Raw genomic sequence first — 53,332 nt, forward strand, 5'->3', positions numbered from 1 at the left:
AACCGCGTTAGTGCAGAGAAGATCGAGGTGGAAGGCACCGGTCCCGAGCGTCAGTGCGGGCTTCCCGGCCGCAGTGACCGGGTGGTCCGGGTGCGCCGGGCCGCCGAGGGCGAAGTACTCGCCCTTGCGAATCGAGCCCGCGAAACGGGCGAGACCGCTGCGGCGGTCCGCCCAGTAGTGCGTCACGACATCCAGGCCGAGACCGATGACCAGACCAGCGGCAGTCACGTGAAGACCAAGGAGCAGCACGACCGCGGCCAGGGCCACACCCTTGGTCAGCGTCAGACTGAGGCAGTGCCGGACGCAGGCGAACCGGCCGGCCCACCCGGGCCCGCCCTTGGTACACGCCTGGTGATGCGTCTGCACCCAGTGATCGCCAACACCGTGAGCGACGTAGAGAGCAACGAATACGGCAGCGAAGGTGACAGCCGCCTGAAGTGCAGAAACGGACAAGATAGCCCCCAAGCAGGAACGGAGCGGGCATTCCGGCTCCCCTCAACCCCGCCCGTACGCGCCCCGAAGAAGGGACCCGGACGGGCGGAGGAGGCAACCGGCGCAGCCATCGGCTGCGAGGGTGACCCTGAGTCCGCGAATCACCGGCTATCCCGGTGCACTCCGCAGATCAGGCAGACGCAAAGGGCATCACCGCCCGTGCCGGTCCAGCACGAGCGGTGCCCACAGACTTCGTAGAAACATCAGGACTCCGTAGGTCGAAGGAACGGAGAACCAGGCTTCGCCGATCGGCCGTTGCCACGGCCGACCAGACCCGAGCCTGTGATCGGTGCGCCATCTCTCTGCCTGGCGCTCAGCAGGGCAGTTCGCTGCGGGTGGCGCCCGGGGGCGTTCTCCAGGGCCGCAGGATCGTGCGTACAGCGCCGACGCGCCGCACCACTGCCGACGACATCACCCGGCCGTCGCGGGAGCGAGGGTTCTCACCTCGCCTGAGTTCACTGTTCAGTTCTCAACAAAAGCCAGTCGCTCCCCGACAAGCGCGGTAATCCCTGGTGAGAGGGGTTTTCTCGTCCTCACGAGACCCGCCGGGCGCTCTGCGGTCGTGCAGTTCGAAGCAGCCCAAACAGGGCCCCTTCTGGCGCTCTGCCTTGCGGCCGATGCGATACCTCTATTACAGGTACTGCATCGGATTTCGTCAAGCGGAGCGGTGGAACTTCTTGGGTTCGCGCCGGGACTTCCTGGCGCACAATCAGAATCGCCCCAGGCCAGGGGCGTTGTTTACCCCGCTCATGGACAGCTCGGGGACGCCTGGCTACTGTCAAGAGCTCCCAAGACGTCCCTCGGGGGTGGAGATGTCCAACGAGCGTTTGCGCTCAGCCCTGTTGGCGCGTGGCGCCTCGATTCAGGACCTGGCCGATGCCATCCGGGTCAACCCGAAGACGGTGGAACGCTGGATCACACAGGGGAAGGTCCCGTATCGCCGGCACCAGTACGCCACTGCCACGTTCCTCCAGGTCGATGTGACGACCCTCTGGGACGATTCGCGCGCGGTGGAGACCGCCACGGATCTCGGCAAGGCGGAGATAGTGACCGTCTACCCGCACCGCCACATGGTTCCGGCGACCCTATGGCGCGAGATGTACGCGAGGGCGGAGAAGCATCTGGACGTACTCGTGTACGCAGGCCTGTGGCTGTCGGAGGACCCCGTGTTCCTCACCATCATCAAGGCCAAAGTCGAGGGCAATGCTCAGGTCCGCATCCTGCTGGGGGACCCCGCATGCGCGGCCGTGCAGCAGCGTGGCATCGACGAAGGTCACCGCGTCATGGACGGGAAAATCCGAAACGCGCTGGTCAACTACCGGCCGCTGTTCGATAGTCACCCCGACATTGGGTTCCGGCTGCATGACGCGACGCTCTACAACTCGCTCTTCCGCGCTGACGACGAGATGTTGGTGAATACGCACGTGTACGGCATCGGCGCCTACATGGCCCCGGTCTTCCACCTGCGCCGACTGCCGGGCGGCGGCCTCTTCGACACGTACGCGAATAGCATCGAACAGACCTGGGGCGGCGCCCGACAGGCCACAGATCACGACATCACGGGAGACTGACCATGGGACGCATCGACTACCTTCACGACCCTGACGCTCCGCCGGCCAACTCCGTGGTGCCGTCCGTCGTCGCGTTCGTCCAAGACGAGCAGGGGCGTGTCCTGATGATCCAACGCTCCGACAACGGTCGATGGGCGCTGCCCGGCGGCGGTCATGACGTGGGTGAGTCCATCAGCGACACAGTCGTCCGTGAAGTCTGGGAAGAGACAGGGATCAAAGCTGAGGTCATCGACGTGTCCGGGATCTACACCGACCCCGGACACGTGATGGCATATGACGACGGAGAGGTGCGACAGCAGTTCTCCGTTTGCTTCCGGGCCCGGCCGATCGGCGGTGAGGTGCGAACGAGCGACGAGACGACACAGGTCCGCTGGGTTGCCCCGGCGGACCTGGTCGAATTCGACGTCCACCCCACGATGCGGCTCCGCATCGAGCACGCGATGGACGGGTCACGTACCGCGCCCTACATCGGCTGACGCTTGGCGGCGGCAACCCGTTCGAGGACGCGTGCTGTGCACGCCAGAATCTCCGGCTCGGCGCGGCGGATGAACGTCCCGATCAGACTGTCCGCGCCGTAGCGGCTGGCGATCTCGTTGATGCGGTCGACCGGATTCGTGGGTGTGCCGACCGGGGTGGTGTTCATGTCGCAGAAGCACAGGGCGTCGTCCAGCTGCGGGAGGTCCCTGGGAAACTCGCTCTCCAGTTCCTCCCGGAGCCCGCGTGCTTCCGCCTCCATCCAGGCACACGAGTGGTGCGCGACCAAACTCACGACCCGCTCGTCGGCGTGGGCGACTTCGCGCAGATACCGAGCACCGTCGAGCGGGTGGAATCCGGTCTTGGCCGCGGTCGGCGAGTAACCGATGTCGTGCAGTACGGCTGCAGCCTCAAGCAGATCGGCGTCCTCGCCAAGGATGGGGGCGATGATCTGCGCCCGCTCAGCCACCCCCTGGGAGTGGGCCCACCTGCGTGGCAGCGGCTCGGCAAGGAGGGACTCGGCAAGGGGGTAGGCCCATTCGGTCAGTGTCGTGACGGTCACGCTAGGAATGCTCCTCTCGGCCCGGGAGGGCCAATACAGTCCGCTGCTTGCCCTGTCGACTCTCTGAAAGCAGCCCGTCGACCCCGAGCCTGTCCAGGGCCTTCGCGACTGTCGGTCGCGAGACCCCGAACCGGTCGGCCAGCGCTGACGTGCTGGGGAATTCGTCTCCCACCCTCAACTTGTCCGTGCGGAAGACATCCGCGATCTGCTCGGTCAGCGGCCGGCGGTCGCGCTGCTCGCCCTCCCGTACGACTCGCCAGCGGCTGCCTCGAACTGGCTCGGCCCGCCCTTCCTCCTTGAGTACCTTGAGGGCTCTGAGAGCGACCCCGCGTGACACGTTGTGCGCTGCCATCAGCTCGGCGAGCGTTGGCAGCTCCGTCATCGCCGGGTCGGCGTCGATCTGCGTCTTCACCGCCTCGGCGATCTTTAGGAAGGTTCCCCGGGGACTGGCCTCCTGCGACACCCGCTCTCCCTTCTCCGTCTGTTCGTCGTCAGAATCAAGCCTCCCATGCCATGTGTTCACCACAGGTATCGGTCATGCCTGACCGGGCGCCCACAGGCCGTCGCGACGGCAGTAGGTGACGGCAACGTGGACGAACAAGTGCAGTCGTTCACGCGCTCCAGCGATCAGGTCAGCGTGATGCCTCAGGCGCCCGGTGCAGGCGCCAAGGCGGCTCGGTCGAACTTACAAAGCAGATGTCGGCGGTTCGAAACCGTCCGCGCCCACCAGCACAAAGGCCCTCAGCCGATCATGGCTGGGGGCCTTTGACATCTACTTTTGACATCAACGGGGGCGGTCACCCACGGTCGGGACGCTGCCGCTTCAGCATGCGGTCCGGGTGACTCACTGCCTCGCGCTGGGTGTCCTGGACGATGTGGGTCGTCAGCCAGCCGCCTTGGCGATGATGCGCTCCATCTCCTCTGGACCGAAGGCCCGCAGAGTCGTGGAACGGACGTTGCCCACCCCGCCGAGCTGCAGGAGTGCTGCCGTGGCAGTTTCGTCGTCGGGCGCCTCGACGATGGCCACGAGGTCGTACGGACCGGCGGTCCAGTAGATGCTCAGGAGCTTCGCCCCGAGCTTCTGTACCGCTGACCCGAAGGCCTCGGAGCGTTTTGCGGTGTCCTTGTAGTTTCGGACCCCTTGATCAGTCCAGCTCAGCAAGGTGACGTACGTCGGCATGTTCTTTCACCCTCACCAGGAGACACATCGTGAGGCCAAGCCTGGACAGCTGGGCTAGAACCTGCACGAGATACGCACCCGAACGAGCAATACGAGCGACCACAGACATCGAGGGGCAGGCTGACATCAACGACAGCGGACACCAGCGGTCGCCGCGGTTCTCTGCGGAGTAAATGTGGTCGCACAGTCGTAGCGATCCAGGGCTGCTGATATCGCGGATCGAACTCACAACATCCGCGCCCAACGGCTCAGCGGTCCCTCTACCTCCGCTGCCCACGACGACGCCACCCCTATCGCGTCTCGTGACGAGAAGCCGACCATTACGGGCACCACTACCTGACCCCATGGCCTGGTCCCCGCGGTGGTCACCCGTCTGCGGAGCACCACACGACTTCGCGTACGCAGTGGTCGGCACCGCCCGACTCCCGCCATGACCCAGGCGCGGGTGAACGAACTCCAGATCGGCGACTGCTCGGCCGCGCGATGCCCCTTTCCGTTGCCGTCGAACAGTTCGACTGCCCCACCTGTGAGGTGCCAGCCGGAAGCACCTGCCGCACCCGCGGCGGCAAGGTCGCCCCGAAGTACCACACCCCCCGCTTCATACTCGTCCTCCAGCTCCGCGCCAAGCTGGAGGTGAAGACCCCCGCTGACCGCGGACCCGGCCGTGCGTGAGGCGATGGACTTCGCTCGCACTATCAAGAAGGCCGTCCCCCACCAGCGGGTGATCTTCACGGTGCACGAGATGAAGCGCCTGGGACGCGGCGCCGCCGAGCTCCTGGCCATCGCCGAGGACCTGCGCGCCGCCACGACATCCAGCTCGAACTCCTCACCGGCCCCCTCCAAGGGGTCTACGACCCGTCCGGGCACGGCGCCGCCCTCTTCGCGTTCTTCGCCGGCATGGCCGAGTCCGAGCGTGAGTACATCCGGGAGAAATCCCTTGAGGGCCAGGCGTCCGCCCGCGAGCGCGGCCGTCACGGCGGGCGCCCGAAGGCGGTCGACGACGACATGGCCGACTACGCCCGATCCCTGCGGGCCAACGGTTCCCCGTCCCCGAGATCGCCCGCAAGCTGGTCATCACCTCGGGCAAGAACCAGGGCAAGCGGCCCTCGGTCGCCACCGTCTACCGCATCCTCTCCGAGGATGAACAGGGAGGCTGAGGGGTCACCAAGCCTCCAAGCTCAACCCATTGCCCCTTTGAGTCGTATCTCGGCGATACCCCGGACACCCCGACCTTTGACCTACGTCCCTCAGGGCAAGCGGTTCCTGCCAACTCACTAGTGCCGTGACCGGCAACGTTTGCCCCGTCGCACCGTCCGGCACGCACGCTCGCGGCGTTGGCCGAAAGCCCACGTAGCCCGCTACGAGGGCTTTCGGCCGCCTTGCGATCGCACGCACCGGACGACGCTCCTTCCGGGCAAACCTTGCCGGTCACGGCACTAGGATCGTCGCAACACACAGAGTGTTGCGACGATCCCTGGGATCTGCCATTGCGGCCGGGGGGACCTATTTCATGATCGAGGCCACATGGATGCCTCTGGAGTCCACACCGCCTGGCGGGCTTCGCCCCTCACCTGTACGCCCGGGCCACGGGGCCGGGCGACGTCGTGGGCGCGGACGTGCGTGTCGGCGTGACCGTCACGGCTCGTCGGTCACGGCCCGTTCGATCGCGTTCTCGACCGCGGCGACGACGGTGGTGGTGTCCGCGCCCTTGCCGAGCTGTCCGGCGAGGGCCGCGATCGCGGCGGTCTGGGCGGCCAGCCGTTTGTCCATGGAACGGATGCGGGCCTGCATGTCCTTGAGGATCGACTGTGCCTGCCATGTCGGGTTCGTCTTGTGGTCCGCCGCGTCGGTCGGGCCGGCGATCGCGTCGGTCTTCCACACGGCGTCGAAGATGTCCTTCTTGGTGATCCCCGCCATGGGGTCCTCCTTGTTCGGGTTCCAGTTCGCCGGGTGCTTCAGGCGCTCGGCCACGTCGGCGCGGAGCTTGACCATGGTGAAGCCGCGGGGGTCGACCTTGTCGGAGCTCCATTCCAGGTGGCCGATGACGGACTTCGCCGACCAGCGGTGGGCGCGGCACAGGGCGGCCTGGACGCGGACGATCGCGTCGTACTGCGCCTTGGGCCAGGGGTCCTTGCCGTCGCCGAGGTTCTCGCACTCCCAGCCGTAGAACCGCGCGTTGCCGTCGGTCCCGTTCGCGTTGCCCTTGGTGGGCGGGGTCGGACGGCTGCCGTACGACTCGGCGATCACCTGGTCCAGGACCCTCGGGTCGCCGCCCCCGGCGTGGTTCGCGCGGCCCCAGCCGACCATGTGGACCCGGCCGTCCTTCGCGATCATTCCGTGGCAGAGCGGGCCGGGCAGGGATGAGTACCCGTCACGGACCGTGGCCACGGTGGACGCGGTGCCCTTGGTGACCGTGTGGTGCACGATCGACCCGTTGACGGGGCCCCACGCGCCCTTCGAATTTCGGTTGTGCGTACGCCAGTTGCCGACCTCGACGACACGGACGCCCTCGGCGCGCAGCGCGGATATGACCTGTGCCGCACTCAGAGGCTTTGCCACGGAATCTCCTTTCGCTCTGCGGTGTACGCGGCATTCCGGAACCGGTCCGCGCATCCGTCGGCCGTTCTGTTCACCGACTCCACTCCTTCGCTCGGCACTTGCCCGGAACACGGGCCGCAGCATGTGCAACCCGCCGCCCTCACCCTGTACTTCGTGCCGTTCGTCGACATCCGTACGGACATGGTCCGTTCCCGGCGGGACGAGCGGCTCGTACGAGTTGCATACCCCTGCCGTGACGGCCGGACTCGTCCCCGTGGTTCCGGTTAGGGCGTGTTTCGAAAGTAGCGTCGGCCGCCCGAAGAGCGTCGCGGGCCGGACGGGGCTTTCGAAACACGCCTAAGGGGCGCCTAAGGGCTGTCCCGTCATCCGTGGTGGATCAGCGTGCGGCGTCGGATGTGGTGCATCGCAAGACGGAGGGGCGCCCGCATACGGGACGTATGTGGGCGTTCCGACAACGCGGCGAGGTGCCGCAACTGTCGTCGCGCGCCCGCCAGGGATGACGGGACAGCTCTTAGTCCCGCGCCGGGGCGGGGCCGGACTCCCGCGTGCGTCGGGCGCGCAGTTCGACCGCGTCCAGCAACAGGGCCAGGGTGGTCTCGAAGTGGTCGTCCTCGTCGGCCTCGGCCAGGTAGGGGGCGGCGGACGCCAGATGCGGGTAGCGGGTGGGGGAGGCGACGAGGTACTCGCGCCGCCAGGCCATCCGGTCGCCCTCCCGGGCCTCGGGGTCCAGCGCGGCGAAGGACGCCTCGAACGCGCCCATCGCCAGGGACGTGTCGACGAGAGCGCGGTAGTAGCGGGCGGCGTCCCGGTCGTCGAAGCCGGCCCGCCCGAGCGCGCCGATGACCGTGTCCGCGCCCCGGAACTCGGCCCCGCGGCGCGAGACCCGGGAGGTGACCAGAACGGCGATACGGGGATGTGCCAGACACACGCGCCGCATCCGCCGCGCGAGGGAGGCCAGGGTCTCGCGCCAGTCCTCGCTCGCCTCGAAGCCGTCGATCGCCTCGGCGATCAGCCGTTCGGCCAGCCCGAGGAGGATGTCGTCCTTGCTGGAGAAGTGGCGCAGCACCGCCGTGTGGTTGGAACCGAGGTCCGCACCCAGGCGGCGCAGGGTCAGCGCGTCCGGACCCTCGCGTTCGATCACCGACGCCGCGGCGTCCAGGATCCGGTCCTGGGAGAGGGCCGCCTTGGGCGGTCTGCCGCGCCGGGACCTGGGCTCCGGGTCGTCCGTGGTCCCAGGATCTTTCATGCCGTCATCCTAAGGGCTGTCCCATGACCCCCCGGCGGGCGCACATCGACAGCTGCGGCACCTAGTGCTGTGGCCGGGAAGGGTTGCCGGGCGTCGCGAGCCGGTGAACCTTTCCGGTCGCAGCACTAGCCGCGTTGTCGGAGCACCCGCATGCGTTGTGTATGCGGGCGCCCCTCCGTCCTGCGATGCACCACGTCCGAGGCCGCGCGCGGATCCGTCACGGACCATCGGGACAGCTCTCGGGGCATGCCTTCCGGTCCGCGGCCTCCGGCCGGGGGCGTGATCAGTTCGACGTGGCCTCCAGATGCGTCACCAGCGCCGACACGGCCGCCACGGTCTCGGCGTCCCGATCCGGGTCGTCCGCCGTGGGCCACGCGCTGGTCTTGATCACCACCACGTCCGCCACCGGGTCCACCCACAGGTACTGGCCGTGGATCCCGATGCCCGTGAACGCCCGGTGCGGGCCGCCCAGGGTCCACCACTGGTTCGCGTACCCGTAGTGGTCGGGGTGGTCGCCCAGCGCGCCCGCCTCCAGGTGCGGCAGCCCGGCGCCACGGCCGCGCTCGACCCATGCCTCCGGCACCACCTGGACGTCACCGAGCCGGCCGCCGCGCGCCATCAGCAGTCCCACGCGCGCCAGGTCCCGCACGGCCGCGTTGAACGTTCCACCGCCGACGGCCGTACGCGGCCTGCTGCGCGACAGCGCGTAGAAGGCGTCGTGCTCCGCGCCGATCCTGCTCCACAGCCGTTCGGTCGCATACCGCGCCAGCGACGTGCCGGTCGCCGCCTCCAGCACCCAGCCCAGGACCTGGGTGTCGAGCGTGGAGTAGTTGAACCACGTTCCCGGTGCCGCGGCGGTCTCCACCGAGCGGACCGCCTCCAGCACGGTGCCGCGCCCCGTCACCGCGCGCATCAGCCGGTTGACCGGGGCGTCGGGGTCCTCGTAGTCCTCGATCCCGCCCGCGCCGCTGGTCATGTGGAGCAGGTCCTCGACGGTCGGCCCGTCGAACGCCGAGCCCGCCAGTTCGGGGCAGTGCGTCACGACCTTGTCCGCGAGCGAGCCGATCGCGCCCTCCTCCAGAGCGATGCCGATCAGCATCGACGTCACCGACTTCGACAGCGAGAACAGTTGGAAGCGTCGTTCGGGCGCGGCGAACCGTCCCGGATAGTCCTCGTGCACGAGGTCGCCCCGGTGCAGCACCGCGAAGCCGGTCGTGCGGGTCCGCTCGTGCAGGTCCGCCAGCGTGCGGGGGGTGCCGCCGAAGTCGTAGCGGAAGTCCGCGAGCGGGTGCGGACGGTTCGGCAGTTCGTACACCGGGCCGGAACGCGCGACCGTCTCCGTGGGCAGCACGAGCGACATGTGCGTGAACGTCCATTCGTTCACCGGTCGCCGCATCGCCAGTTCGTCCTGGTGCCGCCACACCCACGCCAGTCCGGCCCCCGCCGTAGCGATCCCCGCCGTCGCGGCTGCCCACCGCATCCCACTCGCCATCGCGCGCACCTCGTGATCCGCAGACAAATTTTGAACCAATGGTGACATCGATGGTGACACCTTTGGTGAGCCCCGGCAAGCGGGGATCGGGAGAGGGCCGGGAAGGGGATGGGAATCCGCGTCCGGGCGCGCGGCCCCGCCCGGCCCCCGACGAAAGTCATGGCCGTGACCTTCCGTTCGGCCAGGATTCACTTTCCTCCCGGCACCTACGTTCGCTCGCATGAAGCAGACGTTGAGTGGAAACGAGGCCCGGAGCGGGGCCCGAGGCAGGGCCCGGAACGGCGCCGGGAGCGGGGCGCGGCCGTTGCTCGCCTGCGCCGTCCTGGGAGTGGGGGCGCTCGGCGTGGCATGGCTCGCGCCCGGCGGATGGGGCACGGCCGGCCCGGTGGAGGTGACGGGCGGCGCCTCGGCGTCCCTGTACCGGTCGGTGACCGGAGCGGTGGCGGACGGTCCGTCGTGGGCAGGGCCGCTGCTGGAGGCGGCCACCGAGGGCACCCTGGTGGTGCTCGGGTTGCTGCTGGTGTGGGTGTGGTGGGGCGCGGTGCGGCGCGGGGAGACCCGGCTGTCCGCCGGCACGGTGCTCACCGGCGTCGGCACCGTACTGGCCTACGCGGTCAGCGAGGCCGTGAAGCTGGTGGTGGACGAGGCAAGGCCCTGCCGGGTCCTGCACGGTGCGGCGGAGGCGGTCGCCGAGTGCCCGCCGCCCGGCGACTGGTCGTTCCCGAGCAACCACGCCACGCTCGCCACCGGTCTCGCGGTCGGCCTGGCCGCCCTGCGGCCCCGCCTGGCGGCCGTCGTTCTGCCACTGGCCGGGGCCGCGGCACTGCTGCGGGTCATGGTGGGTGTGCACTACCCGCACGACGTGCTGGCCGGCGCGCTCCTCGCGGCCGCGACGGTCGGGGCCGTGCTGCTCGCGTTCCTGCCGCTCGGTCAGGCGGCGGCGTCAGCGCTCGGGCGACGGTTCCGGAAGCGGAACGGGCGCGACGATTCCGGCCTCGTGGGCGACGACCGCCGCGGCGGCGCGGTTGTCCACCCCCAGCCGGGCCAGGATGGAGCTCACATGCGCCTTGACCGTGCCTTCCACCACATGGAGGCGCCGGGCGATCTGCCCGTTGGACAGCCCGCTGCCGAGCAGGGCCAGCACATCGCGTTCCCGGGCGGTGAGGGCGCGGACCCGTTCCCGGGCGGCGCTGCGGCGTCCGGCCAGGGCGCCGGCGCCGGTCTCCGACAGATGAGCGACGACCCGCGCCGCGACCTTCGGTGACAGATAGGCGGCGCCCTCGGCCACCGCGCGTACGCCCGCGATGAGCTCCTCGGGTTCGCCCGACTTGATCAGGAAGCCGGTGGCGCCGCCCCCGAGCGCCTGGAGGATGTAGTCGTCCTCGCCGAAGGTCGTGAGCATCACGACTCCGGTCTCCGGTACGGTGCGCCGGATCTCGGCCGCCGCCTCGATGCCGTTCGTCCCCGGCATCCGGATGTCGAGCACGGCCACGGCCGGGCGGTGGCGGCGGACCAGCTCCACGGCCTCGTGCCCGTCGCCCGCCTCGGCCACGACGTCGATCTCCGGATCGATGGACAGCACGGAGCGCACGCCCTTGCGGATCATCGCTTCGTCGTCGGCGATCAGCACCCGGATCATCGGCCGGTCACCGTCCTTTCCGGGTGGGGCGTGTGTCGTGCGTGCGGTGTGTGCGGTGCATGTGCTGCGCAGGGTGGGTGGGCCGGGTGTGGCGGGCGAGCGCGGTGCACGGGCCGGGTTGCTCGTGGTGGGTGCGCCGCGTGCGGCGCGTGTGCCGGGTTCATGGTGTCAGGGCCTCCTTCGACATCAGCCTTCCGGCGCGGAAGCAGAGCCGGTACGCGTCCCCGGACCGGTCGTCGAAGCGGTCCGCCGTCATCGCGTAGTACTCGCACGTGATGCCGCTCCCCCGTGGTGGTTCCCATCCCGCCTGCCGTTGGGTGGTCTCGCGCTCGGGCAGCAGGCGGCGCACCGCGTCCCGTTCCTGTCCCACCTTCAGCCGGGCGTAGTCGCCCGGGTCCAGTACGGACTGCTGGGCCGAGCGGATGTCCCAGGCCATGAGGGCGGCACTCAGCATCGCCCAGGCCACCAGCGGCAGCACGATCGCGGTCACCAGCGCCCGCCGGACCCGGCTGCGGGCGCGGCGGTGCTCCTGGGGCAGCGTCGGGGCCGACTCGAAGGGCGCCGTCGCGGGGCGGCGGGCGGACGGGGTGTGCGGCAGCCGGGCGGTGACCTCGAAGCCGTCCTCGCGGGGACCGTACGCGAAGGTGCCGCCCGCCAGGCGTACCCGTTCGTCCAGCCCGATCAGGCCCCGCCCGGTGCCCGGCACGGCCTCCGGGCCGCCCCGCGCGGGCGAGGGGCCGTTCCGTACGCGGACCACGGTCTCCTCGGCGGTGTACGTCACCCGTACGCCCACCGGGGCCAGCGGTGCGTGCTTGGCGGCGTTGGTCAGGGCCTCCTGGACGACGCGGTGGGCGGCCCGGGCCGCGGCCGGCGGCACCCCGGCGCCGTCGGCGTCGCCGTCGATCCGCAGGTCGACCGTGAGACCGACGGCCGCGGCGTCGTCGACCAGGCGGGGGATGCCGGTACCGGATGCCGGAGGCGGTTCGTCGTCCGTCTCCTCCCGCAGGATGCCGATCACCTCGCCGAGCCGTTCCACCGATGCCGCCGCCCGTGCCCGGATCTCACCGGCCGCCGCCCGCTGGGCCTCGTCCAGACCGGGCGCGAGCTTGAGCGCGCCCGCCGACAGGGCGATGAGATTCAGGTCGTGGCCGAGGACATCGTGCATGTCCTGGGCGATCCGGGCCCGTTCCCGGGACCGCGCCTGCTCGGCGACGAGCCGCTGTTCGCGTTCCAGGCGGTCGGCCCGTTCCCAGCCCGCCCGGACGAGCTCCTGGTACTGGCGCCAGAACCGCCCGGCGAACCAGGGCAGCATCGCCGCCACCGACACCACGGCGACGTAGCGCCCAGCCATGAGCAGCCAGGACGGCACCAGCGCCACCGCGACGACCCCGCCCGCGACGACCGCGACGAGCACGAGGAGCGTGGGTCCGGTCCTCCCCGGTTCCCGACCGGCGAAGAAGGCCGCCACGGCGGCGGGCAGGGCCCACCACATGCTGACGGCGCTCAGTCCGACGCAGACCGCCGCGGTGACGGTCAGCAGACCGCCCAGGGCGAGGGAGGGCGGGGTCCATGGGGCAGGGGCACGTCGGGACCGCGGGACAACGGCGGGCGGGGTTTCCCTGCCCGGGGCGTGGCCCCCGGCATCCCGCCGGCCCGCGTCACCGGTCATCACTTTCTTCACCCGCACGACGGTACGCAGCCGGGCGGGTGCCCCGGCACTGCCGAAAGTCACCCTTGTCACGCGCACGGCCCCGGCCACCGCGAGCCGAGCTTCGCCCCGCCCCGCCCTCGTGAGCCGCCTGCCGTCCCCGGCGCTCCGGGAACCGTCACCCGCACGGGCGCGCACGGGTGGTCGCGGCGGAACGCGCGGCGCAAGGTCGATTCTGTTCCGCGGGCCCGTACGGCCCGTCCGGCCTGCTCATCGTGTGCGGTCCGCTCATTTCGTGTGCGGTCCGCCCGTCCCGCTCCGGCCAAGGAGTTCTCATGGCACACTCAGCGTCCGCGTCCGGCCCGGCCCCTAGCGTGGATCACGGGGAAACCAGCCCCTGGGCGACCGGCGGGACCATGTTCGCCGGTGTCCTGCTCCTCGTCGACGGTGTCTTCGGAGTGATCAAAGGCATCACGGGCATCGCCTCCGACCAGGTGTACACGCGCATCAACAAGTACACGTTCAGGTTCGACGTGACCGCGTGGGGCTGGATCCACCTCGTCCTCGGCATCGTGCTCGCGATCATCGGCTGGGGCATTCTCAGAGGGGCGATGTGGGCGCGCGCCGCGGGTGTGGCGCTCGCCGCCGTCAGCCTGATCGTCAACTTCGCGTGGCTTCCGTACCAGCCGCTCTGGGCGATCATCTCCATCGCCATCGACACATTCGTCATCTGGGCCCTGTGCACGGACCGGTCGAAGGTGCTCGCCTGACCGCACCCCGCCCGAGCGGAGACCCCCGAGCGGAGACCCCCGAGCGGAGACCCCCGAGCGGAGACCCCCGAGCGGGGTGGGGCGAGCGGGGACCGTCGGGCGGGGACGGCCGGATAGCCGGGAGGCGTACGCGTCCCGGCCATTGTCAGTGGCTCGGGTCACACTGGATTCATGTGCCGCAGTATCAAGACGCTACGACCGCCCGCCCTGCCCGAAGAGGCCACCGAGGAGGAGATCCGAGCCGCCGCACTGCAATTCGTACGCAAGGTGTCCGGCTTCCGCGCCCCGGCGGCGCACAACCGGGAGGTCTTCGACCGGGCCGTCGACGAGATCGCGGAGGCGACCGCCGAGCTGCTGGACGGCCTGGAGATACGGGGCGCCGTCAGGACGCCGTAGTCGCCGCCGCGGCTGCCTCCGCGACCGGTCGGCGCATGAAGTACGCGGCCAGGGCGCCCGCCACGAACAGGGCGAGGACCGAGACGGCCGTGCCCACCCAGGTCGCGCCGAGCCACTGCCCACCGAAGTAGCCGAGCCCCACGCTGTAACCGGCCCAGGCCGCTCCCGCCAGGGCGGACCAGGGCAGGAACTCCTTCACCTTGCGGTGCGCGGCGCCCGCGCCCAGCGAGACGACCGACCGGCCGGCCGGTGCGAAGCGCGCGACGATGACGAGGATGCCGCCGCCCCGGGCGAGGGCGCCGCCCAGGCGTTCCTGGGCAGAGGTGAGGCGGCGGGAGCGGGCGATGGCCCGGTCCAGACGTTCGCCGCCGCGCCAGGCCAGCCGGTAGGCGACGAGGTCGCCGAGGACCGAGGCGGCGGTCGCGCAGAGGATCAGTGCGAGGAGTGACGGGACCTCGGGCACCTGCTCCGCCGCCCGCGCCGCGGTGGCGGCGGAGGCCACGGTCGTCGAGCCCGCGGCGGCCGCGGTGGCGGCGGTGATGACCAGGACCCCACTGGGCAGCACGGGCAGGAAGACGTCCAGCAGCACTGAGACGGCGACCACCGCGTATATCCAGGGGCTGCCGGTCAACGCAGCCACACTCTCAAGCAAGTACTACTCCCCGATCCGGAACAACGCCGCGACGTCGCAGGGGAGCGGCAGGAGCGGCACGGCCAGCTGTACAGCGTACGCCCGACGCCCATCCGATGATCCATAAATATGGACGATGTTGGGAAGCTCACGTACGCATGGAAAACAGGAGGAACGGGTTCCAGGCGTACGTGAGCGGTGCGCGCGGCGAACGGTGAACGAAAGCCGGGCGAGCGGGCCCGTGGGCGCCTGTGGGACCCGTGGGCCGCTGCTCGTGGTCGGTCTGTGAGCAGCGGCCCACGGAACCCTTCCGGATTCTCAGGCGCTTACCGCCGGGACCTGCTCGCGTGCGCGGCCCTCGCCGCGCTCCGTGTCGTCGCGGCGGAACAGCCGGTCCAGGGACAGTGCCCCGGGGCCGCTGAAGACCAGCAGCAGGAAGACCCAGCAGAAGATGGCCGCGGCCTCGCCGCCGTTCTGTATCGGGAACAGGCCGTCGGCCTGGTGGACCGTGAAGTACGCGTACGCCATGGATCCGGAGGAGACCAGGGCGGCGATCCTGGTGCCCAGGCCGAGGGCCACCAGGCCGCCGCCGACCAGCTGGATGGCCGCCGCGTACCACTTGGGCCAGGTGCCGGCGGCTACGGAGCTGTCGCCGAAGAGGCCGAAGAGCGCGGCCGCGCCGTGACAGGCGAAGAGGAGGCCGACGACGATCCGGAACAGGCCGAGGGCGTACGGATGGGCCTGATTCAGGCGTGTGTGCATGGGGGGCTCCTTCGGTCGGGGTGGGGACGTGAACCGATCGGGCGATCCAGATTAGGGAGACCTCACCAATGCTTGCAAGTTCAACATTATGTCGACTGGCCGAAACTCGATCCACGCCGTCCGGTCGGACTTCGACCGGATGCCGCTTCCATCTGCGCCGCTTCCGGTCGACCGCTTGGCCTGAACCAATGACGGCGCAGCTTTCCGGCCATGTGCGGTATGTGACGTAAGTCGGTCCCCCGGGGCGTGGCGTGCCGGATCCGTGCTGGTCGGTATGGGGGATTTACGCCGTGGCGGCGACTCGGCGACGTCCGGCCAGGGCGCCGTCGTGTCCGGATCCGGTCGAAGCGGGAGCCGGTCCTCGGCCGGAAGCTCCCGGGTCGGCGCTCTCGGGGGTGGGGTCGGCGTCGGGGGAGTGGGGGTCAGGCGTGTGCGGCGGGGCGGCCGGTGAAGGGATGCGTGCTCAGAGGTGTCGCGGGGTGGCACGGGGTGCCTCTGTGGGGGCGTGGGGGCCTTGCCGGTGGGCCGATGCCGGGCGCTCGGCATCCGGCCCGGTCGTCCGGTGGCCGGGGTTCGCCGCCCGATATCCGGCGCCCGTCACGCCTGCCGATGGTCGCCGCGATCGTCGGTGGCGCGGTGTCGCGCCGCGCGCTTCGCTCGGGGGCGCGTGGAGCCGAGTCGTTGAACGGGTGTGCGAACCGCGTTCCGTGGGGGGCTTCGCGCTCGTCCGGCGCGCTTCGTCGCCGACCCGCGCCGGACGGCGCCGGGCCCTGTCTGCGCGGTGGCTCCGCTGATCACCGGCGGTCGTCGTAGTCGACCGAAAACACGCCGGTGTCTTCGGGTGCCTCGGCGCCGCCCGTGTCCCTCGGAGTGTCGGCACCTTCTCGGTGCGTCCGTACAGGGAGGGCCCGAGAGCCGGCCCGGCGTGGGCGTGGTCGATTCACGCGTGATCGATTCACGGGGCGGGGCCGGGGCGCGTGGCCGGTCCGGGGCGAGGGGGTGACGCGGAAGCCCCGCCCGGCTTTGCGCTCGGGCGGGGCAGTTCGTTCGTTCTGTGTCGCGGTCGGCGGTCGTGTCCGGTCCGGTGCCCGTCGGGGTCGGCGGGCCGGAGGTGCTCAGCAGCCGTTCAGGATGCCCTGCAGTGCGCTCTTCTCGGCCGAGTCGACGCTCAGGTCGTAGTAGTGCTTCACGTGCACCCAGGCGCGTGCGTAGGTGCAGCGGTACGAGGTGCTCGGGGGAAGCCAGTTGGCCGGGTCCTTGTCGCCCTTGGCCTGGTTGACGTTGTCCGTGACCGCGATGAGCTGAGGTCGCGTCAAGTCGTTGGCGAATGCCTGTCGTTGAGCCGTTGTCCAGCTGCTGGCACCCGACCGCCACGCTTCGGCGAGCGGCACCATGTGGTCGATGTCCAGATCGGAGGCGGCGGTCCAGGTGGCGCCGTCGTACTCCGAGTACCAGGTGCCGCTGACCGCCGCACAGCTGGAGTCCTGCTGCACGTTCGTGCCGTCGCGCTTCAGTACGACCTCGCGGGTGTTGCAGGTGCCGGACTGTGTGATCCAGTGCGGGAACTTGGACCGGCTGTAGCCGTCCGACGACCCTTCGGCCGCGACGGTGAGCTGACTCAGATACGTACGTGCGGTCGATGCGGAGACCGGGGTGGGCATGGCCGCCTGGGCGGCAGGGGCGTTGAGCAGCCCGGTCGTTGCGGCGAGGGCTGCGGATGCTGCGGCGACGGCGAGGCGACGCGCGTAGACACCTGACATGCGAACTCCCTTGATGTGGGGGGACGTTGGACATGCGACCGGTCGGACCCGGTCATCGTGGCGGCGCCAGGTTTCCGTGGGGTGGGCGCCAGGTAACAGAGTGGCGACATGGGCACGTCACATCAAGGGGTCTGATGAACGGGACTGGAGCGCGGGGGGCGTGCGCACGTGTCTGCGCGGGATCGTGTGCTGACGCCACGACAAGTCGACCGGGAAGGAGAAGGGTTGATGGTCCGGGCGGCCCCGGGGGCGTCGGGCCCGGCCGTTAGGGTTGCGGCGTGCTGACCGCGACCGTGCTCGGCGGGCGGCGGGCGCTGGACGAGTTGACGGCCCGGCGCGGGGAGGTGGAGGCGGGCATGGCGCTCGGGCTCTCCGATCGTGAGGCGAGGCTGGAGATCGCCCGGCCCGCGGCGGCGGACGCGTTGCTCCCAGGGCTGGACCAGACGCGGACCGTCGGGCTCGTCACGCTCCCGGGCGCGTTCGTGGGCATGCTGCTGGGCGGTGCCTCACCGGTTCAGGCGGGTGCCGTGCAACTCCTCGTGCTGGTGGCGCTGATGGCGGTGCAGTCGGTCGCCGTCACGGTCGTACTCGAATTGGTCGCGCGCGGCCGGCTGCACCAGGACTGAGGGCCGTGCGGACAGCGAACAGCGAACAGTGAACGGCGGACGGCGGACGGCGGGCAGCGGGTAGCGGGTAGCGAGTAGTGGGGCAGCGGGCGGCCCCCCTGCGGCCGTGACCGTGGGCGTGGCCGGGCTGCGGGCGGTGGGTACGGGTGGCGGCCGGTGGCGGGCGCGTGCGCATATGCGCCCACAGGCGTACGCACTCCCGCGTGCACGCGGGAGCGGGGCGTTGTGCGGTGGGAGCGCGCGGCGCGTGTCTTCGAAGTGCCGTCGCGTGGCAGGCGGCACTTCGAAGACACGGCCTACGGGCGCGAGGCAGTCAGTTCGCGTCGATGTGCAGTCGGATCGAGCCGTCGGCCGACGCTTCCACCCGCAGCCGCGTCAGGTCCTCGACGTGCGCGTCGGGCGAGAGCGCCGCCGCCCGCGGGCCGATGCCCACGATGCGCATACCCGCTGCCCGGCCGGCCGCGATGCCCGCCTCGGAGTCCTCGAAGACGATGCAGTCCGCCGGGGCGAAGCCCAGTTCGGCCGCGCCCTTGAGGAAGCCCTCGGGGTTCGGCTTGCTGGCTCCGACGCGCTCGGCGGTGACACGGACCGTCGGCATCCGCAGGCCGGAGGCCGCCATCCTCGTACGGGCCAGTGCCTCGTCGGCCGAGGTGACCAGGGCATGCGGAAGCGCGGCGATCGCGTCCATGAAGGCGGGCGCTCCGGCGACCGGGATGACGCCGTCGGTGTCGGCGGTCTCCTCGGCGAGCATCGCCCGGTTGTCCGCGTGGTTCTGTTCCATCGGGCGGTCCGGGAGAAGCACCGCCATGGTGGCGTGGCCCTGCCGTCCGTGAACCACCTTCAGTACGGCCTCCGGGTCGAGACCTTCGCGTGATGCCCAGCGCCGCCAGCAGCGTTCCACGACGGCGTCGGAGTTCACGAGGGTGCCGTCCATGTCCAGGAGCAACGCCTTAAAAACACCTATGGTCTCTGACCTGGGCATGGGGCCATCCTCTACGCGCGGCTTATTTGTTTCGACATGATACAAAGGCAGGGCCCCGCAGGCGCAACCTGCGGGGCCCTGAGTCTCACTGTGCAGGCTGCCCGCCTCCAGGGGCAGGTCTCGGTGCCGCTCCCGTTCGTCGAGGAGTGGGTGTCAGTGTGGGATGCCCTCGATGATGTCGCGGGCGCCCTGGCGCAGCAGCTCGGCGCACACGCGGGAGCCGAGCACCGCCGGGTCGTTCATGGACTCGCCCCAGAAGTGCGCATGTACGAACTTGCTCCCGTCGCGGGAGAACACCATGCCGCGGAGACTCAGTTGCCCATCGGGCTCCGTGATGCAGTGCCCGGCGATCGGCGAATTGCAGTGCCCCCGCAGGCCGTGCAGCATGACCCGCTCGGCGGTGATCTCCGTCATGGTCTTTTCGTGGTTGAGCTGCTGGAGCAGGTAGGCGACCGCGTCATCACTCTCCCGGCATTCGAGGCCGAGCGCACCCGCGCCGACAGCCGGCAGCATCTCGGCGGCCTCGAACACCTGCCGGGTCCGGTGGCTGAGGTCGAGCCGTTCGAGTCCCGCCCACGCGAGAACCATCGCGTCCAGCTTGTGATCCATCGGCTTGCGGCCGTCGAGCTTGTCGATACGTGTGCCGACCAGGCCGCGGACCCTGATCACGTTCAGATCGGGTCGCGTCCGGAGGATCTGTGCCTTGCGGCGTACCGCCGAGGTCGCCACAGAAGCGCCGGGCGGCAGATCGGCGAGCGTCTGCACATCAGACCCCTCGGGGACGACCAGGACGTCGCGAACGTCGTCGCGCGGGAGGTACGCGGCGAAGACCAGACCGCGCGGCATGGGCACGTCGCCGGGAACGTCCTTCATGCAGTGCACGGCCATGTCGACCTGTCCGCGCTGCAACATCTGGTCGATCTCGCGGACGAATAAGCCCTTCCCGCCCAGCTGGGCCAAGTCGCCCTGCCATTTGTCCGCCTCGGTGGTGACCGGAACGACGTCGATATCGAGGTTGGGTTCGATCTTGCGAAGCAGTGCCGACACGTGGTCGACCTGGGCTAGGGCCAGCGGCGAACTGCGGGTACCGATGCGCAGCTTTCGGGCGGGAAAGTCGGTCGTGGTCATAACGTCCCTTCTTTGGATTCACGGTAGACCGCGCTACCGGGGGTCTGGAGTGACCCCACGATGCGCGCGGCTATTGCGGGGTGCAGCAGCGATTCCGCATCGGTGCGGGTGGCCCAGCGCCACGCGTCGAGTTCGTCGCGCTGCAAGGTGATGTGGTCGGCGTCGGCCTGGTGGAGCACGGGACCGGCGAACAGGAACGCCAGCCGGTCGCGGCGGCCGGGGCGCGTGGCTTGCAGCCATTCGACGGCGAACAGGTCGTGTTCCCGTATGTCGAGGTCGAGGCCGAGTTCTTCGCGTCCTTCCCGGCGGGCAGCATCGAGGGGTGATTCGTTCTGCTCGACGATGCCGCCGGGCAACTGCCACGGTCCGCCCTTGACCGGGTGGACGATCAGCAGGTTGTCACCCGGATTGGTGATCAGCACAGAGGCGGTCAGGGGATGACCGGGGGCCGGTGGCGACATTGGCGCATTCCTTTGCGGGCCAAGGCTGAACGAGAGGGTGAATTCCGCATGCTCCCGCCCCTCCCGTGCGGTGGCACCAGCGCGGGAGGGGCGGGTCAGGCCCGCTCCGGCCTGGGGTCCCCACCGGGCTCGGAGCGGGAGTCTTGGATCTCTACGGGGCCTGCGTCACCAGGTCGGCGCAACACGGTCCGGTCCACACCTCGACGTCGAGGACGTGGGCGCCGAGCTGGTCGGGGATGACGCCGACGCGGACCGTGCCGGTGGTGAGGGGCGTCTTGCACCAGATGCAGGCGCGGCCGTTGGCCTGGTCCCACGTCAGCGTTCGCGGGTTGGGCAGCGGGCGCCTGGTCGGCGCGGTCACGGCTGCTCGTCGTACGGGCGGAGACCGCGTTGCTCCCGGCACGGGTTGCACGCGTACAACTGCCGACCCGGGCCAGAGCCCTGTTCGATGATGTCGACCAGGACCGCGGTGCCGGACGGGCCCTTGTGCCAGTGGCACCAGCCAGGGCCGGGCGGCGCGGGCGGACTCGACTGCGCGGTCACTGCTGCCCACCCTTGCACCGGTCGCACTGGCAGGCCGGGAATTCATGCTTCGTAGGCAGTTCCTCGACCGGGGATACCTCGGCCTTCGGGCGGACGACGCGCGTCGTCCGCCCGTGCCGGTCGACCTCGTACACCTTGAGTGTCATTGCCGACATCAGGCCACCACGAGAGCGGGGCCGCTGAGGAGCGAGGTCAGGGTGTCGCGGAGAGCTTCGGCCTCCGACCGAGACAGGACGAGCGGCACTTCGGCCTGCAACTCGTCCAGGTCGTACAGCGCCACCGGAACGCGCACTTCGCCCGTACTCGGATCGCTGTGCGGCATCGCGGCGCGCTGTGGCGAGGCGTGCCAGGACGTGACGGACATGCAGGGGCCTCCTACGTCGACCGGTTGGTGGGCGATCACGGTAGAGGGCCCGCGGAGCAGGTAGGGGGACAGACTGTCCCCCCGTTCCAGGCTGTCCCCCTACCCAGTCGCAATGCCGACGGCGGAAGCCAGGCGGCTGGCCTCTCCTCGAAGGGCCCGCGGGGCCGTACGCCACAAGTCCGATGCGACCGTGCGGGCGGAGGGGGTGAACGCCACAGTCTCGGCTCCGATCTCGTGCGCGATTTTCATGACGTGCAGCGCCGCAGTTCGATCCCCGCGCTGAAGATGGCCGCGGGCAACTTCTACCCAGAGACGGGCGCGGCGCTCGCGGGACGGCATGACGTCCGGGTCGATGTCGTCGGCGGCGCCGAGCGCGCGCCCGGCCTTCCGCAGGTCGACGTCGACGCTGACGGCGTGGAAGTCCACGTTCGCCCGACCGAAGACCGTGCTCGGGTGCACGTACGAGGTGGGCAGCGACTTCGCGACCTGGTCGCCCTTCTCCCAGTATCGCCAGGCGTCGCCCTCCCGCCCCTCGCGCGCGGCCGTCACCGCGGCGTGAAGCTGAAGCGCTCCGTAGATGCCGCGCCAGTCGTCCGGTGCGCCGTCGAGGTGGGGGCGGATCAGGTCGGCGGCCTCGTCGACGACGCGCAACGCTTCCTCCGGGTAGCTGGTTTCCCGGAGGATGTTGCCCATGTTCCAGGCGCTCGCCGCGACGGCTGCGGGCTGATCGGCATCCTGCGCAGCCGACAGCGCGCGGTCGGCGACTACCCACGCCAGCTCGGCCGGGGCGATGTACGCGGTCGCCTGCCCGGTCAGGCGGTAGATGTCGGACAGCGCGACCAGGGCGGCTCTGCGCTCGTCGCCGTCGAGTGTGCGCGCGGCGGCCTCTCCGTCGCGGATCAGCGCCGGAAGCAGCGCTCCGACTTCGGTTCGGTTCCGGGCGGAGGTGTGCCACAGCCGCCACGTCTGATCCGACCGGCCCTGAAGCACAGCTGGAGAGACGGGCCCGGGGGATGGAGTCGCGAGGCTCCGCGTCATGACTGCGGCCCAGATGTCCGGCATGACCGGGTGCGAGAGACGGCCGAGCGGTACCGGCTGCGCAGGGCCAGTATCGGTGCCAGTGATGACGGACAGGTCAGACACCTGAAGCGCGGCAGCCAACTTGAGCAGCAGGGTGTGGCTCCGGAGTTCCCGTTCGCCGGTCTCGATCTTCTTCAGCCAGTCGGGGCCCCGGCCGCACAGCTCCGCCAGGACAGGCCGGGTCATTCCTCGCGACTCGCGCAGGACTCGAATCCGCTCGCCAGTACTCAGATCTGATGCGGGGTGGTTCATAGTGCCCCTCCGTCTGCTGTCGGTCCCGTCAGCGTACGGGCGGGCGGCACATCAAGGGGAGGCCGAGCTGAAGCGGGACGTCCGACACCTGGCCGAGCACGGCGACGGCTGACCCCGGACGCACGAAACCGCCCCTCCCGCAGTGCGGGAGGGGCGAAACCCCGCGGGCGCAGGGACCATCGGCCATGGGTCATGACCTCGGAACACGACGTGGGAACACCCCCACGCGCGGGGACCATGCGGCCTGGCGGTGAGACTCGGCGTCCGCGTGGGGAACACCCCCGCGCGCGGGGACCAAATGTCCGCGACCTTCTGGGCGCCCGCACCGTAGGGAACACCCCCGCGCGCGCGGGGACCATAGTTCCCGACCAGCAGCGATGCGCGTGCGAAGGCCGGGAATTCAGCACTTTCGCTGACCTCGACAATACCGGTACTGCCCGGAGCATGGCGGGAAGCAACGGAACGCCCCCTCCCGCAGCGTGCGGGAGGGGGCGGGGCTACTTCTGGGCGGCCTGCCATAGGGCTACGGCGAGGCTGATCACGCCGACCAGGGCGGCGAGGGAGGGGAGCGGCCAGCGGGCGCGCTCAAGGTCGGTGAGACGCTGGTCGTTGCGCTTCTGACGTTCGGTCTCGCCCCGGTCGAGTGTGTCGAGGCGGGCGTCGTGCGTGTCGAGCCGGGCGGCCTGGTCGTCGAGGCGCCGGTCGGTCTGGTCGTGGCGCTGCGCAAGCAGGTTCAGCGACCCGTTGACCGTGGCGAACCCCTCGGCGACCGTGCCGCGCAGCTCCGCGAGGGCGACCGCGACGGCCGGGTCCGCCGGGGTCGACGGGATCGGGTCGGGGCTCACTCTGCCCCCCCGTCGGGGTCGTCGGCCAGGCCGAGGCCGAGGCGGTCGAGCAACTGCTCGACTGCGGGGTGCGCCATGACGCGGGCTACGACGCCAGCCACTGCGGCGGCCGAGGCCGCGGCGGCGACCAGCCACGGCGCGGCCACGGCCAGGGCGTCGGAGTCGGCGACGACCGCGGCCAGGACGGGCAGAACCGCGGCGACCGCGGCGAGGGTCTGTATCCCGGTGCGGACGGCGCGCTTGGTGTGGGGCTTCATCGGGCTCACTTCTTCCCGCCGTAGGCGATGGTGTGGAGGGCGGCCCACCCGCGGGGGCCTATCGCGGGGTCGTAGTGCACGCCCCGGGCCCGGTAGACGGGGTGCGCCTGGTGGAAGCGGGCGACCGCGGCCTGTGTCGCGGGCCCGTACGTGTCCGCCTCCGGGATGCCCGCGGCCATGTACCCGGCGGCCTTGAGCGCGCGCTGGAGCCCGCGTGCCGAGGGGGTGCGGCGGCCCGGTGCGAGGCCGGCCGGAAAGGCGGGCGCCACGTACGGCTTCGGCTTCGGCGCGGTCGGCTTCGTCGGGGTCGGGGCGGGCCTCGTCGGCGCGGGCTCGTCCTCGTCGTTCGGGTTCCAGTTCGCCGGGTGCTTCAGCCGCTCGCCCACGTCGGCGCGCAGCTGGGCCATGGAGAAGCCGCGGGGATCGATCTTGTCGGCGCTCCACTCCAGGTGGCCGATCACCGACTTGGCGGTCCAGCCGTGCGCCCGGCACAGGGCGGCCTGTACGCGCACGATCGCGTCGTACTGCGCGGCGGGCCACGGGTCCTTGCCGTCGCCCAGGTTCTCGCACTCCCAGCCGTAGAAGCGGGCGTTGCCGTCGGACCCGTTCGCGTTGCCCTTCGTGGGCGGGGCCGGACGGCTGCCGTACGACTCGGCGACCACCTGGTCCAGGACGCGTGCGTCGCCGCCCCCGGCGTGGTTGGTGCGGCCCCAGCCGACCATGTGGACCCGGCCGTCCTTCGCGATCATTCCGTGGCAGAGCGGGCCCGGTAGAGAGGCGTACCCGGTCCGGCACATGGCCACGGTGGACGCGGTGCCCTTGGTGACCGTGTGGTGCACGATCGATCCATTGACCGGACCCCATGGGCCCTTCGAGTTGCGGCTGTGTGTCCGCCAGTTGCCGACCTCGACGACACGGACGCCCTCGGCGCGCAGCGCGGTGAGGATGGCGGCAGCGGACAGGGGTGTTGCCATGGGTATCTCCAGACATGAAAAGGGCCCCGGCCGGGCGGCGCGGGGCGAACGGGTGGGGCGGGGTCAGGCCGGCATCCGGGCCACCCAATGCACCGGGATGTTGGCCCAGGTGTCGGGGCCCTCCGCCGTGTCCGTGAGCAAAATGAAAAGGGTGAACCCTGTTGCGCTGACGTTGATGGGCCGGGCCTCGAACCGGCCGGTGCTCCCCGCGCCGGCTGCGATCTCCGCGTTCATGATCGGGGCGACCGGGAAGGGCACCGGGAAGGTCACCGGCTGTGTGTAGCTGGTCAGGTTCGTGAAGCTGACGTTCACGATGCCTGCTTGGTAGTCCTTGGCGTTGAGGCGCCCGGCGGTGATGCGCATGCCGGGCTGCCACAGGGTGGCCGGAACGGCCATGGGGGTGCCTCCTACAGGGCGACGATGGTGGGGGTGGCGAGCCGGACATCCGTTCCGGCCGGATGAGGTTTGCGGATGCCGTTGACGGCGCGGGTGACGGTGAACACCTGCGGGGACGTGGCTCCGGCGATGCTGTGCACGGTGACGACTTCGCCGCCGAACTGCACGTCGAACGGGAACTCCGCGCCGTCGGTCGTCCACACCCGTCCAACGGTGGTGGCCACTGACAGCGTCGTGTCCGTCGCCGACACCGCGGCGGCCAGGCCGGACCCGTCGGTGTCCGCCCGCCCGAGGTCGGGGTCGCCCACCACCCCGACCCGGTACGGACCGGCCGGAGTGCAGGACAGATTCACCTCCCACGCGCGGGGGCGCGGCTGGTGCTGGATCTGCCGTACCAGGAGATCAAGCGGGCCCGGACCGGTGAAGTGCGGGGGATTCACGATCCGTACGAGGTCGCCCGGCCGCAGTCCGAGCACGGCCGGGATCAGGCCGGGGCGGCGATGCAGCAGCACCCGGACCGTGGGGTACCGGGCCTCATCCCACGTGCCCAGGTGCGCCCACCACGCGGCGATGGGCTGCGCCTGGTCGTCGCTGCCGAGCGACAACGTCATCGCTTCCTCGTACACCCCGACTCCGCCCTCTTCGGGCGGGCGGACGGACAGGGGCCCGTCCTCGATGACCGCGCGGCCGGCCGACCCGCCGGACCTGGTCACGGTCACGTCGTTGCGCACGGTGGCGTCGTCGTCGACCGGTTCCAGCGGCGGAGCCACGGCCCCGGCCGCGTAGTCGAGGACCAGGGCCGGGGCCTGGTTGTAGAGGGTGGCCCGGTCCCGGTAGACCAACCCCAGCTGGTCCATGCGCTCGTATAGGACTCCGCCGTCAGACTCGGCGCACTCGGCGACCAGGTCCATCAGCTCGTCTTGCCCTTGCGGCCCCATCGCCTCAGACCCGACCGTCGTATCACCGGTCCACGTGACCAGCCGCAAAGTGGGCTCCTCTGCGGCGAGCCTGCGGAGCCGGTCGAGTGTCGACTCGCGGGCGTAGCCACGGTCCGCACCGGCCGCGGTGTTGGTGCCCGGCTGCCGGTCGGCGGTGCTGGGCGTGGTGTACACGCTCAGGTGGCCAACGGCCATGCCCTGTGTGGCGCTTCCCCACGTGCCGGTCACGGCAGCGGCCTGCCCCATCGTGGCCGTGACAGTGGTGTAGACGTACCACCAGACCCCGGTTGAGATGTTCCGCCAGGCACACATCACCCACGTCTGACCACCCCCCGCGTCCCCTACATAGATCACCAACCGGTTCCAGATCCCTGAAAAGTCGGCGATGGCGGCGGGGACGGTCAGCGTCGCAAACGCCAAGGTCCCGCCGTCGGCGTCCCGCGCCTCGATCCGGATCCCCGCAGTGCTCGCGAAGGCGTGCGCGGTACGGATCGCCGACCCGCCCACTGTGACGCGCAGGATCTCGGTCTGAATTGTGGGCATCTCCGGTAGGCGGTAGGCAATTTCGACCTGCCAGCCCTGCACGCTGGTCCGGGGGACCGTCGCGGTCAGGGAGGCCACCGCCCCCAGCGTCGGCAGCGGCGCCGACCCTCCGAGCGACGAATCCGACGCCAGCTCCAGGCCCGCGACCTTCAGCGGCGGGACACCGTCCAGCGGCGAGTAGAGCTGTGTTGCGCCCGCGCCGTCCTCCATCGGCCAGTACGCCAGCAGCCCCGGGCTGCTGGGGATCCGCCGACGCAGCGTGGATTGCAGCGGGCGGCGCCCCTGGCCGAGACGGCGCAGGATGCCCGCGGCCTGCACCGGCACCCACGCGTCGTGCCCGCCGGGCGACCACCGAGGCGGCCACTCCGACACCTCGCCCGCGAACAGGCCATCGCGGTCGTCTACCTGGGCGGTGGGGCCCAGCGCCCACGAGCGGCCCGCAGCGTCTGTGAACCCGGCCGCGCCCGGGGCGAGGGCCCGGAAGTCGGGGGCGGCCACGAGCGTGCCATCGATGCCGCTGCGCACCTCGGCGCGGTGGACCCGCCCGGCGATGCCGGAGGAGTTGAGCACGGCCGGAGAAGCAATGTCCAGCGGAGACGGTGAGGCGTGGATGGCCGTGCCGTACTCCGTCGTCGACGCAGACTCCATGACACGCCAGGGGCCCTCGATCGTGGCGGCCCAGTACAGGGATGCGGTGAGGGTGCCGCCGCTGTACGCGATGGTCCCGCGTACAGCGGCGCGCGGCGGGAGAGCGGGCAGAGCCCCCCTGATGTAGTAGCTATCGGACCCAGTCACCGACCACCACAGGTAGAGCACCTGGTCAGTGATTGCCATCCGGTAGGAGCGCTGTCCCGCGGCCGAGACCCACTTGCCGATGAGCTGCCGGTCACCGGGCGCCAGCCAATCCGTGGTGGCCTCGACCCGGATGTCGAGGTCCCCCGTGATGTCGAGCGGAGCGGCGGCCGGGGTGCGGGCGTACGCGCCCGGCGTGCCGTCCAGTTCGAGGTACGACTCGGGCCCCGGCACCGTGATCCGGACCGGGGTGTTGCGTCCCAGCAGCCCGTAGAACGGGCTGAGCGGGTTACGCGGGCTGTACCGGCCGCCCTCGTTGTTGAGGAGGAGCGAGCAGGACGCAGGATCGGGCTGCGCCCCCTCGCTCGCCGTGCCGTGCGTGATGCTGATCGGCTCCCTGGTGTACACGTCCTTCGTGATGTCCGTCCACGTGCCGCCGAGCAGCAGTTCGGCCCGCAGACCAAGCGGCGATTCTGGGAACGCCACGGGGCCACCTCCTTACTTCTTCTTGCCCGCGAGTACGAGCTGAACGTCGCCGCCCCGCACGCGGATTGCGTGCCGCAGCTCCTCAAGCAGTGCGTCATCGCGCCGCGCCCCGGACGACCGGATCTCAATCACCGTCGGGCCGGCCGAACCACCGGCCCCGGCCCCGGGCGCCGCCATCGACCCCGACGGGATCGGCACGGCGGACGGGTCCACGAGCGCGGACATCGACGCGTCGACCGCGCCGCGCCCGCCATCGATGCCCTGCACGAGACCCTGCGGGATGTACTGGCCGATCCCAGCCATCACCCGCGACGGCGAATGGATGCCCAACGCCTGTTTGATGGCCTTCTGCATCCCCTTCGCGATCGTCAGCATCTGCTTTTCGATCGCCTTCTGTTGAGACTGGAGGCCCTTCACGAGCCCCTGCGCGGCCTGAATGCCGCTGCCGTACATGGCGTCCCCGGCGGTCTTCCCGGCAGCGTCCGCGGCCTTGACGAGCGCCGCTTGCTGGCTGTTGATCTGCCGGATCTGCTGCGTCGACGCGTTCGCGAGGACCGCGGCCGACGCCGCGCCCTGATCGACCCCGGCCGATGCGATCTGCGCGATCAGGTCGCTGCGCACGCCCTTCTTCCGCAGCTGCGCAAGCTGCTGCGCGAATCGCTGCGCCTGGTCGACCCGTGCCGCCAGGGTGTTGATGATCGTGTCCGCCGTAGCGGGCCCGTCCATCGACGTGATCGACCCAGCGTCGAGCACGCCCTTACGCACGTCCGCGACGAGCTTGTCCCGGGCGGCGACCGTGTCGGCGACCTTCTTCTGAGCCGCCTTGAGCTGAGAAGCGACCTTCGCTTCCTGATTGGCCAGCTTCACCAGCTGCTTACTGCCGCTGCTGGCCTTCCCGAGCAGCTGAGCCCGCTTCTTGCCGGGCGCCAGGCTGCTACGTACGATGCCAGCCACCTTGTCGGCGGCGGCCTTGACCTGCTTGGCCGACCCGGTGAGGCCGACGGCCAAGCCCTTCGCGATCCAATTACCCTGAGCAGCCGTCACCTTCGACGGCGAGTGAATGCCCAAGGCTTTCGCGATCGGCCCCGGTATCGCGGACCGGGCAAAGCTCATGACCTGACCCTTGAGCCATCCGCCCATGCCCTGAATTCCCTGCCACAGGCCACGCACGACATCCTGACCCTTGCCGTACAGCAGCGACCCGAGGTTCCCGACCGCCGCGGAGATCCGGCTCGGGATGCCGCGCACCCACGCCACCGCGTCGGCCACACGAGCAGCCGCAGCAGCCTGGAACCGCGACCATCCCTCGCGGGCCGACGTCGCCAGGCGGGAACCCAGCCCCGATAGCGCGGCGGCGGCCCGGCTTGGCAGCCCCTGCACTGTGGTAATGAAGCTGGTCCACGTGCGAGACACCGGACCGGATACGTAATTGGTCCACAGACCGGAGAACCATCCTCCTATCGCCGACCCGAGCGAGGACATCACCCCGCCCGCTGCTGCTGCCTTTTGTGAAATCCATGTACCGAAAGACAGCCACCACTCGGTCAACTTTTCGTTGGTCTTGGCAATGAGTTCTTTCGTGAAATTCGTGGTGATGATGGCCGCCGATGTCACGAGTGCCCCGGAGATCAGCCCCGGAAGGGTGATGACTCCTGCTGTGATCGCTGCGGCGATGGCCGAGACTTTAAAAACCTTGTCGGGGTTCTCCGCAATGTACGCGGCGGCCTTCTGCCCGGCCTGCTGAAGCCAGTCGATCATTTTCGGGCCAAGCTCCATCAGCTTTTCGCCGATCCGCTGAGTCAGCAGTTCCACGAATTTTGCGGCCTGATCGACCTTTGAGTCCGTGCCCTTCCCGGCCTCCTCCCACAGGTTCTTGAGGTGCTTGGTCACGTAGGCTTTCAGGCCGGTCAGTGCCGGAATGACCTTGGTGCCTAGGAAATCGACGATGTTCTGCTGCAAACCGCGCTTGAATGCCTCTACGCGGGTCGCCGCGTTGTCGCGCAGCGAATCACCCATTTCATTGGCCGCGCCGCCGACTTCCCCGAGAGCGTCAACCGCGCTTTTCGGGTCCAGGGCCAGCAATGCCTTTTGCATGTCCTCGCTCTTGGTCCCGAAAAGCTCGACAGCAGCAGCGTCACGCTGCACGGGGTCTTCCATCTCGCGCAGTGCGTCGAGGGTCATTTGAAGGGCCTTAGTGGCCTGCGGTCCACCCTCTGAAATCATTTTCACCATCTTGTTGGCATCCAGGCCGACAGCCCGGAATCCGCCGACGATCTTGTCAGATCCGGAAACCGCCTCGATAGTGAATTCCTTCAACGCGTCCGCGACCACGTCAGTATCACGCGCGCCCGCTTTCAGGCCCTGAGACATAAGGCCCGTCGCGGTCTTCACGTTCAGGCCGAGACGCTGAAAGATCACAGAATACTCATTGAAAGTGTCCGCGATATCGTCGGCCCTCGGGCCCATTTCCTGAAGGCCCTTAGTGATTACATCAAGAGCGATTTTCGCGTTCTTGGCAAGGCCGGTCTTCATGACCTGACCGACCGCATTCGCGGTCTGCCCCAAATCCAGCTCAAACGTACTCGCGAGATCCGTGACATTCGTCGATATCTCGCGAATCTGAGCATTCGTCGCGCCGGTCGGCAGCAGTCCCGCGCGCATCGTCGCACTGATCGCGTCCGCAGCGCCCTGGAAATCCTCCGTGACCGCGTCCGCGTACATCCGCCCGGCGATCCGGCCGTACCGCTGCGCCACGGCCGGAGTCGCGCCGAGCTGCGCTTGAAGCCGCCCGGTGATCTTGCCCTGTTCGAGCGCCGTGCCGATCCCCTGCATCAGAACCGCGCCAGCCGCGATCCCGGCCGCCGCCGCGGCCAGCTTGACCTTGCCGAACGCGTTCTCGGCGACCTGGCGGAGACGGCCGGCCCCGGTCTCCCCACCGTCAGCCAGCCCGTCACCCACAGCAGCGCCCGCGCGGCGCCCGGCCGCACGGGCATCGCCGTCCATACCCCTCACGCCGTACCGCACCCCGTCGGCCAGATCCTCACCGGCTCGACGTCCGGACGTGCGGGCCGCGGTCTCGACCTCGCCGAGCCCGGCCTGTACCCCGGTGGCGAGCGCATCCCCCGCCTGACGGCCAGCTGACCGGGCCGCGGTCTCGACTTCGCCGAGCCCATCAGCCGCGCCATCGGCGGTGGCGTCGCCGAGAGCCTGCCCGGCCGCCGTACCAGCCCGCCCGGCCGCGGTCGTGATCCGGCGACCGGCCGTCCGCATCTCGCCCTCAGCCCGGGTCAGTGCGGGCCGGACCGCACGGTCGTCGATCGTGATGTACCCGGTGAGTTCACCGATGGTCAGCGCCATCACCGGCCCCCCTTCTGCCCGCCGTCGGGCGGTGGTGCGAAGTGCCGGTAGACGCGGCATTCAGTGCTCAACAGGCCGGTGATACGAGCGCGGAGCCACCGCCACGACCGGTCGCGGAGGACTCCGGAGTCGGCGTCGATGCCGTACACCTGGTGCAAGTCGGCTTCGATCAGCGCCCATTGCTCAAGCAGTGCATCCCACGTCAGGGCTGGGGCTGCGCCTTGCGGCTGCGCGGCGAGGCCGCCCTCGTACCACTCGTAGAGGCCGGTTTCCGGGTCGTACTCGCCGCACCCTTTGCCGAGGAGGCGCGCGACGCCGACCGCCTCGCCGCCCGATTCGCTTTTCCCGGGCCGGTGCCCGTCTGCCAGTAGCTCTCGGCGGTCTCACGGTCGGCGGTGATCCACATCATCGCGGTCAAGGCGACGTGCTTGAAGCGGCCCCACGACAGATCGGCGCGCAGCTGGTCGTACGCGTCGCCGAGACATATCCGGTAGAGGTCGAGCTCCTGCTCGTCGTCGAGCTGCTGCGTGTCGACCCCGGAGCCGCCCGCGACCAGGCGCGCGGCCAAGGTCGTGATCCGCTCGATCCGGATGCCGTCCTCGGCCGGCGGGTCCTCGATCCGGTAGACGCGCTCCACACCGTCCCGGCCGGTCACGGGGAGTTCGAGGTAGTCGTCGAGGAAGGCGTCGAGCGCCCCGAACCCCATCAGGAACCGTCCTCGGTCGCCTCTTCGGCCTTCGGGTTGGGAATCGGGAGGAGCGGGCCGTCCCCGGTGAGCGTGACCTCGACCTGGTCCAGGGCGGTGTACTCGCCGCCGGACGGGGCCCACGTCACGATGGCGTACCCCTCGTACGCCTCCGGCAGGCCGTTGCGGTCGTAGTACCGGACGTGCACGCGGGACGCCGATCCGTACGAGTACGCGGCGAGGCGCAGCGCCTCGTGCACGGCGTTGTAGGTCTTCGCCGTGTCGTTGATCTTCCGGTTGATCGTCATGGACAGTTCCCACGACTGGCCGGTCTTGGTGTTCCCGGCCCAGCCGTCGGAGTCGTAATCGCTGCTGTCCTCGATGTTGGGCTCGGCGGCCGGGGTCAGGGAGGTGATGCCGGGGCAGAGGTCCCAGCTCGGCGTTCCGGCGGTGCCGGTGTCGAGCTCCACGCGCCACCTGCGGGCGAGCGCGGTCACTGCCGGATCGACAGGGGTACTCATCAGGGGGTCTCCTACTCGTAGGCGTTGGGGGTGGCCCGGGTCGTCCGGGCGTAGTAGTTGGCGGACATCTCCATCCGCCCGTTGGCATCGAGGCCGATCTGTGCCTCGGACTGGCGCCACATCAGCGCGACCGGCACACCCCGGAGACAGGTGTTCTCGCGGCCGTGCAGGAGATCGCACACGGCATCGGCCAGGGCGTAGACCTCGCGCGGGTCCCGCCCGGCCCGCATCCGCACCTGTACAGCGGTGATCGCATCGGTGCCGCCTGTGTCCTCGACCGGGTACGGGGTCAGGCAGATCACCGCGTCCGGCGCCGCGGGCATGAAGCCGATCACGACCGCCGTGCCCTTCGTCGGGTACGGCTCATCCGGCGGCCCGTACGTACCGAGCCCCTGTGCGTTGAGGAGTTCGGCCAGGCCCTCGACAAGGTCGGTGGTGTAGCTCATCGCAGCGCCCGCCGAAGCTGCGCCGCGACGATCCGGGCGACCGCCGCGGCCTCCTCGTTCATCGGTCGTTCCAAGTACTTGGCCGTGCGCCCGGCGTCGTGCTGGTAGTCCATTTCCTCGTGCTGCCGTACCGCGTAAGGGGTGTCGTACGCGACGGCGGCCGTGAGCTGCTGCTCGTCCACCGTCGCCGTGCCGGACCGCTCCAAGGTGCCCTCCTCGATCGGCACCCGGGCCCGGGACGCCTGGAGGACGTGTTCGGAGCTGAGATGGAGTCCCTGTACGGCGCCCGCGCGCGCGGCGGCGGCGACGGCTGCTCCGTTCCATGTGAGGCGTGCGCGCTGCGTCACTCGCAAAACACCTCCGTCGACTGCGGTACCGGGAGGCCCGGCGCGGTGTGCGCGGAAACGTGCAGCGCGGTCGTGATCCGGCCAGACGGCAGGGTGATACGGGACTGCGGCGGGCAGTCGAGATCCGGGGCGGCGATGACCTGTGCGGTCGAGGTGACCTCGGCCCCGGTCCGGTCCCGCACCGTCCGGACGGTCTCAGAGACCAGAGCGGCCGTGGGCGGGCCCGGTGGCCAGTAGACCGGCCCGACCGGCCCGTCCCCGCGGTACCGCTGGATGGTGATGCGGTGCGGCATCAGCCACGAGGGGGCCCTCACCAGATCACCCCCGGCAGTAGTCCAGCCCGTGCCAGGGTGCGCAGTGCGCGCGGCCCGATGTCGACCGCGGACCCGACCGGGCCCCCGCGACGACCGGACATGGACACCGGGCCGATGCTGACGCTGTCCCACTGGCCGGCCGCCCCGGTGTCGTCCCCGCCCTGCGCGGCCACATACTCGACCTGCGCGCACGTGGCGTCGGCGAGGGCCTGGACGACGACCGGATCGGTCGGCATGCCCGCGTCGTCGGTGTCGTAGATCGCGGCCGTGAGTGCATCCTCGACGTCCTCGGATGCGCGGGCGAGCAGCCGCTCGGCATCGGGCGGCGCGGGCTGGCCGGTCCACGCCGACAGCTGCTCCGGAGTGGCGTAGACGCGGCCCACGTCGCCTACTCCTTCGGTGTCTCGGTGGTCTTCCGGCGCGGCTTGGTCTCCTCGACCTCGTAGCCGTGCCGTCGGGCGTACGCGATGACGGCCGGGTCATCTGTCTCGGCCCGCCCGTTCACGAAGGCGGTGCCGCCCGGCCCGGGGCCGGTGAAGCCCTCAACGGGGGTGTGCAGGATGGCCATCAGGGTGCCCCTTCCAGTGCGGTGATCCGCGAGGCCAGTTCGGCAAGGATTCCTTGCACCGTGGTAGCGGTGCCGGGCCCGATCGCCGTAGCGGTGACCTGTGTTGCGGTGTGGACGTGATTGCCCGCGGCGGCGGTCGCCGCGGTGGTGCCGACCGCGAGCGATGACGTGCCCGCGCCGATCGCGGTCCGGGCGGCGGCAGCGTCCGCGGCGGTGAGTACGGAGCGGCCGACCGCCGAGGCGTCCGACACCTGCGCGGCCGTGTGCGTGTGTGTGGCGGGCGGGTAGGTGGTGGGCTTGCCGGTGATCTGCTCCCACGTGACCGGCTGCGCTTCACCGCCCGCCAGTTCGGCCAGTACCTCGCTGAGCGGGCGGCGTGTGCCGTTGGTGTCGACGGTGACGGCGGGGGCGGCGAGCGCGTCGCGGTGCTCGCCGCCCGGGGTGTCGATCATCAGCGGACCTTGATGTTGCGGAAGACACTCGCCGCCTTCGTCGACTTGAGCGCGACCGCGACCGGGCCCATCTCGACCTCACCCGTCTTGACGGCACCCGACGACGTGAAGTCCGGAAGCCACGTCGAGACCAGCTGTCCGCCGACGGTGGAGACGCCGTGGAAGCCGTCGAGGGCGGCACGGTAGGCGTACAGGTCGGTGAGACCTGTTGCCGCGGTGCCGCCGACGGTGCGGTCCTCGATCGGGATGATCGGGTCGTTGCTGCCCGCCTTGTCGCCCGGGTCGGCGAAGATGATGTTGCCGTAGGTCTCGCGGACGATCGGCCGGCCGCCCGGCCCCATGAGCCCGTCGACCGGGGTCTGTGCGTACATGCCCGCGCGCCGGGCGGCGGCACGGACTCGGGCAAGGGTGGACTTGTTGCCGAGGATGACGGTCGGGGTGCCGTCGAGCAGCGACAGCCACTCGTCGATGGCGTCGAGTGCCTTGTGTTCGGCGCGGCCTCCGGGGGTGCCGTCGAAGTCGGACCAGTCCGTCACGGTGTCGGCGCGGAATTCGGTGTCCGAGCCGGTGAGTGCCTTGTCGAGCCCGTCGAATCCGTCAGCGGTCACGGCCGTGTCGCCGTTGATGACGGCGTCCTGGAACATGGTCCGCGCGGCCTTGATCTTCTGCGTCATGTTCAGGGTGACGGCGCCGGACGCGGTGGGGCCCAGCTTCGCAATCACACGGTCGATCTGGAAGCTTCCGCCGAGGACGGTGAGATCGACGGTGTACCGCTGCGTCTCCACGTTGCTCGGCGCGTACTCGGAGTTGAGCGGACGGAACGCTGCGGTCGGCTGGGTGACCAGTCGCCGGTAGCCGTAGGTGAGGGTCGCCCCGCCTCCAGCCGGGTTGACCACGTCGTCCCAGGTCAGCGAGTCGAGGATCGCGGATTCCTTGCGGAACTCGTCGATCACCATCACGTCGATGTCGTCCTGAACGTTGTTCTTCGCCTCAGCGAGGGTCACGGGCATGGGTGCTACTCCTGTGGGTTATCCGCCCAGGCGGGCGGCGATGGCGTCGTGAAGGGTGGCGGGCTTCTTCTCGGCGGGGCCGCTGCCGCCGAAGTCGGCGCCCCCCTTGGCCGGTCCGGTCGGGCCGGTGCGGTACAGGCCCGGGTCGGTGTCGACCTCGGCCTTGATGGCGGCCTTGAGCTTCGTGGTGAAGTCGTCGGCGGCGGGGTCGAGGTCGGCCAGTCGCTCGGCGAACGCACGGCTGTTGAGCAGCCGGGTGGCGTTGGCTCCCTCGGTCTGCGCGGCCTTGTACGCGGCCAACTCGATTGCGTTCGCGCGCGCCTTGGCCTGCTCGGCGGCAAGCTGCTGCGTGAGCTGCGCCGGATCCGGGGCGGCGGCGTCGTCCTTGATCAGGCCGAGCGCCTTACCGATGTCCTGCGCCAGGCTGGCGCGGGCGGCATCGGCGGCCTGCTGCTTGGCGGTCACGCGGGTCTTCCCCGCCTCGGCGCGGGCCGCGGACAGCTCGGCCGTGAGTCGGGCGATCATCGCCGCCGGGTCCTCGCCGCTGGTACCGGCCTGCGCCTTCGCCGGGTCCTGCCCGCCGTCGCCCTGGCCTCCGGTGCCGCCCTGCGTTTCGGTGCCGTCTCCGGTGTTGCCCTGCCCGCCGTCGCCTCCGGTCCCGCCCTCTCCGGTGCCGTCGCCCCCGGCGATGGCGTAGATCGGGCGGCCGTCGCGGCGGTAGCCAAGCACGGTACCGGCGGCATGGGTGGCGAGCGGGTGACGGAAAGCGCGGATCTTCATCAGTGCACTCCTGGTGCGGGTTGGGCCCGCGCCTGGCGGGCCGTGGGCATGCGAAAGGGGCCCGCTCCTGGCGGGCCCCGGGGTGGTGCTGGTCTGCTGCGCCTACTCGGCGCGGGTGGTGATCGGGCGGGCGCGGGCGTAGCCGCGGATCCATGCCGACCGGAGCAGGGACGTGCGCGGGTACGGGCATGCGGTCGGCGGGTCGCCGCGGCGCCCGGCCTCGGTTCCTTCGTTTACGGCCCGTGTGATGTCCTCGCGCGTTCCCACTGCGTCACCTCTTGTTCTGGTGGTCCGACTCGTTCTTGCGGGCCTTGGCTGCGGCGGCCGACGGCTGCCCGGTGGCCTTCTCGATGAACTCAGCCTGCGTCAGGCGGCCGTTCACACGCCACCACTCGCGCAGCTCGTCGGACGCGCGGGCGTGCGCGATGTGGGCGGGGCCGCTGAACAGCGACATGGGGTCGATGCCGTCGGCCTGCGCCTTCTTGTTGAGTAGGTGTCCGCGGCACGCGTCCTCGGCGTCGAGGTACTGCCGATAGACGTACTCGGCGTACATCTCGCGCGCCGTAGCGCGGGTCACACGCTCGACCGGCTCGGCGCCGGTCTTCTTCTCGGCGGCGCGTACGGCGGCGGCCAACTCCTCGGCAAACTTGGCGTCGTTGGCGAGCGCTCCCCACTCCTCTGGGACGGGCATCGGGTCCGTGGCCACGTCGAGGGCTGCCCGGTCGGCGAGCAGATCCTCGACCGCATTCCCGGTCGCGGCCGGGGCCGGCGGAGGATCGGGCGGATACCGGCGGTCCAGCTCGGCAGCGATCCGGGCCCGGTCGCGGTCGTCGAGCGACGTAGCACGCATCGCTGCGCCCATCTCCTCGTCGCTCATCTCGCGCATGGTGCCGGTGTCGCCTGACCGGACGCGCGCGGCCTGCACGTACGGTGCGGGCGGCGCCGTGCTCGGCGTCGGCAGGTTCGACGCTCCGGGCTGCTCGCGGGCGCGGAGACGACGCAGGTCGGGGTGCGCAGCAAGGTGGTCGCGCATGGCGCCCTGCCACTGCCTCACCTTGGCGTTCGCGGCCCGCTGCGCCTCGGGCGTCGTTGCGGCGGCGGCGCGGTTCTTCCAACGTCTGATGTGCCGCTCGATGGCCCGTTGCCGTTGCCCGGCCTCGTACCCCTCGGGGTCGCTTCCGCCGTGCTCGGGCGGGCGCGTGATGCCCGGCGTGTAAGCGGCCACGGAGTGCCGACAGTTCGGGTGTTGCAGACCCGCCCGGCGCGCCTCGTCGAGGGACCCAGCGACCCGCACTGAGACCATGCGGTCGTCGTCGGTGGCGTGCTCAACCTCGACCGTGCGGGCCCCGTCCGGGCCACTGATCGTGAGCACCTTGGACTCCCACGGGCGGCACTTCGGGCACTCGCGCGGGGCGTTGCTGACGATGACCAGCTCAACCCCGGCAGTCTCCAGCGTCCGTGTGTGCGCCTCGGTCGCGGCACGGGCCACGCCGGTCCTTACCGCCATCTCCGCGTACGCGGGGAGCGACCAGCGGCGACCGGACCGGTCGACAAAGGACGTGATGCCCTCGTCCGCCAACTTCTGCATGGCGGCCTGCGTGGCCTCGCGGCGGGTGCTGGTGCCGAGGAGGGGCAGCGCGGCCACCTGCGCCACGACCGCCCGGAAGCGGTCAACGGTCGTACGCAGGATGCTGCGGTGCGTCGCGGTGACGCGGTCGACGGTCTGCTCGGCGAGCCGGTCGACGGCCTGCGCCTGCGGGGTGATGTCGTCGACCCGGCGTGCGTCGTTCGACAGCGCGCCCAGCTCGGCGACCCCCGCGCGGTGACCGACGTTGTACGCCTCGGCCGTCACCTCGAACACCTCAAGGCTCACGGCCTGGTCGAGCTGGTCGACGACAGCCTGTGAAGCACGGCGCAGCGCGCTGATCGCGGACAGCTTCCGCTCGGCCCACTGCGGGGAGTCGTACCCGTCCGCGAGCTGCCGGGCGATGATGCGGAGGAGGCGCGCCTCGGCGTCCGCGTAGAGGTCCCGCGTACCGGCCGCCAGATTCTCGATCATGCCGGGGTGGATCGGCACGCGGGTCACCTCCTACATGGGGTAGGTCTCGCCGGGGTCGATGGCGGCGGCGCCGGTCTCGGCGAGGATCGCGGCGACCTCGGCGTCTACCGCTGTGTCGTCCAGGTCCGGTGACCGGTACTTGACCTTCGTCCTGGTGCTGACGGCCCCGGCCCGCGACAGCAGCTCCAGCGTGGCCGCCTTGGACTGCTCGGACTCGGCAGCGTCGAGCCGAAACTCGACCGTCGGCCGCTCCGGGCTGATCCGGGCCCCGAACTGAGCGACCGCGAGCAGCTGATACGCGAGCAGGAAGTCAGCCAGGCCGCTGCGCCAGTGGCCGGCCTTCTTCTTCGTCGTCACCGTGGATCGGGCGTCGCGTGAGTCGACCTCGGTCGCAGTGATCGCCTCGCCTCCGCCCTCAAGTCCGAAGCTCTGCGCGGAGTATCCGGCGGATTCGATGGCCTTGCGGGTCAGTGCCTCGGCGGTGCGCTGGTGCTCCTGGACCCTGATGTCGAACTGGGACAAGGTGATCCCCTGCCCCTCGTTGGGCGGCACGTTCAGGCCGCTGTATACCTCGCGGTCGTCGTCGAACGCCGCGCCCGCGCCGGGGCCCAGGTTGGTGAGGTACCCGTCGGGCACCACCAGGCGGGCTCGGGCCAACCGGATGTCCCGCATCCACGACGACCATGTGTCGTCGAGTGCGGCGAACTGGTCGTAGATCGGGGCCGCGTAGTCGCTGCGGCCGTACGGGCTCGACCGGTGCAGCCGGTTGGGCGTCATGTTCGGCACGTAGACGGCGGTGAGCATCGGAATGCCGGTCTCGACCGACACTCCGTCCTCGCCGAGCGAGGCGACCAGGGCAGCCGTGTCGGTGTGCTCGGTGAGCGGCACGGCCCGGCCGAGGTTGTCGGGGGTGCCCTCGTACAACGCATGCTCGATGCGGCCCGGCTCGTGGCGCTCCAGATGCCGGTAGACGGTCTGCGTGTCGCCGCCCTCCAGCTCCCGCCAGAACGTCACGGCCCGCAAGATCCCGAACGCGTATTCGGGGATCGCGTTGTCCGGCTGCACGGTCGTCGGGATCGGCCGGTCCGGCACGACATCCCGGTCCCACGTCAGCCGCAGGAAGATCCCGGACATGGCCGACGCCTGCTCGGCAGCACCGAGCAGCAGCGGGTGCAGGCCCGCCGTATCGATCAGGTCGGCGAGGTAGGCGGTCGTGGCGTCGTCCGGGGTGGTGATGGCCGGCATCTCCGCGAACAGCAAATCGGAGGCCACGGTGGCGATGTCACCCGGGAGCGGCACATGCAACCGGCGCTCCCGCTTCCGCGGGTAGTCGGCAGGCTGCCGCCCCCACCGCGTGCGGCGTCCGCTGCGGCTGTCCTGGTCGGCGCGGCGCGGCGTGTGCTCCCGCCGGTCGGCGACGCGCGCGAGGCGGTCGGGGTCGCCCTCGTACCACATGGCGTCATAGGCCATCTCGCGGTACACCTCGGCCATCTGCGGCGGCGGCCACGGTGTCCCCTGTGCGGGCATGCTCATGCTGCGGTCGCCTCCTCGGTGGTAGGCAGGGTGAGTAGGTGGCGCCACTCGTGCGCCGTGGAGTGCACGGCATAGCGCAAGGCGTCTACGGAGTGGTCGTTGAGCTTGACGGGCTTGTCCTCGCCCTTCTCGGCGGCCTTCTCGTCCCACACGTATCCGGGTAGTTCGTCGAGCAGGCCGGTGCATGAGCGGTGGATGCGGAGTCGGTCTGCGGCAAGGGCGGACGCCACGGATCGGATGCCGTCGGAGACTGCGTTGTCGGCGCGGGCGATCCCCGGGTATCCGTCGCTCCACAGCTGGGTGATGAGCGATGCGGCGGCCGGGTCAATGAACGTCCACTCCGGCCGGACGCCCTGCTCGGCGACCCATTCGCGGATGGCGGCGGAGTACTGCGCATCGGTCATCTGCCGTTGCGCCTGGCGGGAGTCGTGCCGCCACTCGGCGCACGCGTAGAGCCGGTCATCGACGCCGAGGCCGAGCAGGATCACGGACGTGGCGTTGACCGTGCCGTAGTCCATGCCGATCCAGTACCGGCGCATCTCCGGAAGCTCGTCGACGACGTGCTGTGCTTCGTCGTACGCCTCGTAGATGGCACCCTCGGCCATGACCCACAGGCCCTGGACGTTTCTCTTGTAGAACAGACCCCGGTACGACGCCTTGGCGCGCGCCTTGTACGCGTCGGACAGCCCCGGATTGTCGTCCATGACGAAGTGCCACGACCTGAGCCGCGTCTCGCGCGGCCTGAGGAGATATTCCTTGCGCGCCCAGTGGTTCGGGTTGTCCGGGTTGGTCGTGGCGTAGATCTTGCTGCCCTCGACCGAGCATCGGGCGTTGAGCTGGTCGTAGAAGCTCTTGGGCAGGGTGGTCAGCTCGTCGACGTACGCGCCCGCGCATGTCAAGCCTCTGACCTTCGGTTCGGCCTGGGCGTCGTTGGCGCCCAACGTGTGCACGGTCCTGCCGAGCACGTTCGCGGTGGGGGCGCCATTGGTGTAGGTGATGTCGCGGGCGAGCGGCCCGAAGATCGTCGGATCGGTCAAGGGACCGAACACGTTCCTCGCGAGGGAATCGCGGGTCCTGCCGACCATGACCAACTCGCCGCCCTCGGGCCGGTCGGCCACGAAGCCGAGCCAGCACAGCAGGGAAGCGATCGTCTTCCCGGAGCGAACCGAGCCCTCCCAGATGTTCTGAAAGGCGCGCGCCTCCATGATGCTGTCGATCTGCTTCGGGGAGAGCGCGAGGTTACTCCGCATCGGCGTCGTCCTCGGCGGCCTGGTCCTCGGGCACGAAATCGGGCGGCGGCCCGCCGTGACGCTCGGCGTAGTCGCGGGCCAGACCGGCCATCAGGTCGCCGATCACGCTGCGCCCTTGCTCGCCCGGGTCGGTCTTTGGAGGAACCAGCTTCAGGGAGCGGTCGAGGGCGGCCCCGGCGGTCGCCATCATGGTTCGGCGGTCGGCCGGCGTCGGCTCGGGCTGCATTCGCTCGGCGTACGTGTGCATGGACCCGCCCCACTCGAAATAGAGCTGTGGTTGGGTCATGCGGCCGATTTCGCGCTCGGCGACGTCGTGCAGGGTGGCGGCCATCTCGGTACGGCGGGCGTCAAGGTCGGCCTTGCGCACGGCGGTGGCGGTGGCGACCTCGGCGGCGCGGTCGAAGGTGAGCCCCTGGGCGGTGGCGATCTTCGACACGGTCGAGGGGGAGCGCTTCAGTGCGCGGGCGATCTCGTTGCGGGACTTGCCTGCGGCGTGCAGCTCGCGCACCTTGCGGCGGTCCTTGTCGTCGATGGGGCGGGCGGCCATGGCTCACCCCCTCGGCGCCTGGGCATGCGGAAGCGCCCCGTCACGGCGAGAGGGTGACGGGGCGCGGAGTGGTGGGTTGTTTCCGGGCACGCCGGAGACGCCCCGATTAGATCACGGAATGGTCACGGCGGGCAACGTCACTCCGGGCAGAGGGTCTTGCGCAGCGCAGCGTTCAACGCCTTGCCCTGCTCGTCCGTGAGCGGCCGGGAATCGTTCCCGAACCGCTGAGCCGCAGCCCAGCCCGGCTTCTTGCTGCCCTTCAGCGAGGCGCACTGGTTCCGCCCGGCATCGATGGCCTTTTGCTCGTCCACCACGAGTTGCGGGTCCACTGCCGCGATGGCGTCTAGGTACGCGTCGCGGGCGTCGCCGGTCGGCTCGGGCGGGATGCCCGCGGCCTTCTCGGCCGCAGCGTGGTCGACGGTCTTCGTCGGCACTGGCGCGGGCTTATTCACGTCCGCCTCGCCGGTCGAGCATGCGGTGAGCGCGAGCAGCGCGGCAGCGGTGGTGGCGAGCAGGGCGGCGGGGCGTCTCATGTGCACTCTCCGTACTTGGGTCTGTGCCAGTGAGACAAGTGAGTTCCGTGAAGGGTTGTGCGGGAAGCGCGAAGACCCGCTGTGGTGGGGCGGGTCCGTGTTTGTCCGGGCATGCCGGGTGTGCCGCCCTTTCTGGCTGATCTGGTGCGTGGGTGCAAGCGCGGCAAGGTCCCGGTGCGGGCGATGGGTGGCTGGCCTGGGCGGTTTGGCTTGAGTGGTGGGCGACGGCATGTCGATCTGCACCGGTGCATCCCCGTGATGCGCGGCCTGTCATCGGACAGGCCGTATCCGTGATTCCCGCCAGTTCCGAGGGCGGATTCAAGGTTTCCCGAAGGTTTCTTCAAGGTCGGTCGACCATGGTGGGGCAGCGTTAGGCCACTCAACTGCTCGTGCAACCTCACAGTGAATGGAGTTTGACGTGCCCATAAAGAGAGCCTTCGGTGCGCTCGGAGCGGCGACCGTTTTGAGCCTCAGCGCGCTATTGCTCACCGCGCCGGCAGCTCAAGCCGACAGTGGCAGAGGCTGTACCAAACTCACTGACAAGAGCGGCGGAACCGCAGAGGTATGCAAGACCTGGACCGCGACCGATAACGGCTACTACAAGGGAACCTGGTCGATCGGCGTCATGACGTCCTACACCTACGTGGAGCTCTCTAAGGATAAGGCCGTGTCGCAGGCCATTGGATCCAGTGGTTCCTACCCCCGCCTGAAGGAGTTCTGGATGCGTGCGTGCAGCAGTCTTGGGACTGGGTGCAGCGCCTGGTGGTAGATGAAGGCGGGTACAGCTTCGCCGCCATTGGTGAAGCGTGCGCCCGGCGTTGGAGGAGAACGCGAGGGTGAAGGCGACGGCGGGCGAGGGCTCGGCGGCGTCGCAGCTCGCCGACAGCTTGCCCTCTTATGCCCGCCGTCGGATTGGTCACGGTACGCGAACCGGCAAGGCTTGTGTAGCGCTTGGTCCAGGTGAGGTCCCGCCCTCCAAATCAGTGGGCGGGGTCTCGGTCCGTAGCGGCGTCGAGTCAGGAGCTTGGGTGGGACGGCTTCTGCGGTACGGGCGGGGTCCGACATAGCGCCCTGTCTGACACGGTGGGGCGCGGTGTCGGTCGGGTTGGGGCTACGGCGTGGGCTGTCGGACGGGGTAGGGGCCGGGGATGCGGCGGCCGACGCGGGGGATGGCGGGCCGGTCGGACTTGGCGTCATACGGCCTGGTCACGGCGGGTGCGCCGGTCGGACGCGGGGCAAGTTGGTAGGCGATCAGGAGGGGCGTTTCGCCCTCGGGGGCGGTGCCGTGTGCCCATGCGGTGCGGTAGATGTCGGCAAGCTGTCCGACGGCGGCGCGGACGGCTCCGGCGAAGTCGGCGCCGGTGGCCATGATGACGGCGAGGTCGTCGGACAGGGTGGCGTCTACGCGGATGCTGGGGCGTGATCCAGGCTTCGGCGGGGTGGTCTTCTGGGTAGGCTTGGCGGTGCTCATGGTGGGGGTTGCTCCCGTCTGAGTAGTCGGCCCGCCCGGTGGTGACGTCACCGTGTGCGGGCCGCATCTGTGTGTGGCTACTGGTCGCTGGGGCGCGTGCGCCGGATCCGATAGACGTAGGACTCGGTCACGCCGAGATCTTCGGCGGTCTGGGCGGCGGTGACGCCGTGGTCCGCGTCCTGGTAGATGAGCCGGGGGGTGATGGCTGCGGCGGCCTCGGCGGCGAGGCGTAGCGCGCGCACCTCGCTGGTGTCGAGACGGTCGGCGAGGTGGTCGAGCAGGGCTGTGCGGGCGTCGGCGTCGTCAGCGGTGGCGGCCCACTCGTCGGCGATGGCGCGCACGGTCTCGAACGGGTCGCGGCCCTCGTCGGGGTTGCCCCCGGCCGCGATGATTTCGGCGCGGCGTTCCTGCTCGTACTCGTTCAGCATCGTGAGCATCTGCTCGGCGAGGCGCTGCCCGGCCGGGGTGGGTTCGAGGCGGGCTGGCTTTCGCATGGCGCGGCGGATGCTGCGCTGCTCCTCGGCCTGGTCCTGCTGCTCGTCGCTCATCTCTGGTGTCTCCTGTGGTAGGGGCCTGCCCCGGGCGGGGCGGGCCGCGCTGGTCATGCGAATAGGGCGCCCTGTTCGCGGTCGAGGGGGAACAGCGCGGGCGCGGCGGCCGTGGCGTGCTCGCCGATCCACTCGCCCCGCCACGTGCCCTCGGTGGCCTCGGCCTCCGTGACCGGGGTGGCGTAGCGGGCCTCTTCTTCCGCGGCGGCGAGGTCGGCGGCGAGTGTTGTAGTTGTGCGGCCGGCGCGGTCGAGCCATGTACGGGCGGCGCGGGTCTCGGCCGTGGTGTGAAGGGCTCGGTTGATCAGGGTCGCCTCGGCGAACGCGCTGATGTATCGGAGTGCGGCGGTCGACACAGGCGTGATCACGAGGGTTCGGCCGCGTCCGCGGTGTCCGGCGTCGAGGGCGGCGCGGATGTCGGGTGCGGCTGGGTCTGCGGCAGCGGGGCCGTTGGTGAGGTCGGCGGCGGCGAGGTGGTCGGCGAGTGCGCCGGGGATGGTGACCTGCATGGGGGTGCTCCCGTGGTCGGTGTGGTGCCGGGTGACGTCCGGCACACACGACTGTACCAAGTTCTGAACCAAGTTAACGGGAGTGGCATGGTTACCAACCCTGCTCACTACTCGCTAAGTTGGATCGGTCTTCACCTCTGCTTGGGGGGAGGGGCCGCGCCGTTCAACCGACGGCGCGGCCCCCCAAATCAGGGAGGAGGAGATATGGCCGACCAGTCGTCGACCAAGAGGTCAAAGTTCTTGCGTGAGATGGCTGCGCGCGTGGCTGTCGCATTGAGCGTTCGCGCTCTATGGGCAGTCATCGTGGAACTGTTTCGCGGTGATCTTTGACGATCGCTGTGTAGCGATACCGCGGCGGATGGGTGTACCCCCCTTCCCACCCGCCGCGATTCAGCGCGTGGCCTCCAGCGCGCTCCACAGCCCGATTAGGTCGGCGCCCTTCCACTTCCTGCGGTGGCGCTCATCGAGCGGGGTAGGCGCTGTGCATTCGCCACCGGTCGAGCAGGTCACTTCGGGTTCGCCGCCGGGCCCCGTAAAGCCGACCAGTTGCCCGCCGCACCACGGGCATGGATCGTCGAGCGTTGTCCTCCGCCCGTCCCTGCCGAGGGCCCGCTCGACCGTACTGCGCGCGCGGGCGGCCGTCGCCGCGACGTGGTCGAGCAGCAGCGGCGGTATCGGCGTGAACAGGTCGCCGTACTCCTCGCCGAGAGCCCGCCCTTCCAGCCACACGGCGGCCCAATGCAGTCCGTACGCGCGGCTACCGGGCGAGGTGGCGGCTTGGTACTGCCACCGGGCTGGGTTCTGCCGGTCGGCGACGTCCTCACGTATGACGGTGCGCGGGGGTATCGAGCGCAGCGCGACGCGCGTCCGGCGTACGGGGCGCTGCACCTGCTCGGCGACCTGATCGGCGAGGGCGAATAGTTCACGCTCGACATCGAGGGCGGCGTCGAGGGCGGTGAGGTTCACGGGGGCAGGGTGCTCGCGGAGGATGAGCGGCGGGCGGCCGACGCCCGGCTCGGCCTGGTCGGGGTCGTCGGCGGCGGGCTGGTCGAGGAACCCGCGGCACTCGCGCGGCGGCCACTCGGTGGCTGGCGGGCGGGCGATGGCGGCGAGCAGATCGCCCCACTGCTCGCGCACGGCGGTGAGGTCGGCGGCGGCCTGGCAGCGGGTGAGGTAGTCGGCGGCGTCGGGGCGTATGGCGGTCGGGGTGTGCATGGGGTGCTGCTCCTGGTGGTGCGGGCCGCCCCGTGGCGGGCGGGGCGGCCGGGCGATCACTGGCATTCGGGGCCGGGGCGGGTGACCTGGTGGATGTGGAACCGGTTGCGGCACTCGATCGGCTGCGGCTCCGGGGTGTTGAGGTGGGTGGTCTGCTCAGCGAGGAATGCACGGATGCGGGTGGCACGGTCCTGGCGCTGCGCCTCGGCGGTCCGGTACGCGCGCAGCTGCTCGCGCGCGTCGGCGGCGTCCTGCTCGGCCTCGCGGATCGCGTCGTGTGCGGCGGCCAGCTGGGCGATGAAGCGCTCGATGCGGCGTTGCTGCCCGTTGATGGTGCGCCGCAGATCGTCGGACTCTCGTAGCTCGGCCTCGACGTGAGCGCGAAGGAGGGGGCGTTCGGTGTCGGTGAGTACGCCGCGGTCGGACCGTGAGAGGAGGTGGGCCAGCACCTCGCGGCGCTGCTCGCGCTCGGCGGCGCGGCGGCGCCGGTAGGCCATGGTGCGGCGGGCCATCAGACACGCTCCCACGTCGTCGTGGCCTTCTCGATGTGACCAGTGGCGCTCCCGCCACTGCATGCCATGCGGTTGGTCCAGAACGTGACGCGGGCGCGGGCGGCGGCGGGCTTGGCGTACGGGCCTTCGTGCTCGGTCCACTGCTGCCCGTTGCGGTTGGTGAACTGGATGACGGCGCGGTAGACGTCGCCGTTGCGGTCGGCTCCGATGTTGCGTGCCATGGGGTGTGCTCCGGGGTGGTGGGGGCGCCGCGCGGGTGGCGGCGCCCCGGGGTGGTCAGTGCTGCGGGGTGTGGCAGTGCCCGGTGTGGCAGCGGGTTTCGCCGCTGCTGACGAGGTGGACGTGGTGGCCGTCGGCGGCGAGGCGGTCGGCCTCGGCGCGGGTGGCGTTGGTGCGGCCGTACCGGCGGGGCGAGGCGGAGTTCATCGGCCGGCCTGCTTGATGACGACGATCAGGTTGTCGGCTACGTCGGCGTGGTCGTCGAGGTCGCCCGCTTCGTCGCGGTACTGGTCGAGGGCGGTCTCAATACGGGTGGTGAGGGTGTCGTCCGACACGGGGTCGGGGCCGTCGTCGGCGTCGCTCACGGCGGTGAGCAGCTGCTTGACGGTGATGGTGTGGTAGCCGGGGCGGCCGTTGCACAGCTGCTCAACGGCGTTAAGGCGGCGGGCGTACCGGCGGGCGGTGTCCTCGGGGCGCTCGGTGCCGTCAACGGGCTGCTCCAGCTCGGGCACGGCGTGTTCGGCGCGCGCCTCCCAGGACAACCCGGCCAGCTGCTCGTTGGTCACGTAGTGGTCGCCGAGGCGGCGCAGCAGCTTGACGGCGTCGCCGCGGCCCGGGTCGCATTCGTAGTCCTGGGGCAGGGCCTCGATGGCGTCGGCCCCGGCGAGCAGCGCGGCGGACCGGAGCAGCGGGGAAGCGGCCGTCAGCACGGCGTCGGCAAGCGACTCGTACGGGGCCATGAACGTGGTGCTCGGGTGGTCCTTCACGGCCTGGATCGCTGCGGCGCGGGCGGCGTCCTGGTCGGCGTCCTCGTCGGGGAGGTTGGCGGCGACGTGGCCGAGCAGCGCGTCGAGACCGGCCGGGCGGCCGAGTGCGCGGTGCATGCTGTCGGCGGCCTGAGCCGCGGTGGGCAGCGTTGCGGCGTTGCGGGCGGCGTTCTCGGCGGCCTCAGCAGCGGTCAACCCCGGGGCGGCGGTCGGCTGGTGCTTGGCGGGCGGGGTGTCGTTCACGAGGGGTCCTCTCGGGTTGTGGTGCGCGGGGTGCTCGCGCGCGCGGTTGGGGCCGCGTCCGGACGTCGGCCGGTCGTCAGAACGGGGGTTCGTCGCTGTAGCCCTGCTGCTGGGCCCAGGGGTCGTGGGCGGGCTGCTGGGCGCCGTATCCGCCGTTGCTGGGCTGCTGCTGACGCTGCGCCGGGCCCTGGTTGCCGTTGGTCTTGGTCACGGCGGCGGTGGCGTTCTTCAGCGACGGGCCGACCTCGTCGACGTCCAGCTCGTAGACGGTGCGCTTGACGCCTTCGCGGTCCTCGTAGGAGCGCTGCTTGAGTCGGCCTTGGGCGATGACGCGCATGCCGCGGGTGAGGGATTCGGTGGCGTTCTCGGCGGCTTGGCGCCAGACGGAGCAGGTGAGGAACAGGGCGTCGCCGTCCTTCCACTCGTTGGTCTGCCGGTCGAAGGTGCGCGGGGTGGATGCGATGCGGAATTTGGCGACCGCTGCGCCGGACGGGGTGAAGCGAAGTTCGGGGTCGTCGACGAGGTTGCCGACGACGGTGATGACGGTTTCGCCTGCCATGGGTTACGCGGCCTGCCTTTCGGTGGTGTGGGTGGGGTGGAGCTGGGTGACGGTGGCTTGGGTGGTGGGGCGTCGGCGGCATGCGCGGCAGCGGCGCCATCCGGCCGGGGTGATGTACGTGTTCGCGGTGTCGTAGGCGTGGCCGCGGGGGCAGTGCGTGGCGCGTGCGGCGCGGGCGGTGGGGCCGTCGGACCGAAGCGTGTTGGTGCGGTGCGTGACGGGCTCCATGTGGCCGGGGTTCACGCAGTTCCGGCGGCGGCAGAGGTGGTCCAGTTCGAGGCCGGCCGGGACGGGCCCGACCAGCTGCTCGTACGACCAGCGGTGCGCACCAACGACGGTGGCGCCGTCGCGGAATCCGCCGTATCCGCGGTTGTTGGTGCCTGCGGTCCAGATCCAGCAGCGGCCGGGGGCCTGGCGGCGGAGGGAGAGCGGGCCGTCGAGGGCGACTTTCGACCAGTAGCGCCATGGGGCGGTGGGACGGGGGCGGGCCATGGGGTCCTTCCTGATCCGTTCTCTCCCGAGAAACGAACAGATTCGTTTCTTGGGAGAAATCTAGCATGCGCGAAAACGCTCGGGTTGCCCTATTCGGTCGGCGGCATCTTCTTGCTGGCCTGGTACTTCCGCAGCTCGGCAAGCAGGATGGCGCGGCGGCGGGCAGCTTCGAGCGGGTGCGTGGGCTCGGCGACCTCGGTCGGATCGTGGCGGCGGGGGCGGGCCTGGCCGAAAGTGCCGTCGGGGATCGTTTCGGCGGTGAGCGGGTCGACGTAGATCCTCATGCGGCGGTCTCCTGTGCGGTGCGGGCGGCGTCGATGCGGCCGGGGTGGAAGTCGGTGCGGGGGCGTCCCGCGGTCTGGCAGCGCTGTCCGGCGGGGGCACGGCAGGCTCCCCAGGGGCAGGGGACGGTGTACGGGTCGGGTTGTCCGGCAACGACCAGGCGGCGGCGCTCGGCGGCGACGGGCCGGTATTCGGCGAGGCGGGGCCTGTATCCGCCGAACTGGGCGAGGCGGTCGGCGTCGGCTTGTTCGCGTTCAGCGCGGGTGCCGGTGGGGAGTGCTGTGCGGGTCTGGGCGGGGGCCTGGCCGGTCTCGATGGCGTGGCGTGTGGTCACCAGGGCGGCGCGGTAGGCGGCTTCGTCGTCGGGGTCGACGTTGGGGGTGGGGTCGACGTGGCGGGACAGGATGTCGCGGCGGAACGCGTGCCACGGGCGGCTGATGTCGGACGGCTGGATGCGGTAGGGCGACGTGGCGATGTGCTGGCGGACGGCCCATGCGGCGTTCCAGTCGCGGCCCTCGGGGTGCGGGGCGGTCGCGGGCACGTCGGCCAGTAGGTCGCACCACTGGGCAAGGCGTTCGTCGGCCTCGGCGTCGGTGGCGACGGTGAGGCGCGGGTCGAGGCGGACGGCATAGGCGATCAGGGCGGTGATCTCGCGGGGGTTCACTGTTGGGCCTCCAGGCGTTCGAGGGCGGCGGCGAGGTGGTCGGCGGACTGGGCGGCGCGGCCCTTGCGGGGGGCGTTGGGGTCGAGGGGGATGACGTCGGCGCCGGGAGCGGGGCGGCGGAGTTCGGACAAAGCGAACTGGAGCGTGCCCCCCGTGACGGGCTTCGAGGTCTGGCCGAGGCGGTCGAGGGCGGCGGCGAGCGTCTGCGGGTCGAGGCCGTTGCCGAGGGCGTCGGTGATCGCGCGGCGGATCGTGTGCCGCGACTGCGCGGTGCCACGGCCGTAGCGGGCCCACCAGTCGGTGAGGAGTGCGGCGGCGGGCTCCTGCTCCCCCTGGGGGGTAAGGGGGTTAGTACCTCCTACGGAGGTACTACGGGGCGGGTCGGGTCGGGGGGACCGTGACGGGTCCGCACCGTCACGCTGTGACTGGTGCCTCTGACCTGCGGTTTCATCGAAAAACGCGCCCGCGTTCGCGTCGCTTTCAGAATTTTCGGCCGTCGAATCGTCGTCGTTTCGCGGCGCGTTCGCGGACGATTCCCGCTGCTTTCGCTCCTCGGCCGCGCGCTCGCGGGCCCGGCGCTGCCGCTCGGCGGCGCCCGTCTTTCGGGCCTGCTCCTTCTCCTTGGTCGGGTTGTACTCCAAGAAGTCGTGCATCACGTAGTCGCCCGCGGGCGGCTGCGCGCACCGGGGGCAGGTGTGGCCGTGCTCGTGCCACAGGCCGGCCGCAACCAGCTTTCGGGCCTGCGGCGTGGTGCCGTAGAGCTGGGCGACAACGCCGGGCACGACACCTTCCGTGAGGTGCTGGGCGGCGTAGGACCCGGCGCGGAGCCACAGGCCGAGGGCGGCGTTCGTGGCCTTGATCACCTTCGGGTGCATGTGCGCGGTGTCGTCGACCTTGAACCAGGTCAAGGGGTGCTCCTGTCGGGTGGTGCGCCCGGGGCGAGGGGCGAACGGCCAGCCTCGCCCCGGGGCGATACGGGGCTACTGCGGGGCGGTGAGGGCGGCGGCGAACTGGCGGAGGAGATTGGCACGTTCGGCGGCGCGGCCGACGCAGGCGGGGCACCACTCCAGACCGGGCGGCGGCACGGCGGGCATCGGGTCGAGGATCACGGGGTCGCTGTCGCGGTGGGCCCACCCGGACGTGTTGCACTCGCCGGACCGGCCGGGGAACTTGCCGTCCTCGCGCATGATGTGGAGGCGGCGGACCTGGGCGGCGCGGCGGCCGGAACGGGCACTGTAGCCGCGGTAGAACGCCCTCACGGCTGCTCCTGGGTGTAGTAGGGGCGAGTGATGGCGGGCTGGTGCTGGTTGCACCGGGGCCCGCACGGGTACGGGCGGGTCGGGAGCGCGTGACACGGGGGGTTGCCGTGCTCGCATGGGCGCGGCGGCCGGGCAGCGGTGGTCACCGCAGTCCCCCCGCGCGAGCCTTGGCGTCTGCCAGGGCCTCGGCCTCATCCAGCTCGGCATCGGTGATGTGGGCCCCGGCCTTCTTCAGCTCCCACAGCAGATCCGGGACGGTGAGGTGGTAATCGCTGGTGGCGACGCGGGCGATGGTGCGGCGGGTGGTGTCGAGCAGCTGCTCGACGGCGACCAGGCGCGCGGCCAGGGCGAGGAGTTCGGCGGCGAGGATGCGGGCCTTGGCGGCGTCGGTGTACCCGTGGCGGGCGGTCCCGGCCGCGGCGGCCACGGTGTCCGTGACCAGCATGACGGCGGCGGGGGCGGTGGTGCCGAGCTGGGCGGCGAGGGCGGCCCGCTGGTTGGCGGTCAGCAGAGTGAGCATGGTGGTGGGGTCCTTCCGGGGCCGCCCCCGGCACGGCGGCCGGGAGCGGGTCACAACGCGACTACGCGGCGGTCTGGGTGAGTTCGAGCGGGGCCGGGGCCTCGATGGCGCGGTCAAGGTCGATCCGGCCCGCCTCGATCGCCTGGGCAACCAACTCGCGGCCGTCGAGCGGCTTCGACTTGCTGCGGCGCGTAAAGAGCCACCGCCAGTAGCGGCGCCTGGTCGGCTTGATTGCGACGCCGGGCACGTCGTGGATCAGCCCGGTGCCCGGGTCGGCGTACTGGGCGGTCCCGGCCGCGTCGACGGCGGCGAGGACCTGGGCGACGAACGCCTCGTCGAGCTTGATCTCGGTCCGGGCCGGGATGATCCGGTAGTCCCAGTGATCGGGGTACGTGTCGCGGACCCATGCGGCGAACGCGTCGCGGTCGGTGACCTGGGCGGTGGCCTCGCCGCCGACGCGGGTCACGGTGCCGAACGTCGTCGTGTTGTCGTCGAGCGTCACGTCGGCCTTGGTCGACTTGGCGGCCTTGTACTGCTGATCGAGCAGGTACTCGGCGCGCGTGTTGACCGTTTCGAACAGGGCTGCGGCGTGGTCCAGCTGCGCTTTCATGGCCAGGCGCTGACGGAGTACGGCAGCGAGGTAGGCCGGGTCGGGCGGGGTGGCCTTCTGCTCGACGGCCTGCTCGGTGGCGGGCTGCTCGGTGGTCTGCGCGGTCACTGCGCACCCCCAGCGGCGGCTTCGATCTTCTTCCGGAACTGGTCGAGCTGGGCGGCCGGGGCCTGGTCGATCGGCAGGCCGTAGACGCGCTCAAAGTCGGCGTCGAGGGTGGGGAGGTTGGCGCGGCTGGCGGCGAGACGGAGCGCTTGCTCCGCCTCAGCGGCGGCGGCCTCCGGGCCGGTGGCCGGGGCCGACGGCGGGGCGGTCCGCTCGCCCTGCTGCCCCTGCTGGGCGGCCTTCTGCTTCTGCGCGAGGACCGCATCGAGCCGGTCGAGGTAGTCGGCCGGCGCGCCCGCCTTGGCGGCGGCGGCCCGAACCTTGTCGAACTCGGCGCGGCTGGCGGCGGCTTGCGCGGCGGCGAGGTAGTCGGGCCGCTGCTGGCGCTGCTCCTGCTGCGGCTGCTGTTCCCACGGGCCGGGCTCGGCGCGGCTGCTGCGGCGCGGCTGCTGCCCGCGCTGCTGGCGCTGCTGGGCGCGCTGCTGGCGGCGCTCCTGTACTTCCGCGCGGTGCTCCGGCGACGGCTCCGGGTGGTCCCGGTCCCCGTCGTCGATGCTGCGGCCGTCCACCGGCAGCATGAACAGCGTGAACAACAGGTACTTGAGCGCGGCGGACTGCGCCTTGTTGGTGGCCTTGTCGGCGAAGTCGAACGCCTCGCCCGGCACTTCGGCGACCAGGCAGTCACCAGCGGGCCCGTAGACGCTGTAGCGCATCGTGATGACGGTGCGGGTCATCTTCCCGTCGCGCTGCTGTGCGTGGTCGGCGATCGTCGGCAGGATGAAAACACCGTGCTTTCGCATCGGCCCCGCCATCGCGCTCATGACATCGTCGATGCCGCGGAACTTGTAGTTCTGCTGCTCGTTGCGCTGGTTCTTACCAACGGGCATCGCGTCGCGCATGACGGCGGCGATCGCGGTGAACACGCGCGGCGCGTCGGCGGGGGCCCCGGCGGGGGCAGGCTGGTAGATCGGGGCCGCGACCGGCGCCGACGGACGCGGCGCGGTCGTGTGGAGCGGGAGAGCGGTGACGGTCACGGGCGGGGGCCTTTCGGGGTGTGGCGGATGTGTCCGGCGAGGCGGGTGATGCGCCCGGCAAGGGTGATCGCG

At 70.6% G+C, this 53,332-nt stretch carries 66 protein-coding genes and 3 pseudogenes (1 of these 69 cut by a window edge); 8 read left to right on the forward strand and 61 right to left on the reverse strand.

All coding sequences use genetic code 11. The annotated features are described in order from the left end of the window. Positions 1-366: transcriptional regulator (locus AMK22_RS04990; RefSeq protein ID WP_073782024.1), on the reverse strand; the 366-nt coding region annotated here is incomplete at its 3' end. A 938-nt stretch (positions 367-1,304) separates the two neighbouring features. Between AMK22_RS04990 and AMK22_RS04995 the strand changes: the two genes are divergently transcribed. Both AMK22_RS04995 and AMK22_RS05000 read left to right on the forward strand, forming a co-directional pair. After that, the gene (locus AMK22_RS04995) at positions 1,305-2,063 is read left to right on the forward strand and encodes a helix-turn-helix domain-containing protein (RefSeq protein WP_073782739.1); all 759 of its coding nucleotides are present in this window, start codon (positions 1,305-1,307) and stop codon (positions 2,061-2,063) included. A 2-nt stretch (positions 2,064-2,065) separates the two neighbouring features. Beyond that, entirely contained in the window at positions 2,066-2,539 is a 474-nt protein-coding gene (locus AMK22_RS05000) for an NUDIX domain-containing protein (RefSeq protein WP_073782025.1), read from the forward strand. Here the strand turns inward: AMK22_RS05000 and AMK22_RS05005 are convergent. The 4 genes and pseudogenes from AMK22_RS05005 to AMK22_RS05015 all read right to left on the reverse strand — a co-directional run bounded on the left by AMK22_RS05005 (position 2,527) and on the right by AMK22_RS05015 (position 4,279). Next, positions 2,527-3,099: an HD domain-containing protein gene (locus AMK22_RS05005; RefSeq protein WP_073782026.1), complete on the reverse strand. Its 573-nt coding sequence runs from the start codon at positions 3,097-3,099 to the stop codon at positions 2,527-2,529. The two genes, AMK22_RS05000 and AMK22_RS05005, sit on opposite strands and share 13 nt — an antisense overlap. Before the next feature lies 1 nt (position 3,100). Continuing rightward, complete coding sequence (locus AMK22_RS05010) at positions 3,101-3,622, reverse strand: GntR family transcriptional regulator (RefSeq protein WP_338014133.1); 522 nt, start codon at positions 3,620-3,622, stop codon at positions 3,101-3,103. Between the two features lie 274 nt (positions 3,623-3,896). Beyond that, positions 3,897-3,980: pseudogene (locus AMK22_RS42230) on the reverse strand (tyrosine-type recombinase/integrase); the annotation flags it as partial. A 2-nt stretch (positions 3,981-3,982) separates the two neighbouring features. Beyond that, positions 3,983-4,279 carry a GYD domain-containing protein gene (locus AMK22_RS05015; RefSeq protein ID WP_073782028.1) on the reverse strand — a complete coding sequence of 99 codons (297 nt, stop codon included), beginning with the start codon at positions 4,277-4,279 and terminating at the stop codon, positions 3,983-3,985. A gap of 531 nt (positions 4,280-4,810) precedes the next feature. Between AMK22_RS05015 and AMK22_RS40575 the strand changes: the two genes are divergently transcribed. Further along, entirely contained in the window at positions 4,811-4,951 is a 141-nt protein-coding gene (locus tag AMK22_RS40575) for a zinc finger domain-containing protein (protein WP_242433843.1), read from the forward strand. A gap of 963 nt (positions 4,952-5,914) precedes the next feature. Here the strand turns inward: AMK22_RS40575 and AMK22_RS05030 are convergent. The 3 genes from AMK22_RS05030 to AMK22_RS05045 all read right to left on the reverse strand — a co-directional run bounded on the left by AMK22_RS05030 (position 5,915) and on the right by AMK22_RS05045 (position 9,576). Next, on the reverse strand, positions 5,915-6,838 hold the full coding sequence (locus AMK22_RS05030; RefSeq protein ID WP_079185929.1) for an N-acetylmuramoyl-L-alanine amidase: 924 nt from the start codon (positions 6,836-6,838) through the stop codon (positions 5,915-5,917). Between the two features lie 511 nt (positions 6,839-7,349). Further along, a complete protein-coding gene (locus AMK22_RS05040; RefSeq protein ID WP_073782031.1) occupies positions 7,350-8,084 on the reverse strand; it encodes a TetR/AcrR family transcriptional regulator in 735 nt (244 codons plus the stop codon). Between the two features lie 283 nt (positions 8,085-8,367). Continuing rightward, a complete protein-coding gene (locus AMK22_RS05045) occupies positions 8,368-9,576 on the reverse strand; it encodes a serine hydrolase domain-containing protein (RefSeq protein ID WP_079185930.1) in 1,209 nt (402 codons plus the stop codon). Positions 9,577-9,796: 220 nt separating this feature from the next. On the opposite strand from AMK22_RS05045, the pseudogene AMK22_RS05050 reads away from it, so the two are divergent. Then, a pseudogene (locus tag AMK22_RS05050) lies at positions 9,797-10,540 on the forward strand (phosphatase PAP2 family protein); the annotation flags it as partial. Here AMK22_RS05050 and AMK22_RS05055 read toward each other — a convergent pair. Together AMK22_RS05055 and AMK22_RS05060 are read right to left on the reverse strand one after the other, a co-directional pair. Further along, a complete protein-coding gene (locus tag AMK22_RS05055; RefSeq protein ID WP_073782034.1) occupies positions 10,520-11,215 on the reverse strand; it encodes a response regulator in 696 nt (231 codons plus the stop codon). The pseudogene AMK22_RS05050 and the gene AMK22_RS05055 sit on opposite strands and share 21 nt — an antisense overlap. 160 nt (positions 11,216-11,375) lie before the next feature. Next, positions 11,376-12,884: a histidine kinase gene (locus AMK22_RS05060; protein ID WP_107430476.1), complete on the reverse strand. Its 1,509-nt coding sequence runs from the start codon at positions 12,882-12,884 to the stop codon at positions 11,376-11,378. A 314-nt stretch (positions 12,885-13,198) separates the two neighbouring features. Here AMK22_RS05060 and AMK22_RS05065 point away from each other — a divergent pair, with 314 nt between their 5' ends. After that, complete coding sequence (locus AMK22_RS05065; protein WP_073782035.1) at positions 13,199-13,633, forward strand: DUF7144 family membrane protein; 435 nt, start codon at positions 13,199-13,201, stop codon at positions 13,631-13,633. A 171-nt stretch (positions 13,634-13,804) separates the two neighbouring features. Beyond that, positions 13,805-14,029 (forward strand): DUF2277 domain-containing protein, encoded by a 225-nt coding sequence (locus AMK22_RS05070; protein ID WP_073782036.1) that lies wholly within the window; start codon positions 13,805-13,807, stop codon positions 14,027-14,029. On the opposite strand, the gene AMK22_RS05075 is transcribed toward AMK22_RS05070, so the two are convergent. The 3 genes from AMK22_RS05075 to AMK22_RS05085 all read right to left on the reverse strand — a co-directional run bounded on the left by AMK22_RS05075 (position 14,016) and on the right by AMK22_RS05085 (position 17,182). Beyond that, entirely contained in the window at positions 14,016-14,681 is a 666-nt protein-coding gene (locus AMK22_RS05075) for a DedA family protein (protein ID WP_073782037.1), read from the reverse strand. The genes AMK22_RS05070 and AMK22_RS05075 overlap by 14 nt on opposite strands. Before the next feature lie 297 nt (positions 14,682-14,978). Beyond that, positions 14,979-15,422, reverse strand: coding sequence for a DoxX family protein (locus AMK22_RS05080; protein WP_073782038.1), 444 nt, complete (start codon positions 15,420-15,422; stop codon positions 14,979-14,981). Between the two features lie 1,115 nt (positions 15,423-16,537). Beyond that, a complete protein-coding gene (locus tag AMK22_RS05085) occupies positions 16,538-17,182 on the reverse strand; it encodes an HNH endonuclease family protein (protein ID WP_073782039.1) in 645 nt (214 codons plus the stop codon). Positions 17,183-17,457: 275 nt separating this feature from the next. Here AMK22_RS05085 and AMK22_RS05090 point away from each other — a divergent pair. After that, positions 17,458-17,808 (forward strand): annotated as a pseudogene (locus AMK22_RS05090) (ABC transporter permease); the annotation flags it as partial. Between the two features lie 313 nt (positions 17,809-18,121). Here the strand turns inward: AMK22_RS05090 and AMK22_RS05095 are convergent. The 30 genes from AMK22_RS05095 to AMK22_RS05235 all read right to left on the reverse strand — a co-directional run bounded on the left by AMK22_RS05095 (position 18,122) and on the right by AMK22_RS05235 (position 42,251). Beyond that, positions 18,122-18,790, reverse strand: a complete 669-nt coding sequence (locus AMK22_RS05095) for an HAD-IA family hydrolase (protein ID WP_073782040.1) — start codon at positions 18,788-18,790, stop codon at positions 18,122-18,124. 153 nt (positions 18,791-18,943) lie between these two features. Then, entirely contained in the window at positions 18,944-19,918 is a 975-nt protein-coding gene (hemC, locus tag AMK22_RS05100; protein WP_073782041.1) for a hydroxymethylbilane synthase, read from the reverse strand. Continuing rightward, positions 19,915-20,379 (reverse strand): NUDIX domain-containing protein, encoded by a 465-nt coding sequence (locus tag AMK22_RS05105; RefSeq protein ID WP_073782042.1) that lies wholly within the window; start codon positions 20,377-20,379, stop codon positions 19,915-19,917. Before AMK22_RS05105 ends, hemC begins: the two co-directional genes overlap by 4 nt. Before the next feature lie 151 nt (positions 20,380-20,530). Continuing rightward, positions 20,531-20,740 (reverse strand): hypothetical protein, encoded by a 210-nt coding sequence (locus AMK22_RS05110; protein WP_073782043.1) that lies wholly within the window; start codon positions 20,738-20,740, stop codon positions 20,531-20,533. Continuing rightward, positions 20,737-20,922: a hypothetical protein gene (locus tag AMK22_RS05115; protein ID WP_073782044.1), complete on the reverse strand. Its 186-nt coding sequence runs from the start codon at positions 20,920-20,922 to the stop codon at positions 20,737-20,739. The genes AMK22_RS05110 and AMK22_RS05115 overlap by 4 nt, the downstream gene beginning before the upstream one ends. After that, positions 20,919-21,077: a hypothetical protein gene (locus tag AMK22_RS39400; RefSeq protein ID WP_158072023.1), complete on the reverse strand. Its 159-nt coding sequence runs from the start codon at positions 21,075-21,077 to the stop codon at positions 20,919-20,921. Before AMK22_RS39400 ends, AMK22_RS05115 begins: the two co-directional genes overlap by 4 nt. After that, the gene (locus tag AMK22_RS05120) at positions 21,077-21,286 is read right to left on the reverse strand and encodes a hypothetical protein (protein ID WP_073782045.1); all 210 of its coding nucleotides are present in this window, start codon (positions 21,284-21,286) and stop codon (positions 21,077-21,079) included. The genes AMK22_RS39400 and AMK22_RS05120 overlap by 1 nt, the downstream gene beginning before the upstream one ends. 99 nt (positions 21,287-21,385) lie before the next feature. Beyond that, complete coding sequence (locus tag AMK22_RS05125; protein ID WP_073782046.1) at positions 21,386-22,618, reverse strand: helix-turn-helix domain-containing protein; 1,233 nt, start codon at positions 22,616-22,618, stop codon at positions 21,386-21,388. Between the two features lie 497 nt (positions 22,619-23,115). Beyond that, positions 23,116-23,463: a hypothetical protein gene (locus AMK22_RS05130; RefSeq protein ID WP_242433845.1), complete on the reverse strand. Its 348-nt coding sequence runs from the start codon at positions 23,461-23,463 to the stop codon at positions 23,116-23,118. Continuing rightward, complete coding sequence (locus tag AMK22_RS05135) at positions 23,460-23,720, reverse strand: hypothetical protein (RefSeq protein WP_073782047.1); 261 nt, start codon at positions 23,718-23,720, stop codon at positions 23,460-23,462. The genes AMK22_RS05130 and AMK22_RS05135 overlap by 4 nt, the downstream gene beginning before the upstream one ends. A gap of 5 nt (positions 23,721-23,725) precedes the next feature. After that, complete coding sequence (locus AMK22_RS05140; RefSeq protein WP_073782048.1) at positions 23,726-24,694, reverse strand: peptidoglycan recognition protein family protein; 969 nt, start codon at positions 24,692-24,694, stop codon at positions 23,726-23,728. Positions 24,695-24,757: 63 nt separating this feature from the next. Further along, positions 24,758-25,090, reverse strand: a complete 333-nt coding sequence (locus tag AMK22_RS05145) for an H-type lectin domain-containing protein (RefSeq protein WP_073782049.1) — start codon at positions 25,088-25,090, stop codon at positions 24,758-24,760. Positions 25,091-25,101: 11 nt separating this feature from the next. Next, positions 25,102-27,849 (reverse strand): hypothetical protein, encoded by a 2,748-nt coding sequence (locus AMK22_RS05150; protein ID WP_073782050.1) that lies wholly within the window; start codon positions 27,847-27,849, stop codon positions 25,102-25,104. Between the two features lie 12 nt (positions 27,850-27,861). Beyond that, complete coding sequence (locus AMK22_RS05155) at positions 27,862-31,206, reverse strand: phage tail tape measure protein (RefSeq protein ID WP_242433846.1); 3,345 nt, start codon at positions 31,204-31,206, stop codon at positions 27,862-27,864. 202 nt (positions 31,207-31,408) lie between these two features. Beyond that, positions 31,409-31,912, reverse strand: a complete 504-nt coding sequence (locus AMK22_RS05165) for a DUF7426 family protein (RefSeq protein ID WP_073782053.1) — start codon at positions 31,910-31,912, stop codon at positions 31,409-31,411. Next, positions 31,912-32,412: a phage tail tube protein gene (locus AMK22_RS05170; protein WP_073782054.1), complete on the reverse strand. Its 501-nt coding sequence runs from the start codon at positions 32,410-32,412 to the stop codon at positions 31,912-31,914. Before AMK22_RS05170 ends, AMK22_RS05165 begins: the two co-directional genes overlap by 1 nt. Positions 32,413-32,423: 11 nt before the next feature. Then, the gene (locus AMK22_RS05175) at positions 32,424-32,858 is read right to left on the reverse strand and encodes a minor capsid protein (protein ID WP_073782055.1); all 435 of its coding nucleotides are present in this window, start codon (positions 32,856-32,858) and stop codon (positions 32,424-32,426) included. Then, positions 32,855-33,205: a minor capsid protein gene (locus AMK22_RS05180; protein ID WP_073782056.1), complete on the reverse strand. Its 351-nt coding sequence runs from the start codon at positions 33,203-33,205 to the stop codon at positions 32,855-32,857. The genes AMK22_RS05175 and AMK22_RS05180 overlap by 4 nt, the downstream gene beginning before the upstream one ends. Beyond that, entirely contained in the window at positions 33,202-33,519 is a 318-nt protein-coding gene (locus AMK22_RS05185; protein ID WP_073782057.1) for a hypothetical protein, read from the reverse strand. The genes AMK22_RS05180 and AMK22_RS05185 overlap by 4 nt, the downstream gene beginning before the upstream one ends. Then, entirely contained in the window at positions 33,516-33,902 is a 387-nt protein-coding gene (locus tag AMK22_RS05190; protein ID WP_073782058.1) for a hypothetical protein, read from the reverse strand. The genes AMK22_RS05185 and AMK22_RS05190 overlap by 4 nt, the downstream gene beginning before the upstream one ends. A gap of 5 nt (positions 33,903-33,907) precedes the next feature. Further along, the gene (locus AMK22_RS05195; protein WP_073782059.1) at positions 33,908-34,087 is read right to left on the reverse strand and encodes a hypothetical protein; all 180 of its coding nucleotides are present in this window, start codon (positions 34,085-34,087) and stop codon (positions 33,908-33,910) included. Beyond that, positions 34,087-34,539, reverse strand: coding sequence for a hypothetical protein (locus AMK22_RS05200; protein WP_107430477.1), 453 nt, complete (start codon positions 34,537-34,539; stop codon positions 34,087-34,089). Before AMK22_RS05200 ends, AMK22_RS05195 begins: the two co-directional genes overlap by 1 nt. Then, positions 34,539-35,549, reverse strand: coding sequence for a major capsid protein (locus tag AMK22_RS05205; protein ID WP_073782060.1), 1,011 nt, complete (start codon positions 35,547-35,549; stop codon positions 34,539-34,541). The genes AMK22_RS05200 and AMK22_RS05205 overlap by 1 nt, the downstream gene beginning before the upstream one ends. Before the next feature lie 18 nt (positions 35,550-35,567). Continuing rightward, the gene (locus AMK22_RS05210) at positions 35,568-36,329 is read right to left on the reverse strand and encodes a hypothetical protein (protein ID WP_073782061.1); all 762 of its coding nucleotides are present in this window, start codon (positions 36,327-36,329) and stop codon (positions 35,568-35,570) included. Positions 36,330-36,431: 102 nt separating this feature from the next. Continuing rightward, positions 36,432-36,596 (reverse strand): Rmf/CrpP fold protein, encoded by a 165-nt coding sequence (locus AMK22_RS41985; protein WP_338014134.1) that lies wholly within the window; start codon positions 36,594-36,596, stop codon positions 36,432-36,434. 4 nt (positions 36,597-36,600) lie between these two features. Then, complete coding sequence (locus tag AMK22_RS05215) at positions 36,601-38,406, reverse strand: phage minor capsid protein (RefSeq protein ID WP_079185932.1); 1,806 nt, start codon at positions 38,404-38,406, stop codon at positions 36,601-36,603. 12 nt (positions 38,407-38,418) lie between these two features. Next, positions 38,419-39,921, reverse strand: a complete 1,503-nt coding sequence (locus AMK22_RS05220; protein ID WP_073782062.1) for a phage portal protein — start codon at positions 39,919-39,921, stop codon at positions 38,419-38,421. Continuing rightward, the gene (locus AMK22_RS05225; RefSeq protein WP_073782063.1) at positions 39,918-41,171 is read right to left on the reverse strand and encodes a PBSX family phage terminase large subunit; all 1,254 of its coding nucleotides are present in this window, start codon (positions 41,169-41,171) and stop codon (positions 39,918-39,920) included. Before AMK22_RS05225 ends, AMK22_RS05220 begins: the two co-directional genes overlap by 4 nt. Beyond that, positions 41,161-41,718, reverse strand: coding sequence for a helix-turn-helix domain-containing protein (locus AMK22_RS05230; RefSeq protein WP_073782064.1), 558 nt, complete (start codon positions 41,716-41,718; stop codon positions 41,161-41,163). The genes AMK22_RS05225 and AMK22_RS05230 overlap by 11 nt, the downstream gene beginning before the upstream one ends. A 137-nt stretch (positions 41,719-41,855) precedes the next feature. Next, positions 41,856-42,251, reverse strand: a complete 396-nt coding sequence (locus tag AMK22_RS05235; RefSeq protein ID WP_073782065.1) for a DUF732 domain-containing protein — start codon at positions 42,249-42,251, stop codon at positions 41,856-41,858. Positions 42,252-42,657: 406 nt separating this feature from the next. Here AMK22_RS05235 and AMK22_RS39080 point away from each other — a divergent pair, with 406 nt between their 5' ends. After that, complete coding sequence (locus AMK22_RS39080) at positions 42,658-43,020, forward strand: hypothetical protein (protein WP_143203520.1); 363 nt, start codon at positions 42,658-42,660, stop codon at positions 43,018-43,020. A 342-nt stretch (positions 43,021-43,362) separates the two neighbouring features. Here AMK22_RS39080 and AMK22_RS05240 read toward each other — a convergent pair whose 3' ends face one another. The 18 genes from AMK22_RS05240 to AMK22_RS05320 form a co-directional block, all read right to left on the reverse strand. Continuing rightward, positions 43,363-43,722 carry a hypothetical protein gene (locus tag AMK22_RS05240; protein ID WP_073782066.1) on the reverse strand — a complete coding sequence of 120 codons (360 nt, stop codon included), beginning with the start codon at positions 43,720-43,722 and terminating at the stop codon, positions 43,363-43,365. Positions 43,723-43,799: 77 nt separating this feature from the next. Then, the gene (locus tag AMK22_RS05245) at positions 43,800-44,270 is read right to left on the reverse strand and encodes a hypothetical protein (RefSeq protein WP_073782067.1); all 471 of its coding nucleotides are present in this window, start codon (positions 44,268-44,270) and stop codon (positions 43,800-43,802) included. A 53-nt stretch (positions 44,271-44,323) separates the two neighbouring features. Next, positions 44,324-44,824, reverse strand: coding sequence for a hypothetical protein (locus AMK22_RS05250; RefSeq protein ID WP_073782068.1), 501 nt, complete (start codon positions 44,822-44,824; stop codon positions 44,324-44,326). 345 nt (positions 44,825-45,169) lie between these two features. Continuing rightward, the gene (locus AMK22_RS05255; RefSeq protein WP_073782069.1) at positions 45,170-45,994 is read right to left on the reverse strand and encodes a hypothetical protein; all 825 of its coding nucleotides are present in this window, start codon (positions 45,992-45,994) and stop codon (positions 45,170-45,172) included. A gap of 56 nt (positions 45,995-46,050) precedes the next feature. Then, positions 46,051-46,506 (reverse strand): hypothetical protein, encoded by a 456-nt coding sequence (locus AMK22_RS05260; RefSeq protein ID WP_073782070.1) that lies wholly within the window; start codon positions 46,504-46,506, stop codon positions 46,051-46,053. Continuing rightward, on the reverse strand, positions 46,506-46,727 hold the full coding sequence (locus tag AMK22_RS05265; protein WP_073782071.1) for a hypothetical protein: 222 nt from the start codon (positions 46,725-46,727) through the stop codon (positions 46,506-46,508). The genes AMK22_RS05260 and AMK22_RS05265 overlap by 1 nt, the downstream gene beginning before the upstream one ends. Positions 46,728-46,782: 55 nt before the next feature. Beyond that, positions 46,783-46,932 (reverse strand): hypothetical protein, encoded by a 150-nt coding sequence (locus tag AMK22_RS39405; protein ID WP_158072024.1) that lies wholly within the window; start codon positions 46,930-46,932, stop codon positions 46,783-46,785. Next, a complete protein-coding gene (locus AMK22_RS05270) occupies positions 46,929-47,735 on the reverse strand; it encodes a hypothetical protein (protein ID WP_073782072.1) in 807 nt (268 codons plus the stop codon). The genes AMK22_RS39405 and AMK22_RS05270 overlap by 4 nt, the downstream gene beginning before the upstream one ends. A 76-nt stretch (positions 47,736-47,811) precedes the next feature. Next, positions 47,812-48,294 (reverse strand): single-stranded DNA-binding protein, encoded by a 483-nt coding sequence (locus tag AMK22_RS05275; protein ID WP_073782073.1) that lies wholly within the window; start codon positions 48,292-48,294, stop codon positions 47,812-47,814. Positions 48,295-48,297: 3 nt separating this feature from the next. Continuing rightward, complete coding sequence (locus tag AMK22_RS05280; protein WP_073782074.1) at positions 48,298-48,786, reverse strand: HNH endonuclease signature motif containing protein; 489 nt, start codon at positions 48,784-48,786, stop codon at positions 48,298-48,300. An 89-nt stretch (positions 48,787-48,875) separates the two neighbouring features. Beyond that, a complete protein-coding gene (locus AMK22_RS05285; protein WP_073782075.1) occupies positions 48,876-49,070 on the reverse strand; it encodes a hypothetical protein in 195 nt (64 codons plus the stop codon). Then, positions 49,067-49,732, reverse strand: coding sequence for a zinc finger domain-containing protein (locus AMK22_RS05290; RefSeq protein WP_073782076.1), 666 nt, complete (start codon positions 49,730-49,732; stop codon positions 49,067-49,069). The genes AMK22_RS05285 and AMK22_RS05290 overlap by 4 nt, the downstream gene beginning before the upstream one ends. Beyond that, the gene (locus AMK22_RS05295) at positions 49,729-50,640 is read right to left on the reverse strand and encodes a hypothetical protein (protein WP_073782077.1); all 912 of its coding nucleotides are present in this window, start codon (positions 50,638-50,640) and stop codon (positions 49,729-49,731) included. Before AMK22_RS05295 ends, AMK22_RS05290 begins: the two co-directional genes overlap by 4 nt. Positions 50,641-50,712: 72 nt before the next feature. Continuing rightward, on the reverse strand, positions 50,713-50,991 hold the full coding sequence (locus AMK22_RS05300; RefSeq protein WP_073782078.1) for a hypothetical protein: 279 nt from the start codon (positions 50,989-50,991) through the stop codon (positions 50,713-50,715). Positions 50,992-51,133: 142 nt separating this feature from the next. Then, positions 51,134-51,511 carry a hypothetical protein gene (locus AMK22_RS41725; RefSeq protein ID WP_073782079.1) on the reverse strand — a complete coding sequence of 126 codons (378 nt, stop codon included), beginning with the start codon at positions 51,509-51,511 and terminating at the stop codon, positions 51,134-51,136. A 61-nt stretch (positions 51,512-51,572) separates the two neighbouring features. Continuing rightward, positions 51,573-52,229 carry a hypothetical protein gene (locus tag AMK22_RS05310; protein WP_073782080.1) on the reverse strand — a complete coding sequence of 219 codons (657 nt, stop codon included), beginning with the start codon at positions 52,227-52,229 and terminating at the stop codon, positions 51,573-51,575. After that, a complete protein-coding gene (locus AMK22_RS05315) occupies positions 52,226-53,260 on the reverse strand; it encodes an ERF family protein (RefSeq protein ID WP_073782081.1) in 1,035 nt (344 codons plus the stop codon). Before AMK22_RS05315 ends, AMK22_RS05310 begins: the two co-directional genes overlap by 4 nt. After that, positions 53,257-53,332: the 3' end of a hypothetical protein gene (locus tag AMK22_RS05320; RefSeq protein ID WP_073782082.1), read on the reverse strand. The gene runs 299 nt beyond the window's last position; only the last 76 of its 375 coding nucleotides appear in the window; its start codon lies off the right edge, out of view; the stop codon is at positions 53,257-53,259. Before AMK22_RS05320 ends, AMK22_RS05315 begins: the two co-directional genes overlap by 4 nt.

It is taken from the genome of Streptomyces sp. CB01580 (assembly GCF_001905795.1).
Lineage (GTDB): Bacteria > Actinomycetota > Actinomycetes > Streptomycetales > Streptomycetaceae > Streptomyces.

Bases quoted from the DNA above. Each gene is read 5' to 3' on its own strand.
- AMK22_RS05155 (WP_242433846.1), bottom strand. From the start codon at position 31,206: ATGGCGCTGACCATCGGTGAACTCACCGGGTACATCACGATCGACGAC.
- AMK22_RS04995 (WP_073782739.1), top strand. From the start codon at position 1,305: ATGTCCAACGAGCGTTTGCGCTCAGCCCTGTTGGCGCGTGGCGCCTCG.
- AMK22_RS05120 (WP_073782045.1), bottom strand. From the start codon at position 21,286: ATGTCCGTCACGTCCTGGCACGCCTCGCCACAGCGCGCCGCGATGCCG.
- AMK22_RS05080 (WP_073782038.1), bottom strand. From the start codon at position 15,422: ATGCACACACGCCTGAATCAGGCCCATCCGTACGCCCTCGGCCTGTTC.
- AMK22_RS05175 (WP_073782055.1), bottom strand. From the start codon at position 32,858: ATGAGCTACACCACCGACCTTGTCGAGGGCCTGGCCGAACTCCTCAAC.
- AMK22_RS05065 (WP_073782035.1), top strand. From the start codon at position 13,199: ATGGCACACTCAGCGTCCGCGTCCGGCCCGGCCCCTAGCGTGGATCAC.
- AMK22_RS05170 (WP_073782054.1), bottom strand. From the start codon at position 32,412: ATGAGTACCCCTGTCGATCCGGCAGTGACCGCGCTCGCCCGCAGGTGG.
- AMK22_RS05265 (WP_073782071.1), bottom strand. From the start codon at position 46,727: ATGGCACGCAACATCGGAGCCGACCGCAACGGCGACGTCTACCGCGCC.
- AMK22_RS05135 (WP_073782047.1), bottom strand. From the start codon at position 23,720: ATGAAGCCCCACACCAAGCGCGCCGTCCGCACCGGGATACAGACCCTC.
- AMK22_RS05165 (WP_073782053.1), bottom strand. From the start codon at position 31,912: ATGGGGTTCGGGGCGCTCGACGCCTTCCTCGACGACTACCTCGAACTC.
- AMK22_RS05085 (WP_073782039.1), bottom strand. From the start codon at position 17,182: ATGTCAGGTGTCTACGCGCGTCGCCTCGCCGTCGCCGCAGCATCCGCA.
- AMK22_RS05205 (WP_073782060.1), bottom strand. From the start codon at position 35,549: ATGCCCGTGACCCTCGCTGAGGCGAAGAACAACGTTCAGGACGACATC.
- AMK22_RS39080 (WP_143203520.1), top strand. From the start codon at position 42,658: ATGGAGTTTGACGTGCCCATAAAGAGAGCCTTCGGTGCGCTCGGAGCG.
- AMK22_RS05195 (WP_073782059.1), bottom strand. From the start codon at position 34,087: ATGGCCATCCTGCACACCCCCGTTGAGGGCTTCACCGGCCCCGGGCCG.
- AMK22_RS05125 (WP_073782046.1), bottom strand. From the start codon at position 22,618: ATGAACCACCCCGCATCAGATCTGAGTACTGGCGAGCGGATTCGAGTC.
- AMK22_RS05260 (WP_073782070.1), bottom strand. From the start codon at position 46,506: ATGGCCCGCCGCACCATGGCCTACCGGCGCCGCCGCGCCGCCGAGCGC.
- AMK22_RS05230 (WP_073782064.1), bottom strand. From the start codon at position 41,718: ATGGCCGCCCGCCCCATCGACGACAAGGACCGCCGCAAGGTGCGCGAG.
- AMK22_RS41725 (WP_073782079.1), bottom strand. From the start codon at position 51,511: ATGCTCACTCTGCTGACCGCCAACCAGCGGGCCGCCCTCGCCGCCCAG.
- AMK22_RS05285 (WP_073782075.1), bottom strand. From the start codon at position 49,070: ATGAGGATCTACGTCGACCCGCTCACCGCCGAAACGATCCCCGACGGC.
- AMK22_RS39405 (WP_158072024.1), bottom strand. From the start codon at position 46,932: ATGAACTCCGCCTCGCCCCGCCGGTACGGCCGCACCAACGCCACCCGC.
- AMK22_RS05140 (WP_073782048.1), bottom strand. From the start codon at position 24,694: ATGGCAACACCCCTGTCCGCTGCCGCCATCCTCACCGCGCTGCGCGCC.
- AMK22_RS05145 (WP_073782049.1), bottom strand. From the start codon at position 25,090: ATGGCCGTTCCGGCCACCCTGTGGCAGCCCGGCATGCGCATCACCGCC.
- AMK22_RS05045 (WP_079185930.1), bottom strand. From the start codon at position 9,576: ATGGCGAGTGGGATGCGGTGGGCAGCCGCGACGGCGGGGATCGCTACG.
- AMK22_RS05200 (WP_107430477.1), bottom strand. From the start codon at position 34,539: ATGATCGACACCCCGGGCGGCGAGCACCGCGACGCGCTCGCCGCCCCC.
- AMK22_RS05240 (WP_073782066.1), bottom strand. From the start codon at position 43,722: ATGAGCACCGCCAAGCCTACCCAGAAGACCACCCCGCCGAAGCCTGGA.
- AMK22_RS05040 (WP_073782031.1), bottom strand. From the start codon at position 8,084: ATGAAAGATCCTGGGACCACGGACGACCCGGAGCCCAGGTCCCGGCGC.
- AMK22_RS05225 (WP_073782063.1), bottom strand. From the start codon at position 41,171: ATGCGGAGTAACCTCGCGCTCTCCCCGAAGCAGATCGACAGCATCATG.
- AMK22_RS05105 (WP_073782042.1), bottom strand. From the start codon at position 20,379: ATGTCGCCACCGGCCCCCGGTCATCCCCTGACCGCCTCTGTGCTGATC.
- AMK22_RS05210 (WP_073782061.1), bottom strand. From the start codon at position 36,329: ATGAAGATCCGCGCTTTCCGTCACCCGCTCGCCACCCATGCCGCCGGT.
- AMK22_RS05095 (WP_073782040.1), bottom strand. From the start codon at position 18,790: ATGCCCAGGTCAGAGACCATAGGTGTTTTTAAGGCGTTGCTCCTGGAC.
- AMK22_RS05220 (WP_073782062.1), bottom strand. From the start codon at position 39,921: ATGAGCATGCCCGCACAGGGGACACCGTGGCCGCCGCCGCAGATGGCC.
- AMK22_RS39400 (WP_158072023.1), bottom strand. From the start codon at position 21,077: ATGTCGGCAATGACACTCAAGGTGTACGAGGTCGACCGGCACGGGCGG.
- AMK22_RS05060 (WP_107430476.1), bottom strand. From the start codon at position 12,884: ATGACCGGTGACGCGGGCCGGCGGGATGCCGGGGGCCACGCCCCGGGC.
- AMK22_RS05000 (WP_073782025.1), top strand. From the start codon at position 2,066: ATGGGACGCATCGACTACCTTCACGACCCTGACGCTCCGCCGGCCAAC.
- AMK22_RS05280 (WP_073782074.1), bottom strand. From the start codon at position 48,786: ATGGCCCGCCCCCGTCCCACCGCCCCATGGCGCTACTGGTCGAAAGTC.
- AMK22_RS05245 (WP_073782067.1), bottom strand. From the start codon at position 44,270: ATGAGCGACGAGCAGCAGGACCAGGCCGAGGAGCAGCGCAGCATCCGC.
- AMK22_RS05235 (WP_073782065.1), bottom strand. From the start codon at position 42,251: ATGAGACGCCCCGCCGCCCTGCTCGCCACCACCGCTGCCGCGCTGCTC.
- AMK22_RS05015 (WP_073782028.1), bottom strand. From the start codon at position 4,279: ATGCCGACGTACGTCACCTTGCTGAGCTGGACTGATCAAGGGGTCCGA.
- AMK22_RS05055 (WP_073782034.1), bottom strand. From the start codon at position 11,215: ATGATCCGGGTGCTGATCGCCGACGACGAAGCGATGATCCGCAAGGGC.
- AMK22_RS05275 (WP_073782073.1), bottom strand. From the start codon at position 48,294: ATGGCAGGCGAAACCGTCATCACCGTCGTCGGCAACCTCGTCGACGAC.
- AMK22_RS05255 (WP_073782069.1), bottom strand. From the start codon at position 45,994: ATGCACACCCCGACCGCCATACGCCCCGACGCCGCCGACTACCTCACC.
- hemC (WP_073782041.1), bottom strand. From the start codon at position 19,918: ATGACCACGACCGACTTTCCCGCCCGAAAGCTGCGCATCGGTACCCGC.
- AMK22_RS05070 (WP_073782036.1), top strand. From the start codon at position 13,805: ATGTGCCGCAGTATCAAGACGCTACGACCGCCCGCCCTGCCCGAAGAG.